We start from the raw sequence: 44,273 nt of genomic DNA, 5'->3' as shown, positions 1-44,273 counted from the left end.
ACCCACAGGCCCACGTGGTTCAGCGGCGTCGCGTGGACGGCGGGCTTGCCGTCCGGATCGATGGGCTGCATCAGGTCGACCTCGATCTCGAACGGGCCCTTGCCGAGCGCGCAGATGTCCTCGTCGACGTTCTCGCGCTCGCTCCTGAAGGTGCCGGTGACTTCGAGGCCCAGCAGCTCCACCCAGAGCTTCTGCAGGCGCTGCTTGTCGGGACCGCCGATGGCGATCTGCTGCAGGCCGAGGACACGGAAAGGACGCTTCATCGCTGTGTTTCCTTTGTCATTGCGGGCTCGACCCGCAATCCATGGGTCCCGGGTCGAGCCCGGGACGACAAGACTTACTCGAACTCCACGATGGGTTGATCCACGGAAAGCGACTCGCCCTTCGCCGCCAGCACCTTGCCCACCACGCCGTCCGCCGCGGCGAACAGCACGTTCTCCATCTTCATCGCCTCGATCACGGCAATGCGCTCGCCCGCCTGCACCTTCTGCCCCGGCTGCACGGCCACGTCCACCAGCAGTCCCGGCATCGGCGACAGCAGGAAGCGGCTCATGTCCGGCGGCGCCTTGAAGGGCATCAGCGCGTGCAGTTCGGCGGTGCGCGGCGTCAGCACCATGGCGTCGAGCCGCGTGCCGTTGTGCGCGATGCGGATCGCGAGCGGGTTCCTGGCGACGCCGCGTTCCACCTGCGCCACGAAGGCCTTGCCGTCGACAGTGCCGCGGATGCGCGCGCCGCCGAGATGCCAGTTGCTGCAGATCGTGTACTTCCTGCCGCCGGTCTCGACCACGCTGGAGCCGGACTGCGCTTCAAAATCGCGCACTGTCGCCGGCTGCTGCTGGTGGCGTCCCTGCGGATCGAGCTTCACCACCACGAAGTCCTCGGCCACCCTGAACTCGTGCCCGCGCAGTTGCCCGTTGATGCCGGCGGAGCGTTCCAGCGCGCGGCGGTTCGCGTACGCGGCCAGCGCCACCAGGAAATCCGGATCGTCGTGCGGCACGTCCTCCGCCTTGAAGCCGCCGGCGTAGTGCTCGGCGATGAAACCAGTGTTGAAATCGCCGGCGACGAACTTCGGATGCGCCAGCAGCGCGGCCTGGAACGGGATGTTGCTCGAGATGCCGCGGATCACGAAGCCGTTGAGCGCTTCGCGCATCTTCGCGATCGCGTCGCGGCGATCGGTGCCGTGCACGATCAGCTTGGCGATCATCGAGTCGTAATACATCGGGATCTCGCCGCCCTCTCCCACGCCCGTGTCGACGCGCACGCCGTACAGGTGCTCCGCGTCCGAAGCCCACATGCTGGGCTTGGGAGGCTGGAAGCGCACCAGCCGGCCGGTGGACGGCAGGAAGTTGCGGAAGGGATCCTCGGCGTTGATGCGGCACTCGATTGCCCAGCCGTTGCGCTTCACGCCGGCTTGCGCGAGCGGTAGCTTCTCGCCGGCCGCCACGCGGATCATCAGCTCCACCAGGTCCAGGCCGGTGATGCACTCGGTGACCGGATGCTCCACCTGCAGGCGGGTGTTCATTTCGAGGAAGTAGAAGGACTGGTCCTTGCCGACCACGAACTCCACGGTGCCGGCGCTCTGGTATTTCACCGCCTTGGCGAGTGCCACGGCCTGCTCGCCCATCGCCTTGCGGGTGGCGTCGCTGATGAAAGGCGACGGCGCCTCCTCGATCACCTTCTGGTGGCGGCGCTGGATCGAGCACTCGCGCTCGTTGAGGTAGATCACGTTGCCGTGCGCGTCGCCGAGCACCTGGATCTCGATGTGGCGCGGCTCCTCGACGAACTTCTCGATGAACACGCGGTCGTCGCCGAAGCTGTTGCGCGCCTCGTTGCGGCAGGAGCCGAAGCCCTCGAAGGCCTCCTTGTCGTTGAAGGCCACGCGCAGGCCCTTGCCGCCGCCGCCGGCGCTGGCCTTGATCATCACCGGGTAACCGATGTCCCTGGCGATCTGCACGGCCCGTTCCGCCGTCTCGATCGCTTCGTTGTAGCCCGGGATGGTGTTGACCTGGGCTTCCTTCGCCAGCTTCTTGGAGGCGATCTTGTCGCCCATCGCGGCGATGGAGTAGTGCTTGGGCCCGATGAAGACGAGGCCCTCGTCCTCCACGCGCTTGGCGAAATCCTCGTTTTCCGAGAGGAAGCCATAGCCGGGATGGATGGCTTGCGCGCCGGTCTGCTTCGCGGCGGCGATGATCTTGTCGGCAACGAGGTAGCTCTCGCGCGAGGGCGGCGGGCCGATGGGCACCGATTCGTCGGCCAGGGCGAGGTGGCGGGCGTCGCGGTCGGCGTCGGAATAGACGGCGACGGTCTGGATGCCCATCTTCTTGGCCGTTGCGATGACGCGGCACGCGATTTCCCCGCGGTTGGCGATCAGGATCTTGGTGAACATGGAAAGTCCTTAAAACCCAGCAACCGGACGCAGAGGACGCAGAAATCGCGCAGAGGACGCAAAGGAAAACAACGAGAAATTTGTCATTTGAATCTTTTGCGTCCTCTGCGAAACCTTTGCGTCCTCTGCGTCCGGATGTTGGGTGTCCGAATCAGAGCGGAATGTTCCCGTGCTTGCGCCACGGGTTCTCGATCTTCTTGTCGCGCAGCATCACCAGCGAGCGGCAGATGCGCCTGCGGGTTTCGTGCGGCAGGATCACGTCGTCGATGAAGCCGCGGGCGCCGGCCACGAAGGGGTTGGCGAAGCGCGCCTTGTATTCGGCTTCGCGCGCGGCCAGCTTCGCCGGGTCGTTCTTGTCCTCGCGGAAGATGATCTCCACCGCGCCCTTGGCGCCCATCACCGCGATCTCCGCGTTGGGCCAGGCGAAGTTGACGTCGCCGCGCAGGTGCTTGGAGCTCATCACGTCGTAGGCGCCGCCATAGGCCTTGCGCGTGATCACCGTGACCTTGGGCACCGTGCACTCGGCGTACGCGTACAGCAGCTTGGCGCCGTGCTTGATGATGCCGCCGTACTCCTGCGAGGTGCCGGGCATGAAGCCGGGCACGTCCACGAAGGTCACCACGGGGATGTTGAACGCATCGCAGAAGCGCACGAAGCGCGCCGCCTTGATGGAGCTCTTGATGTCCAGGCAGCCCGCCAGCACCAGCGGGTTGTTCGCCACGATGCCCACCGTCTGGCCTTCCATGCGGGCGAAGCCGATCACGATGTTCTTCGCGTAGTCGGGCTGCAGCTCGAAGAAGTCGCCGTCGTCCACCGTCTTGGCGATCAGCTCCTTCATGTCGTAGGGCTTGTTCGCGTTGTCCGGCACCAGCGTGTCGAGCGAGAAGTCCATGCGGTCGGCCGGATCGTTGCTGGGTCGCGTCGGCGGCTTCTCGCGGTTGTTCAGGGGCAGGTAGTTGTACAGGCGGCGCAGCATGATCAGCGCCTCGACGTCGTTCTCGAAGGCCAGGTCGGCCACGCCGCTGCGCGCCGTGTGCGTGGACGCGCCGCCGAGTTCCTCGGCCGTCACCTCCTCGTGCGTCACCGTCTTCACGACCTCGGGCCCGGTCACGAACATGTAGGAGCTGTCCTTGACCATGAAGATGAAGTCGGTCATGGCCGGCGAGTACACCGCGCCGCCCGCGCACGGGCCCATGATCATCGAGATCTGCGGCACCACGCCGGAGGCCATCACGTTGCGCTGGAACACGTCGGCATAGCCGCCCAGCGACGCCACGCCTTCCTGGATGCGCGCGCCGCCCGAATCGTTGAGACCGATGACGGGCGCGCCGACCTTCATGGCCTGGTCCATCACCTTGCAGATCTTCTCGGCGTGGGCTTCGGACAGCGCCCCGCCGAAGACGGTGAAGTCCTGGCTGAAGACGAACACGAGCCGGCCGTTGATCATCCCGTAGCCGGTGACCACGCCGTCGCCGGGAATCTTGTTGTCGGCCATGCCGAAGTCGGTGGAGCGGTGCTCCACGAACATGTCCCATTCCTCGAAGGTGCCCTCGTCCAGCAGCAGCTCGAGGCGCTCGCGCGCCGTCAGCTTGCCCTTCCCGTGCTGCGCCTCGATGCGGCGCTCGCCGCCGCCCAGGCGGGCCGCCGCCCGCTTCTTCTCCAGTTGCTCCAGGATGTCGTGCATCTTGTTCTCCGGGTGATCTTCAATGGGCCTGCTGCCGCCGGGCCCAGGCATGCAGCAGCGCCGCCGCAGCCTGCGCGCTCACGATGTCGCGGCCCCAGGGCCTGCGCTGGTTCGGCAGGTGCCGCATCCACGCCATGCGGCCCACCGACCGCAGCATGGCCGCGGCATCGGCGCCGGCCGGCGCGAAGCGCTCCCACACCGGCAACAGGTCCTCGTGCGAAGGCGGCAGCAGCCAGACGGTGGACTGCAGGTACAGCAGCCAGTCGCGCACCTGCGCTTCGCGCAGGGACAGCACTTGCAAGGGATCGTCCTCGAAATCGATCGCCGCGATCCCGTCGGCCGCGACGATCAGGTTGCGCGCGACCGCCTGGCTCAGGCACTGGCCCCTGGCATGCACCCCGTGCACGAAGCGCAGGCCCTGTTCCCACAGCGCGCGCGCGTCGGAGGGGTTCGCATCCATCCGCTCGGCGAGGCTTTGCCCGGCCAGCCGCTCCATCACGAAGAATTCGCTGTCGACGTGGACGACGGCCGGCACGCGCACGCCCGCCATGCGCAGGATGGTGAGCCGCTGCACCTCGATGGCCTGCCCCGCCGCGCCACCGGGCGCGGGCACCGGTTTGAGCTCGGGGGAGCGCGCGAGGCCGGAGAGCAGCTTCAGCGACCACGCGGCGATCGGGGGGCGCGGCGGACGCTGCGCCTTCACGATCACGGGCCCCTCTTCCGTCTCGAACGATTCCATGCGATCGCGCCGCCAGCCCGCGGACGCACGGATGCGCGCGAGCTCCTGCGCGTTCATGCCTTGCCGCCCAGCATGGCCCCAAGCAACTGGCGCGCCGCGGTGGAGGCGGCGACGCGGCCCTGCTCGACGTCCCGGGTCGTTTGCGCCAGCAGCGCCTTCACTTCCGGGTTCTGCCGGAAGGCCTGCTTCAGGCCGTTCTCGATGCGTTCCCACATCCAGGCCAGCGACTGCTGGCGCCGCCGGGTCGCGAGCCGGCCGCTGGATTCCTGCAAGTGGCGAAACCGCGTCACAGCCTGCCAGAACGCTTCGACGCCTTCGCCCTTCAGGGCGCTGAGCTGCAGCACCTGCGGATGCCACAGCGTCTCGTCGTGATGCGCATGGTCGGCACGGCCATGCTGGCCGAGGATGCGCAGCGCGCTGGTGATCTGCGCCTGCGCGCGGGTGGCGGCATCGCGGTCGATGTCGGCCTTGTTGATCACGACCAGGTCGGCCAGTTCCATCACGCCCTTCTTGATCGCCTGCAGGTCGTCTCCGGCGTTGGGCAACTGCAGCAGCACGAACATGTCGGTCATGCCGGCCACCGCGGTCTCGCTCTGGCCCACGCCCACCGTCTCGACGATCACGATGTCGTAGCCGGCCGCTTCGCAGACCAGCATGGCGTCGCGCGTCTTGGCGGCAACGCCGCCCAGCGTGCCGCTGGACGGGCTCGGGCGGATGTAGGCCTGCGGTTGCACGGAGAGCTTCTCCATGCGCGTCTTGTCGCCGAGGATGGAACCGCCGGACACCGAGGACGACGGATCGATCGCGAGCACCGCGACGCGGTGTCCCTGCGCGATCAGCGCAAGGCCCAGGGTCTCGATGAAGGTGCTCTTGCCGACACCGGGCACGCCGGAGATGCCGAGGCGGAAGGATTGGCCCGTATGCGGCAGCAGATCGGTGAGCAGCGCGTCGGCCTGCGTGCGGTGGTCGGCGCGGGTGGATTCGAGCAGCGTGATGGCCTTGGCGATGGCGCGGCGTTGCTGCGGGCTCGCAGGCCCGACGATGGAGTGGGCGAGACTCACCGCCGAGCGCCCCCACCCCAACCCTCCCCCGGAGGGGGAGGGAGAAAGACCGGATTCATGGAGCGATGGCCTTGCGAATCTGCTCCAGCACGTCCTTCGCGCTGGCCGGGATCGGCGTGCCGGGGCCGTAGATGCCCTTCACGCCCGCGTTGTAGAGGAATTCGTAGTCCTGCTGCGGGATCACGCCGCCCACGAACACGATGATGTCGTCGGCACCCTGCTTTTCCAGTTCCGCGATGATCGCCGGCACCAGCGTCTTGTGGCCGGCCGCCAGCGTGCTGATGCCCACCGCGTGCACGTCGTTCTCGATCGCCTGGCGCGCGCATTCCTCGGGTGTCTGGAACAACGGGCCCATGTCGACGTCGAAGCCGAGGTCGGCATAAGCCGTGGCGACCACCTTGGCACCGCGGTCGTGGCCGTCCTGGCCGAGCTTGGCGATCAGCACGCGCGGGCGGCGGCCCTGCTCCTCCGCGAAGGCGGCGATCTCCTGCTTCAGTTTTTCCCAGCCCTCGGCCGAGTCGTAGGCGGCTGCATACACACCGGTCACCTTTTGCGTATCGGCGCGGTGGCGCCCGAAGACTTTCTCCAGCGCATCGCTCACCTCGCCCACCGTGGCGCGCAGGCGGATCGCCCGGATGCCCAGGTCCAGCAGGTTGCCCTGTCCGGTGCGCGCGGCCGCGGTCAGCGCTTCCAGGGCCGCGTGCACCTTGCCGCCGTCGCGCCTGGCCTTCACCTGCTGCAGGCGCGTGATCTGCTGCTCGCGCACCCTGACGTTGTCCACCTCGAGGATCTCGAGCGCGTCTTCCTTCGCGAGCTTGTACTTGTTGACGCCGACGATCACGTCCTTGCCCGAATCGATGCGCGCCTGCTTCTCGGCGGCGGCGGCCTCGATCTTCAGCTTGGCCCAGCCGGAATCCACGGCGCGGGTCATGCCGCCCATGGCCTCGACTTCCTCGATGATCTTCCAGGCGGCATCGGCCATGTCCTGGGTCAGCTTCTCCATCATGTAGCTGCCGGCCCAGGGATCGATCACGTTGGCGATGTGGGTCTCTTCCTGGATGATCAGCTGCGTGTTGCGCGCGATGCGGGCGCTGAACTCGGTGGGCAGCGCGATCGCCTCGTCGAAGCTGTTGGTGTGCAGCGACTGCGTGCCGCCGAACACCGCAGCCATCGCCTCGATGGTGGTGCGCACGACGTTGTTGTACGGATCCTGCTCGGTGAGCGACCAGCCGGAAGTCTGGCAGTGCGTGCGCAGCATCAGGCTCTTGGGATTCTTCGCGCCGAAGCCCTGCATGATCCGCCACCACAGCAGGCGCGCGGCGCGCATCTTGGCGATCTCGAGATAGAAATTCATCCCGATCGCCCAGAAGAAGGACAGGCGGCCGGCGAACTCGTCGACGTCGAGGCCCTTGGCCAGCGCGGTCTTCACGTACTCCTTGCCGTCCGCGAGCGTGAAGGCGAGCTCCAGCGCCTGGTTCGCCCCGGCTTCCTGCATGTGGTAGCCGGAGATCGAGATCGAGTTGAACTTCGGCATCTTGCGCGCCGTGTACTCGATGATGTCGCCGACGATGCGCATCGAGGGTTCGGGCGGGTAGATGTACGTGTTGCGGACCATGAACTCCTTGAGGATGTCGTTCTGGATGGTCCCGGACAGCTGCTCCTGCGAAACGCCCTGCTCCTCGGCCGCGACGACGTACCCCGCGAGCACCGGCAGCACCGCGCCGTTCATGGTCATGGAGACGGACACCTTGTCGAGCGGGATGCCGTCGAACAGGATCTTCATGTCCTCCACGGAATCGATCGCCACGCCGGCCTTGCCGACGTCGCCCACCACGCGCGCGTGGTCGCTGTCGTAGCCGCGGTGCGTCGCGAGGTCGAAGGCGACGCTCACGCCCTGGCCGCCGGCCGCGAGTGCCTTGCGATAGAACGCATTCGACTCCTCCGCGGTGGAGAAGCCCGCGTACTGGCGGATCGTCCACGGACGCACCGCGTACATGGTCGCCTGGGGGCCGCGCAGGAAAGGCGCGAAGCCGGGCAGCGTGTCGGCGTGCATGAGGCCCTGCAGGTCCGCCGCGGTGTAGAGCGGCTTCACGGCGATGCCGTCCGGCGTCACCCAGTTCAGGGCGTCGACGTTGCCGCCCGGGGCGGACTTGGCCGCCGCCTTCTTCCACAGGTCCAGGTCCGCATTACTCATGGCTCGGGGCGGTTCGCTCATAACATCGCAATCTTCGCAAAACCCACCGTCCAAGACAACGGCTAAACTCAAGAACAGGACCCGTTCGGGCCTGTTAATTTGCGAAGCTTGCGAAGATGACCAAGGCCTTCATGGGCGTGCGGCTCAAGACGTTCCGGGAGCAGCAGCGATTGACCCAGGCCGCCCTGGCGGCGTCACTGAAGATCTCGCCCAGCTACCTCAACCAGATCGAGAACGACCAGCGCCCGCTGACGGTGCCCGTGCTGCTGCGGCTGCAGGCGGCCCACGGCGTCGACCTGCAGCTGTTCTCCGAGGACGAGAGCGCGCGCCGGCTGAGCGAGATCCAGGCGGTGTTCTCGGACCCGCGCGAGCCCGACGCCGTGCCCCAGGCGGAAGCGAAGGTGGTCGCGTCGCAGCTGCCCGCGGTGGCGAAGGTGCTTCTGCACCTGCACAAGCGGGCGCGCACGGCGGAGGACCGCCTCTCGTCGATCGCCGACACGGACGGCGACCGCAGGGTCGGCGAGTTCGCGCCCGCGCTCCAGCCCTACGAGGAGGTGCGCGAGTTCTTCTATGCGCGCCACCACCACATGGCCATGCTCGACGAGCGCGCCGAGCAGCTGTACGAGACCGCGTTGGCAGGCCTGGCCGGTGCGGCCGGCGCCTCGCACCTGGTCGCACGGCTGCGGGAACGGCTGCAGCAGCAGCACGGCATCGAGGTGCGCGAGACCGCGGCCAGCCGCACCTCCGACCAGGCGCTGCGCAGCTACGACGCGGGCACCCGCACCATCTTCCTGGCCACCGGCATGGACCCCGGCCAGCAGGCCTTCCAGCTGGGCGTGCAGCTCGCCTTCCTGGAGACCGGCGCGCTGATCGACTCCTTCACCACGGCCGATGCGTTCACGACCTCGCAGGCGCGCAGCCTGGCGCGGCTGGGGTTCGCCAACCACTTCGCCGGAGCCCTGGTGCTGCCGAACCGCCGCTTCCAGGATGCGGCCGAGGCACTGCGCTACGACCTCGAGCTGCTGGGCGAGCGCTTCGGCGTCGGCGCCGAGACCATCGGGCACCGCCTCTCCACGATGCACCACGCCCCGGGCCGCGGCATCCCGTTCTTCTTCGTGCGGGTGGACCGCGCCGGCAACGTGTCGAAGCGGCAGTCGACCGGCGACTTCCACTTCTCGCGCCACGGCGGCACCTGCCCGCTGTGGAACGTCTACGAGGCCTTCTCCCAGCCCGGCAAGATCCTCACGCAGCTCTCGCGCATGCCGGACGGCCGCACCTACCTGTGGATCGCGCGCACCGTGGAGCACCGCCGCGGCGGCTACGGCGCCCCCAACCGCATCTTCGCCGTGGCCCTGGGCTGCGACGCGCGCTACGCAGATCGCCTCGTGTACGCCAAGGGCGTCAACCTGGTCGACCCCGACGCCGCCACGCTGATCGGCGCCGGCTGCAAGGTGTGCGACCGCGCGGACTGCGCGCAGCGGGCCTTCCCGCCGCTGGGGCGCACCCTGCAGATCGACGAGAACCAGCGCGGCTTCGCGCCCTACGCCTCGGGCATGTGAAGGGGACCGCCGTGCGCGACATCGACCCGGTCTCCCTGCGCCTGTTCCTGGCCACGCTGGAGGAAGGGAGCATCGCCCGCGCGGCGGCGCGCGAAAGCATCGTGCCGTCCGCCGTCAGCAAGCGCATCTCCGAGATGGAGGCGCAACTGCGCGTGCCCCTGCTCGATCGCGGCGCGAAGGGCGCGCAGGCGACCCCCGCCGGCCAGGCGCTGGCCCATCACGCGCGCCAGCTGCTGCAGTCCATGGACCGCATGCAGCGCGAAATGGCGGGCTACGTCGAGGGCGTGCGCGGCGTGATCAAGGTGCTGGCCAGCGTCACCTCCCTGTCGGGCGAGCTGCCGGCGGACATCCTGCGCTTCCGCGCCGACCGGCCGCAGATCGAGGTCGACGTGGAGGAGCGCGTCACGCCCGCGATCTACCGCGGCGTGCGGGAGGGCCTCGCGGACGTCGGCGTGGCGTCCGAGTTCGCCAGCCATGAGGGCCTGCAGGTCTTTCCCTACCGGCGCTACGTGCTGGCGGCGGTGCTGCCGGCCGGCCACGCCCGCGCGCGGACCCGCGGCGTCGCCTACGCCGACCTGCTGGACGACGACCTGGTGGAGCTGGGCCGCGACAGCGGCATCGCGCAGGTATTCGACGAAGCCGCGCGCGAGGCGCACGCTTCCCGCACGGTGCGGGCTCGCGTCAGCTCCTTCGAGACCATCTGCACGCTGGTCGCGCGCGGCATGGGCGTGGGCGTGGCGCCGCTGTACCTGAAGGCGAGCAAGGAACGCTCCCTGGGCGTGCGCTTCGTGCCGCTGTCGGATCCCTGGGCCCAGCCGCGCAGCTTCGTGGCGGTGCGCGACTTCGACGCCCTGCCGCTGGCGGCGCAGGCCTTCGTCGCCCACCTGCGGGCCAGCGCCGCCGCGGTGGACTGAGGCGGCGTCCGGGTTTGCCCGGGCAATCTCGAAACGAGAAAGCCCCGGTTCCGAAGCATCGCTTGGCGCGCCGGCGGGCGTCGCGGAACATGCGCGTTCCGCGCCGCACGAGATCGCATGACCCAGAATTCCGCCTATCTTTCCGACGACGCCCTGCCCCTGCGCGGCATCAAGGTGCTCGAGCTGTCGCACATGATCATGGGTCCCGCCGGCGGCCTGGTGCTGGCGGACCTGGGCGCCGAAGTGATCAAGGTCGAGCCGCTGGACGGCGACCGCACCCGCCGCCTCAAGGGCTCCGGGATCGGCTACTTCCCGGTGTTCAGCCGCAACAAGCAGAGCCTGGCGGTCGACCTCAAGTCGGCCGAGGGGCAGGCCCTGGTGCGCGAGCTGGCGCACGGCTGCGACATGCTGGTCGAGAACTTCCGCGACGACAGCCTCGCCCAGTACGGCCTCGACTACGCCACCCTGAGCGCCGCCAATCCGCGCCTGATCTACGTGTCGCTCAAGGGCTTCCTGTCCGGCCCCTACAAGCAGCGCACGGCGCTCGACGAGGTCGTGCAGATGATGGGCGGCATGGCCTACATCAACGGCGGCACCGGCGCGCCGCAGCGGGTGGCTCCTTCCGTCAACGACATCCTGGGCGGCACCTTCGGCGTGGTGGGCGCGCTGGCCGCGCTGCACGACCGGCAGCGCACCGGCCGCGGGCGTCACGTCCGCGCGGGCCTGTTCGAGAACAACCTGCTGCTGGTGGCCCAGTTCATCGCGCAGTACCAGCTGACCGGGACCGCGCCCATCCCCATGGGCGACAAGCGCACGCCGCCCTGGGGCGTGTACGACATCTTCAACACCCAGGACGGCCGCGTCTTCGTGGCCGTGGTGAGCGATGCGAATTGGCAGACCTTCTGCCGCGACTTCCTGCCGCCGTCCTTCGGCGAGGACGAACGCCTGCGCACCGCCATCCAGCGTGAAGCGGCCCGCCCCTGGCTGGTGCCGGCCGTTGCCGAAGTCCTCAAGTCCTGGAAGGCGGCCGACCTGTGCGCCGCGCTGGAAGCGTCCGGCCTGTCCTACGGCCCGATCCGCCAGCCGCACGACCTGCTGGACGACCCGCACCTGAACCAGGGCGGCGCCCTGCTGCCCACCACCATGCCCGACGGCCAGCGCGTAGCCGCGGCCGCGTTGCCCATCGAATTCGACGGCCGCAAGGTCGGCAAGCGGCTGGACCCCCAGCCCGTGGGCGCGCAGACCCGCCAGGTCCTGCGCGGCCTGGGCATGGACGAAGCGCGCATCGATGCCCTGGTGCGCCAGGGTGTCGTCGCCGGCTGAGCCCGCCGCAGAACGACACGACCAGAGATCCAGGAGACAAACCATGAACCGCCGCGACTTCAACTTCCTCGCCCTGGCCACGGGCAGCCTGGCCGTCCTGCCCGCCTTCGCGCAGGACTACCCCGCCAAGCCGATCCGCATGATCATCCCGTCCACGCCGGGCGGCGGCACCGACTTCACGGGCCGCCAGATCGCCACCAAGCTGTCGGAGATGAACGGCTGGTCGGTGGTGCCGGACAACCGGCCCGGCGCAGGCACGGCCCTGGGCCTGGCGGAGGCCGCGCGGGCCAGGCCCGACGGCTACGAGCTGGTGATCGCGCAGTCCGACAACGTCTCGCTGATCCCGCTGCTGATGAAGGTCGCCTACGACCCGGTCAAGGACCTCACGCCGGTCGCGCTGTGCGCCGTCACGCCGCTGGTGATCCTGATCAACGAGAACTCGCCGTACAAGACGCTCGCCGACCTGATCAAGGCGGCCAAGGCGCAGCCCGGCAAGCTGACCTACGGCACCTCCGGCACCGGCGGCGGCGTGCACATCGCGATGGAACTGCTGCAGCTGACCGCGGGCGCCAGGATGCAGCACGTCCCCTACAAGGGCTCGACGCCTGCCTTGGCCGACCTCGTGGGCGGTCACCTGAACTTCGCCGGCTCCTCGATCTCGTCGGCCGCCGGCCTGATCCACTCCGGCAAGGTGCGCGCGCTCGCCGTGACCTCCGCGAAGCGCAACGCCAGCCTGCCCGACGTGCCGGCCGTCGCCGAGTCCGGCTACAAGGACTTCAATGCCGTCAGCTTCTACGGCGTGATGGGCCCCGCGGGCATCCCGGCGCCCATCGTCGCGCGCCTGAACGCGGACATCAACAGGATCCTCCAGCGCCCCGACGTGAAGACCGCGTTCCAGGCGCAGGGCTTCGACGCCGGCGGCGGTACGCCCGAGGAATTCGCCGCCCTCATCCGCAGCGAGATCCAGAAGTCGCGCGACATCATCAAGACCGCCGGCATCAAGGTCGAATGAGCACGCCCGACGACACCGTCACCGTCTGCGAAGTCGGGCCGCGCGACGGCCTGCAGATGGCGCAGGGCCGCATGGCCACGGAGGTGAAGCTGCGCTGGATCCGGCAGCTCGCCGAGTCCGGGCTGCGGGAGATCGAGGTGGGCAGCTTCGTTTCGCCGCGGCTGGTCCCGCAGATGGCCGACACGGCCGACGTCGTGCGCGGGGCGCTGGCCATCGAGGGCCTGACGGTGTGCGCCCTGGCCTGCAACCTCAAGGGCGCGATCGCGGCCCACGAGGCCGGCGCGCACGTCGTCGCGATCCCGATCTCGGTGAGCGACACGCATAGCCGCGCCAACGTGAACAAGGGCACCGACGCGCAGGTCGAGATGGTGCGCAGCATCGTCGACTGGGTCCGGGCGCAGCAGCGGCCGATGCGCATCGACGTCGCGGCCGCCACCGCGTTCGGCTGTTCGATGGAGGGCGACGTGCCGCGCCGGCGGGTGGCGCAGGTTGCCGCGGCGCTGGCGGCCACCGGCGCCGACCGCGTGGCGCTGGCCGACACCGTGGGCTATGCCCACCCGGCCCTAGTGCGCGACACGGTGCGCGAGGTGCAGGACGCCATCGGCGCGCGCCTGGCGAAGCTGCACCTGCACGACACCATGGGACTCGGGCTGGCCAACGCGCTGGCCGGCCTGGAACAGGGCATCCGCGAGTTCGACGCCTGCCTGGCGGGCCTGGGCGGCTGCCCCTTCGCGCCCGGCGCCTCCGGCAACATCGTCACCGAGGACCTGGTGTTCATGCTGGAGAGCATGGGCCACGCGACGGGCATCGCCCTGCCGCGCCTGCTGGAAGCCCGCGCGCTGCTGCGCGAGTCGCTGCCGGAGGAGCCCATGCGCAGCGGCGTCGCCGCGGCGGGGATCCCGCGCACTTTCCGGACGCTGCAGGCGGCCGCCTGAGGCGGGCGGCCGGCGCGCTCAGCCCGCGACGGGGCGCGCCACCGGCTCGGCCTGCGCCAGCATCGCCGACAGCGCCTGGCAGCGGCCGCGCAGCGCCGCCATCTCCTCCAGGGGCGCGGCTTCCTCCAGCTCGCGGCTCGCGCGGCTGGCATCCCGGAAGCCGTACATCGCGAGGCTGCCCGCGAGCTTGTGCGCGGTGACACGGATCGCTTCGCGCTGCCCCTGGGCCGCGGCACTCTCCAGTTCGTCGGTGAGCTGGCGCCGCGAGGACAGGAACTCGGGCATCAGCGTCATCAGGCCGGTGTCGACCAACACGCGGTGGTCCGCCTTGTGTGCCCCATTCCCTGCATCGGCCGGATCGCGCCCGAGCAGCGCGGCGAACACCTCCTCGCGCGACGAAGGCTTGGCCAGGTACATGTCGAAGCCCGCCTGCAGGCAACGCTGGCGCGTCGCGTCGTCGTCGTGCGCGGAGAAGGCCGCGATGATGCTGGGGGCCTCTCCGCGCTGCTGCTGCAGCGCGCGGATCGCCCGGGCGGCCTCGAAGCCGTCCATGACGGGCATCTCCACGTCGAGGAAGATCACGTCGGGACGCTCGGCGCGGATCATTTCCAGCGCCGCGCGCCCGTTCACGGCCGTGCGCACGCTCAGCGGCGGAGTGGGCAGCTGGCTCTTGAGCACGACGATGTTGTACTCGTCGTCGTCCACCAGCAGCACCGACAGCGCGGGCAGTTGCTGCGCGCCGCGGGCGGGATCCGGCGGGATGGTGTTGCCTTCGGGGCTGCGGGCCGGCGCGGCCGCATGCCAGAGGGGCAGGCGCAACGACAGCGTCGTGCCCTCGGCGCAGGACGTCATGCGCAGCGACCCGCGCTGCACCCGCGCCATCAGGCGCGCCGAATAGGCGCCCAGCCCGGAGCCATCGGCCTTGCCGTGCGTGGCGTACTTCTCGAAGAAGCGGCCGCGGACCTCCTCGGGCACCTGGCCCGCATTGTGGATGTCCAGCCCCGCGGCGTCGCCGTTGGCGTCGCTCACGCGCTTCAGGGTGACACGCACGACGCCATCCTCGGGCGACGCCTCGAGCGCGTTCTTCAGCAGGTTGGCGATCGTGGAGTAACACAGGAGTTCCTCGCCCTGCGCGTAGACGGCGCGCCGCGGCAGCTCCAGCGCGAGCCGCACGTTCTTGGAACGGGCATGCGCGTGCAGTTCGCGCACCACGGTCTGCACCAGCGCGGCGAGGTCCACTGCCTGCGCCCGCAGCCGATAGCTGCCCTCCTCCATGCGGAACAGGTCCAGCGAGAGGTTGACCAGCGACAGCACGCGCAGCGCGGCGCGTTCCACGACGCCGAGCAGTTCGTCCTCTTCCGCGTCCGGCCGGCGGCGCTCGCGCAGCAGCCGCGGCACCGAGGCGATGCTGGCCAGCGGCGTCTTCAGGTCGTGGCGCGCGATGCGCTCCATCTCCTCGCGCAGGCGGAAGGCCTCGCGCAGCGCGGTGTTCTGCTCCTCCAGCTGCCGCACCAGCGCATCGAGCTTGTCGCGCTGCTCGGTCTCCCTGTCATGCTGGGCGTCGGCGATGTGGGAAAAGATGTTGCTGAAGATCACCAGCAGGCCCAGCGTCACGGCGACGCGGGTGGTGATCTCGGCCCCGAGGTGGATCCAGGCCAGCGGGATCGTCACGACCACCAGCGTCAGGTTGAAGACGTTCGCCTTGCGCCGCGGCAGCATGAAATGGAACAGCAGGATGCCCGGGTAGACCCACAGCACGCCGATCAGGCCGTGGTTGTACATGGCCGTGGCGAGGCCCAGGAGCGAGGCCACGAAGATCGCCGTGGGCGGCACGACGGGCGGGCGATGGCGCGCGATCGACAGCGCATTCGCCAGCAGGCACAGCATGAAGGCGGTGGTGGCGATGCCCAGGAGGATGCGGTCCTGGTAGAAGTTGTTGACCGTGAACGGCCCGAGCAGCAGCGTGCCCGCCACGGACAAGCCGAGGAAGATCTTCTGCCGGTGCGCCTCGACGAACCCGGCACCGAACTCGCGCGCTGGCTCCGCGCCCGCCAAGGGGGGCGCCGCGCGTGACGCGTGGTCGATCTGGCCCATTAGGCTCCCCTTCCCTCTCTCTGCGGAACATTATGGAGGGCTCCGTGCGCGCATGCAAAGTCCGGGAACACCCCAGCTCCTGGTTGGACTGGCGGCGACCGCCGAAGGACCCGCAGGACCGCATCCAGCCCCTTCGCCGCGCCGCCTGTCGGGGCGCTGCGCTGGCGGCCGCCGCAGCCGGCGCGGCCCTGGCGGTGGGCGAGCGGAGCTTGCCCACCCTACGAGAATCGGCCGTGGATCCCCGCCTTCGCGGAGATGAGGGGGTTCAGAAAGCCGCGATGCCCGTCTGCGCCCGCCCCAGGATCAGCGCATGGATGTCGTGCGTGCCCTCGTAGGTGTTCACCACTTCCAGGTTCACCAGGTGGCGGGCCACGCCGAACTCGTCGCTGATGCCGTTGCCGCCCATCATGTCGCGCGCGACGCGGGCGATGTCCAGCGCCTTGCCGCAGGAGTTGCGCTTCATGATGGAAGTGATCTCCACCGACGCCGTGCCCTCGTCCTTCATGCGGCCCAGGCGCAGGCAGCCTTGCAGGCCCAGCGTGATCTCGGTCTGCATGTCGGCCAGCTTCTTCTGCACCAGCTGGTTGGCGGCCAGCGGGCGACCGAACTGCTTGCGGTCCATGACGTACTGGCGGGCGCGGAACCAGCAGTCCTCCGCCGCGCCGAGCGCGCCCCAGGCGATGCCGTAGCGCGCCGAGTTCAGGCAGGTGAACGGGCCCTTCAGGCCGCGCACTTCGGGGAAGGCGTTCTCCTCGGGGCAGAACACGTCCTCCATCACGACCTCGCCGGTGATCGACGCGCGCAGGCCCACCTTGCCGTGGATCGCGGGCGCGGACAGGCCCTTCCAGCCCTTTTCCAGCACGAAGCCGCGGATCGCGCCCTCGTCGTCCTTGGCCCAGACCACGAACACGTCGGCGATCGGCGAGTTGGTGATCCACATCTTGCTGCCCGTGAGCTTGTAGCCGCCGTCGACCTTGCGCGCGCGCGTGATCATGCTGGCGGGGTCGGAGCCGTGATTCGGCTCGGTCAGGCCGAAGCAGCCGATCCACTCGCCGGTGGCCAGCTTGGGCAGGTACTTCTGCCTGGTCTGCTCGTTGCCGAACTCGTTGATCGGCACCATCACCAGCGAGGACTGCACCGACATCATCGAGCGGTAACCGGAATCGACGCGCTCCACTTCGCGCGCGACCAGGCCGTAGCAGACGTAGTTGAGGCCCGCGCCGCCGTACTGCTCGGGGATGGTGGCCCCCAGCAGGCCCAGCTCGCCCATCTCGCGGAAGATGGTCGCGTCGGTCTTCTCGTGGCGGAAGGCCTCCAGCACGCGGGGGGCCAGCTTCTCCTGGCAGTAGGCGTGGGCGGCGTCGCGCACCGCGCGTTCGTCGTCGCTGATCTGCCGGTCCAGCAGCAGCGGGTCGGCCCATTGGAAGGCGGCTTTGGTCTTGGCCATGGAGAACTCCGGTGGGGGGTCAGGACGGCAACACCGCCGTCGCTTCGATTTCGACCTTGGCACGGTCCTCGATCAGCGCCTTCACCTCCACCGCGGTCATGGCGATGGTGTAGCTGCCGATGATGTCGCGGAATGCCTGCCCCACCTCGCGCGAGGCGGCCAGGTATTCGCGCTTGTCGGTCACGTACCAGGTCATCCTGACGACATTCTCGCCGCTGGCGCCCGCGGCCTCCAACACGTCGGCGACATTCCGCAGCGCCTGCCGCGCCTGCCCGCCGAAGTCATCGGTGTGGAAGACGCCGTCGGCGTCCCAGCCGATCATGCCGGCGATGAAGAGCATGCGGCCTTCCGCCACCACGCCGTTGGCGTAACCCTTGGGACGCGGCCAGCCCGCGGGCAGGACGGCTTGCGGCTTCGTGTCGCGGCTCATCCCCGCACCTCCCTGAGCAGTTCGCGCGCGATGATCAGCTGCTGCACCTCGGTGGCGCCCTCGTAGATGCGCAGGCTGCGGATCTCGCGATACAGCTGTTCCACCACCTCGCCGCGCTTCACGCCGAGGCCGCCGAACATCTGCACCGCGGCGTCGATCACCTGCTGCGCCCCTTCGGTGGCGGTCATCTTGGCCATCGCGGCCTCCTTGGTGACGCCCTGCCCCTGGTCGCGCAGCCAGGCGGCGCGATAGACCAGCAGCGCGGAGCTGTCGATGGTGGTCGCCATCTGCGCCAGCCTGGCCTGGGTCAGCTGGAAATCGGCGAGCGTCTGGTTGAACATCTTGCGCGTGGTCGCGCGCTGCAAGGCCTCGTCCATCGCGCGCCGGGCGAAGCCCAAGGCCGCGGCGGCCACCGAGGTGCGGAACACGTCCAGCGTGCGCATCGCCACCTTGAAGCCCTCGCCCGCCGCGCCGATGCGCTGAGACAGCGGCACGCGGCAGCTGCGAAAGCGCAGCCGCGCCAGCGGATGCGGCGCGATCACCTCGATGCGCTCGGCGATCTCGAGGCCGGGCGTGTCCTGGTCGACGATGAAGGCGGAGATGCCGCGCGGCCCCGGCGCCTCGCCGGTGCGGCAGAACACGACGTAGAAGTCCGCGATGCCGCCATTGGAGATCCAGGTCTTCTCGCCTTCCAGCACCGCGTGGTCGCCCTCGATGTGCGCCGCGCACTGCAGGTTGGCGACGTCGGAGCCGGCATCGGGCTCGGACAGCGCGAAGGCGGCGATCGCCTCGCCCCTGGCCACGCGCGGCAGGTACTTCTCCTTCTGCTGCGGCGTGCCCTGCAGGCTGATGGCGCCGGAGCCCAGCCCCTGCATCGCGAAGGCGAAGTCGGCCAGGCCGTTGTGATAAGCGAGGGTTTCGCGCGCGAGGCAGATGGCGCGCGTGTCGATCACCTCCTGCTCGCCCCAGGCGCCGCCGACGGCGTGGCGCAGCCAGCCGCCCTCGCCCAGCCTGCGCACCAGCGTGCGGCACGCCGCGTCGACGTCGGGGCCGTGCACTTCCGCGACGTGCTCGCGCGCCCAGCCATCGAGTTCGGCGGCGAAGATGCCGTGCCTCTCCTCCAGGAAGGGCCAGTCGAGATGGGCCAGTTCACGCATCTCAGTTCCCTTCGAACTTCGGCTTCTGCTTCGCCACGAAAGCCTCGTAGGCCCGCGTGAAATCCTGCGTCAGCATGCACAGGGCCTGCGCCTGCGCCTCGGCCTCGATCGCCTGTTCGAGGGTCATGGCCCATTCCTGGTGCAGCATGGTCTTGGTGATGCCGTTGGCGAAGGTGGGCCCCTGCGCCAGCTCTCGCGCCAGCGCCTGCGCCTGTTCCAGCAGGTGCTCGGGCTGGCAGGTCCGGTTGAAGAAGCCCCAGCGCTCGCCTTCCTCCCCGCTCATCGAACGTCCCGTGAACAGCAGCTCGCTGGCGCGGCCCTGGCCGATGATCCGCGGCAGCATCGCGCAGGCGCCCATGTCGCAGCCGGCGAGTCCCACGCGGTTGAAGAGGAACGCCGTCTTGCTGCGCGCCGTGCAGAGGCGCAGGTCGGAGGCCATCGCGACGATCGCGCCGGCACCGGCGCAGACGCCATCGACCGCCGCGACGATAGTCTGCGGGCACGCCCGCATCGTCTTGACGAGATCGCCGGTCATGCGGGTGAACATCAGCAGCTCCGGCGCCTCCAGCCGCACCAGCGGGCCGATGATCTCGTGCACGTCGCCGCCCGAGCAGAAGTTGTCGCCGGCACCCACGACGACCACGGCGTGCACGTCGGTCGCGTATTTCAGCTGGCCGAAGAGGTCCCGCAGTTCCGCGTACGAGTCGAAGGTGAGCGGGTTCTTGCGCTCGGGCCGGTTCAGCGTGACGGTGGCCACGCCCTCCTGCACCTGCCACAGGAAGTGCTGCGCGCGGTAGCCCGCGAGCTGCCTGCGGTTGCCGGCGGCCAGCGCGGGATCGACGCGCTCAGTTGAATCGTTCATTCGTCGTCTCCTGGGCCTGGGCGCGCTCGCGTTCCAGGTTGCGTTCGAGCTGGATCTTGCCGGAGAGGTATTGCTTCGGCCAAGGCACGTCACGGTAGCCGATCTTCGCCGCCTCCAGCAACGCCCAGGCCGGATTCGCCAGATGCGGCCTGGCGACCGCGCAGAGGTCGGCGCGGCCCGCCGCGATGATGCTGTTCACGTGGTCGGCTTCCGAGATCGCACCGACGGCCATGGTGGCGATGCCCGCCTCGTTGCGGACGCGGTCGGCGAACGGCGTCTGGTACATGCGACCGTACACCGGATGCTGCTGCTTCGACACCTGCCCGGAGGAGCAGTCGATCAGGTCGGCGCCGGCCGCCTTGAAGGCACGCGCGATCTCCACCGCATCGTCCGGCGTGATGCCGCCGGGCACCCAGTCGTGCGCGGAGATGCGCACCGACATCGGCAGGTGCGCCGGCCACACTTCGCGCATGGCGCGGAACACTTCGAGCGGAAAGCGCAGGCGGTTGGCGAGTCCGCCCCCGTAGTCGTCGGTGCGCTGGTTGGTCAGCGGCGAAATGAAGCCGGACAGCAGGTAGCCGTGGGCGCAGTGCAGCTCCAGCCAGTCGAAGCCGGCTTCGGCGGCGTAGCGCGCGCTGCGCACGAAGTCCTCGCGCACGCGGTCCATGTCGGCGCGCGTCATCGCCCGCGACCAGTCGCTCACGCCGTCGAGATACTGCTGCGGCGAGGCCGAAACCAGCGGCCAGTTGCCGGAAGCGAGCGGCAGGTCCTCGCCCTCCCAGGGCACGCGGGTGGAGCCCTTGGGTCCGGCGTGACCGAGCTGCATCGCGATCTTCGCGCCGGTGTTCGCATGCACGAAATCGACGATGCGCTTCCAGCCGTCTCGCTGCTGCGCGTTCCACAGGCCCGGGCAGCCGGGCGTGATGCGAGCGTCGGAGCTGGTGCAGGTCATCTCCGCCACCACCATGCCGGCGCCGCCCATGGCGCGGGCGCCCAGGTGCACCAGGTGGTAGTCGGCGGGCAGGCCGTCGACGCAGGAGTACTGCGCCATCGGCGAGACGACCACGCGGTTCTTCAGCGTCACGCCGCGCAGCGTGAAGGGCGTGAACATCGGAGGGGTCGACTGCGCCCCTGCCTCGCGACGAGCGCCGGAGCGCTCGGCGATCCAGTCCTCGTACCGTTCCACGTAAGCCTTGTCGCGCAGGCGCAGGTTCTCGTGGCTGATGCGCTGGCTGCGCGTGAGCAGCGAATAGGCGAACTGCTCCGGCGGCAGGTTGACGTAGCGCGCCACGTTCTCGAACCACTCGGTGGAATTGCGCGCGGCGTTCTGGATCTTCAGCACTTCGACGCTGCGTACCGCTTCGTAGTCGCGCAGGGCCTGCGCGAGGTCGCGCGGCGAACGCGAAATGCTGCGCGCCAGCTCGATCGCATCCTCCAGCGCCAGCTTGGTGCCCGATCCCACCGAGAAATGCGCGGTGTGCGCCGCATCGCCCATCAGCACCACCGGCGCGCGGCCGTTGTGGTGCACCCAGGCGCCGCAGACCACGCGCGGGAACTGGATCCACTGCGCCGACCCGCGCAGGTGACTGGCATTGGACATCAGGCGGTGGCCACCGAGGTATTTCGCGAACACCTTCTCGCAGAATGCGATCGCCTCTTCCTTCTCCATCCTGTCGAGGCCGGCCTTGCGCCAGGTCTCCTCCGGCGTCTCCACGATGAAGGTCGAGGTCTCGCCGTCGAACTGGTAGGCGTGCGCCTGGAACCAGCCGTGCGGCGTTTCCTCGAAGGCGAAGGTGAAGGCGTCGAACTTCCGGTGCGTGCCCAGCCAGACGAAGCGGCACTTGCGCAGGTCGATGTCCGGCCGGTAGCTGTCGGAATACCTGGTGCGGATGCGGCTGTTGAGGCCGTCGCTCGCGATGATCAGGTCGGCATCGGGATATTCCTCGTCGCCCTGCACGTCGCGCTCGAACAGCAGTTCGACACCGAGGTCCTCGCAGCGGCGCTGCAGGATGTTGAGCAGGCGCTTGCGTCCGATGCCGCAGAAACCGTGGCCGCCGGACACCACCTGGTGCCCGCGGATGTTCACCTCGATGTCGTCCCAGTGGTTGAAGGCACCCAGGATCTCGCCGGCGGTCTCGGCGTCGGCCGCCTGCAGGTTGCCCAGGGTCTGGTCGGAGAACACGACGCCCCAGCCGAAGGTGTCGTAGGGCCGGTTGCGCTCGACCACCCGGATGCGGTGCGACGGGTCCTGCTTCTTCATGAGCAACGCGAAGTACAGGCCCGCCGGGCCGCCGCCGATGCAGACGATGTTCATGGTTGCTCCAAGCCTGGATATTTTAAGTTTAAAGCTTCTGGACGCAAGCCCGCAAGTCGCGCCGCTGCGGCCCGCGCAGGTCAGGCCGGGCCGCCGAACTCCGCGTCCAGCCGGGCCAGCTCCGCGTCCAGCGCCAGCACTGCGGCATCCAGCGCTGGCCAGTGGCCGTCCCACGCGGCGGCGGTCACCAGCTGGCAGACCTCGTCCATGCCGTGCGCGTGGACCATCCGGCTGGCGCCGATCATGCGATGCATGACCGCGCGGACCGCCTCCAGGTCGCTCCGTCCCAGGGCTTCGTGCAAGGCGGCGCGGTCCTCGCGCGCACTGAGAACGTAGGCGCCCACGATGGCCCGGATCCGCTGCGGATCGGCGCCCCACACGGACCCCAGGCGGGCCGTGTCGATGCAGGGACGGCCGCCAGGCGCCGGCGCCGGTTCAGGCGCCGCCGGCGGCGCGATCGCGGCGCGCGGCGCGACCTCGGCCACCGGCGGCACGGGCGCCGGCAGCCAGGCTTGCAGCCGGTGCAGCATCTCGCGCAGCGGCACCGGCTTGAACACGACGTCGTCCATGCCGGCCTCCCGGCACTTCTCCACCTCGCCTTCCAGCGCCATCGCGGTGCAGCCGATGACGGGCGTGCGCCGCCGGCCGCTCGCCGCTTCCTGCTCGCGGATGCGATGCGCCAGCTCGTAGCCGCTCAGGCCCGGCATCTGGCAGTCCGTGAGCACGAGACCGAAGCGGCCGCTTTCCCACAGGGCCAGTCCCTGCAGGCCGTCGACGGCGGCTTCGGCGGCGTAGCCGAGCGACTCGACCTGTTGCTGCATCAGCAGGCGGTTCACCGGGTGGTCGTCGACGAGAAGGATCAGCGTGCCTTCGGCCTGCGCCTGCGCAACCGCCGGCGCACGACGCAGCCCGCCCACGATCTGCCGCAGGTCCGCCATCTCCTGCGCGGCCGACGGCGGCAGCAGTTCCGCCGCCGCCGTGCGGACCTGCAACTCCAGCGTGAGCGTGGTGCCCCGCCCCAGCTCGCTCGCGAGGCGGACCGTTCCGCCCATGAGCTCCGCGAGCCGGCGCGAAATGGTCAGGCCCAGGCCGGTGCCGCCCGCCGCCGCCTGCGCGCCGGCAGTCGCCTGCACGAAGGGTTCGAACAGGCGCTCCTGCTCCTCGGGGGCGATGCCGACGCCGGTGTCGGTGACCGAGACGCGCAGCTGCTGCACGCCCTCGCCGCCGGCCAGCACTTCGGCGCGCAGGTGCACGTGCCCTTGCGGCGTGAACTTCACGGCATTGCTGACGAAGTTGTTGAGGATCTGCCGCAGCCGCAAGGCATCGACCCACACGGCGGGGGCCACCGCCGGATCGAGCGTGACCGATAGGGTCACGCCCTTCCTGCTCGCGACCGCGGCGTGGATGTTGCGGATCTCCTCCAGGATGCAGGCGACCGACGCCGGCTCCTCCCGCAACTCCAGCTTCCCGGCCTCGATCTTCGAAAGGTCCAGGATGTCGTCGATGATGCGCAGCAGGGCCCGGCCCGACTCGCCGATCACGCCCAGCGCGCCCCGCTGCTTGGGGTCGAGCGGGCCGAGCCCGAGCAGCTCCAGCATGCCCAGCATGCCGTTCATGGGCGTGCGGATCTCGTGGCTCATGGTGGCCAGGAAGGCGCTGCGGGCGCGGCTGGCGCGCTCGACCTCCTCGGCGCGCGCGCGCAGCGCTTCGTGCAGCGCGGCGATCTCGCGCTCGCGGGCACGCGCCTCGGTCACGTCCTCGGCGATGCCCAGCAGGTGGGTGCGCCGCCCGGTCTCGTCCACCAGCGGGATCTTCTTCGTGTGCAGCAGCCGCAGGCCGTCGCGAGCGGACTGGAGTTGCTCTTCGGGGATGTCGAGGATCTTGCCCGCCGCGAGCACCTCGCGGTCTTTGGCCACGAAGAAATCGGCGTCCTCGCGCGGGAAGAAGTCGTAGTCGGTCTTGCCCAGGATGGCCTCTTCCGACAACCCGGTGAGCTGCTGGCCCGCGAGGTTCAGGCGCACGAAGCGCAGGTGCGTCGCCTCCTTGACGAAGATCATGTGCGGGATGTTCTGCACCACCGATTCCAGGAAGCGGTGGGCGGCCGCGGATTCCGCGGAGCGCCGGCGCAGCACGCGTTCCGCCTGCACGCGCGCAGTCATCTCGCGCCGGATCGCGACAAACACCGCGCCCAGCACGACGGCCGCGGCGACCAGCGCGAGCACCGTCATGGCGAGGGTGCGCTGGCGGCCGCGCGTCAGTACGCCCGCGCGCTGCTCCTCCTCGATCCGCTCGAGTTCATCCAGGCGTTCCATCGCTTGCCGGACGGTTGCCATCGCGGCCTCCGTGCGCGGGTCCATGGAGTCGCGCAGCCGCCCGGTGCCCTCGCTGACGGCGTCCAGTTCCTCCTGCAGCAAGCGGGCGAGGCGAGCAACGGACGTATCGAGGGCGGCCACCGCTGCGCGGCCTTCCACCGCCACCGGCACGATGGTCAGCAGCCGGCGTGCGCGCGTGAGGGTCTCCACCTTCTCGGCCCAGGCATCCGCCACTTCGTGGCCAGCGCCGGCGAGGATGCGTCGCTGCGTGAAGATGGCATCGGCGAGCGCCGCATAGAGGTCCGTGAGGTGCCCGCGGAACACCTTGACCTGCTCCAGCCGCTCCGCATGGCGGGCATACTCCTCCGCCGAGCGGTACGCAAGGCCGCCGACCGCGATCAGCAGGACGAGGGCCATCACGAAGCTTGCCATGACCTTCACCTGGATCGCGTCCTGCAGGAAACGCAGGCTGCGGGAGCCGCCCCAGAACCGGTAGTGCGCGATCCAGGTGCCCAGACCGAGGAGGAGGAAAGCGAGCGCGGTGTGGATCGCGACCGGCGGGGCCCACGCATCGGTCCGGATTTCGGCGGCGCCCCAGAGATAGCCCGTCATCGACACCAGCCCGATCACCCCGGCCGCTCCCGCGCCGATGTTGACCACGGCGCCGAGGCGGGCGAAGGGCAGCGCGGCCAGCGCCGTGCCGAGGAATGCGAAAGCCGCCGCGCTGTAGGGCGACATGCGGCCCTTGATCCTGTTGTAGGCATTCGCGTTGTCGCGCACCAGCGACTCGTCGATGCCGAGATCGACGCCGAACACGTATTGCGCCGCCGTGGCGACGCCCAGGACGGCGACCATCACGCCCAAGGCTTGTGCAAACCCTCGCCGGCCCTCCCGCATCCGGCCGCCCTCGCGCGCGGCGTGCAGCAGGAGCGCCATGCCCGAGAGCACGAGCGCGACCGCCGTGTTGGCCTTCATCTCCACCGCGCCCGGAAGCACGCTGCGCAGCCCGGGAACGTCGAAAATCCACCCGAACAGCACCAGCAGCCCGACCAGCAGGGAAAAAGCGCCACAGGCGCGCACCAGCATCGCCGATGCCGCCCGGATCAACCTGTACTGGTGCCGCGTGGTGCGCGCATCGTGCGCCACCGTGGCCCCTGCCGGCAGTTCTGACTCCACTGATCCTTTCCAGCACCCTGCCACGGGCGCTCCCAGCCGTTGCAGAATACAAGGAGCCGTGTCGCAATGGGGGCGCTCTGGAACAATGAATGACATGACTGCCACACTGCAGACAGTCCGCTTCCTCATCGTCGAGGACCACGCGTTCCAGCGCCAGATGCTGGAACAGCTGCTGCGCTCCCTCGGCGCGACGGAGATCCGGTCCGCCGCCAACGGGGCCAAGGCCGTGGGCATGCTGCGCGACTCGCCCGATGTCGACATCGTGATCAGCGACGTGTCCATGCCCGAGGTCGACGGCATCGAACTCATCCCGATGCTGGCCAGGCTCGCACCGGGTGCGTCGCTACTGCTGGCGAGCGTGGAGGACTGGGCCCTGAACGTGGGCAAGGCCATCGCCGAGAAGCACCGTATTCCCCTGCTCGGCGTGCTGCGCAAGCCGCTCGCGCCGGACAATCTGCGCCCCCTGCTGGAGGCCTACCTGGCCGGGGCCAAGGCCGCCGACCCTCCCCTCTAGGCTTCCAGGGAAGCGAGCGCCAGGCCTTCGTGGGCCCTGCGCATCACCTCGCGCGGCGGTTCGCCCTTCAGCCGGTGGTCGCTCCACACCTGGCGCCAACGCCGCGCGCCCGGCAGGCCGTTGTACAGGCCCATGAAGTGACGCGCGACCGAATGCCAGGGCGTGCCGCGCGCGGCATGTTCGCGCTCCATGTATGCGACCATCGACGCTTCGACCTCCTCGCGCCGCAGCGCCGAGGGGGCCTCGCCGTAATAGAGCGCATCCCAGCGGGCGAGCCACCAGGGATGGTGGTAGGCCTCGCGGCCGACCATCACGCCGTCCAGGTGGTCCAGTTCGGCGTGCATCACGGCGTCCGAGGTCACGCCGCCGTTGATCGCGATCACCAGTTGCGGAAACTCCTGCTTCAGGCGGCGCACGAGCTCGTAGCGCAGCGGAGGGACCTCGCGGTTCTCCTTGGGCGACAGGCCTTTCAGCCAGGCATTGCGGGCGTGGACGAGGAAGACACCGCAACCGGCTTCGGCCACCGTGCCGACGAAGTCACGCACGAATTCGTAGCTCTCCACCTTGTCGATGCCGATGCGGTGCTTCACCGTCACGGGCACGTCCACCGCGTCGACCATCGCCTTGACGCAATCGGCCACCAGCTTCGGTTCGGACATCAGGCAGGCCCCGAAAGCGCCGCGCTGCACGCGTTCGCTGGGGCAGCCGCAGTTCAGGTTGATCTCGTCGTAGCCCCACTGCGCGCCGAGTTTCGCGGCGTGCGCGAGGTCGGCCGGCTCGCTGCCCCCGAGCTGCAGGGCCACGGGATGTTCGGTCTCGTCGAAGTCGAGGTGCCGCGGCACGTCGCCATGCAGCAGCGCGCCCGTGGTCACCATCTCGGTGTACAGGCGGGTGCGGCGGCTGAGGAGGCGATGGAAGTAACGGCAGTGGCGGTCGGTCCAGTCCATCATCGGCGCCACGCTCGTTCGCCAGCCATCGGATCGTTGATTCATAAGGACATTTCGGGAGGGATCGGCACAGCAGACATCATGCGTGCGCGGCTCCATGCCCTGCATTTTCACAGCTGTCCAACGGCTGGTGCCAGGCAAACGTCGTCGTGCCCCGGCCCCTTACCCCTTCGCATCCGCTCCGCGCAGCTTCTCCGGCAGGACAAATCGGCTGATGAGGCCGGCAAGCGACTCGGCCTGCTCCGTCAGGCGAAGGGAGGCGACGGAGGACTGCTCCACCAGCGCGGCGTTCTGCTGGGTGGCATCGCTCACGCGCGCCATGGCGCCGTTGACTTCGGAGATGCCTTCGCGCTGCGACCGGGTCGCCTCGGCGAGTTCATGGATCGTGCCCGCCACCGCCTTCATGGATTCGACCACTCCCGCGATGGTTTCGCCGACCTTCGCGGCGAGCGAAGCGCCCGCCTGCACGGATTCGTCCGAGCGCGACACGCGATTGTTCACGTCGCGCGCCGCGCCGGCCGCGCGCAGGGCGAGTTGCCGCACCTCGGCCGCGACCACCGCGAACCCTCTCCCGTGCTCGCCCGCGCGGGCGGCCTCGACGGCGGCATTGAGCGCCAGCAGGTTGGTCTGGAATGCGATCCCGTCGATGAGGGCGACGATCTCCGCGATCTGCTGCGATTCCTGCTGGATCCCCTGCATGCGCCCGACCAGGCCCGCGACCAGCTCGCCTCCGGCCACTGCATCCTCGGCGGCGCGGCCGGCCAGGACCTGGACTTCCCCGAGCGCGGCACCCGAGGCCTGCAGCGTGGACGTGATCTGCACGATCGCGACGGCCGTGCGGTCGAGGCTGCCCGCGGTTTCCTCGGTTCGCTGGGAGAGATCCTGGTTGCCGCATGCCATCTCCTGCGCTGCAGAGTGCAGGCTGCGCGCGGATGTGCCCACGTTCGCCACCAGCGCCCGCAGGTTGTCCTGCATCTGCGCCAGGGCCCCGAGAAGCCGTCCGGCCTCGTCGCGCGAGTGACCCTCGATCTCCCGGGCGAGATCGAAGTCCGCCACTCGCGCCGCGGCCTGGCTCGCGAACGAGATCGGGTGCGAGATCCGCGCCGACAGCCACCGCGCGAGCACGGCGCTCACCAGCAACGCGGCAAGCGCAAAGCCTGCGAGACCCCAGCGGGCCTCCACGCTGCGGTCGTGAATGCCGGCGGCCGAGGCGTCGATGGCCTCGCGCTGGGTCGCTGCCATGGCGTCGACCGCCCGCAGGAGATCCGACGACGCCGGCACGAAGCGTCCTTCGTATTCCTTGCGGATGGTCTCGGTCATGTTGGTGTCGACAGCCGCGACCAGGCCGCGCACGGCCTTGTCGAACCCCGCATCGCTCGCGACTGCTGCAGCCACGCGCTCCCGCGCCGCTTCCTCCTGCGCCTGCAGCCCCATGCGTTCGAGCAGCGCGCGGTACTCGCGCCGGGTGGCCTGCGCATCGCGGGCCAGCGCCTCCTGCACTCCGGGCTCCGAGCTGAGCGACATGGCCTTGTAGCGCTCCGCGGTCAAGGCGACGAGCCGGTAGGCCTCGGCCGCGTTGCGCTCCGCGGCGAGCCTCCGCTGCACGACGTCCTTCGTGGCGGCGTCGACGCGCAGGAGTGCGAGGGAACCCAGCGCGGCACCGAGGACGCAAAGCACCACGATCACGAAGAACGAGAGGCCCAGCATCCGGCCGAGGATGCTGGCTGGACGGTGAGGCAGTTGGGCGGGCACGGATGGAGCGGCTTGCATGGAGCGCCTAGCCTAGGATCCATTTGTGACAAGGTGTAGGCAGACGGCTGAGGCATCGCTGACGGCGGCCTCGCGGCGCCAGCACGCAGGCCGCGCCTGCTGCATGACAATGGGGGCGCGGTACCTCCCAGGCCAGCATGAGAACCATCATCGTGCAGTTGACGGACCTCCACCTCCGGCCGCCCGGAGAGCTGGCCGAGGGCAGGATCGACACCGCGCGCTTCCTGCAGCAGGCGGTCGCGGCCGTGCTGGCACTGCCGCAAACGCCGCACGCATGGGTGATCACCGGCGACCTGGCCGACCATGGCCTGCCCGCCGAATACCGGCAGCTGCGCGAGCTTCTTGCACCGCTGCGCTGCCCCGTCTTCCTGCTGCCCGGCAACCATGACGATGCGGGACCGCTCCGATCCGAATGCCCGGAACATGCGTACCTCGGAACGGAAGGCGACGTGCGCTATTCCGTGCCGGTCGGGGACGTGCAGCTGATCGCCGTCGACACGACGGTGCGCGGCCAGCCGCACGGCGCGCTCGACACGGACCGGCTGCGGTGGCTCGCGGCCGCCCTCGATGCCTGCAACGGCCGCCCGATCATCGTCGCGATGCACCATCCGCCGTTCCGGACGCTGATCGGCCACATGGATGCCATGGGGCTGCTGGAGGGCGCGGACGGGCTGGAGGCGCTGGTCCGCGCGCATCCCCGGGTGGAACGGGTGATCTGCGGCCACGTGCACCGGCCGGTGCAAGTGCGCTTCGGCGGCAGCATCGCCTCGATCTGCCCCTCGCCGGCCCACCAGGTCGCGCTGGACCTGCGCCCGGACGCGCCCGCCGCCTGGACGTTCGAGCCCGGCGCGTTCCTTGTGCACGCGTGGGACCCGGCGACCGGGCTCGTGACGCACCAGGCGTATGGAGGCCGGTTTCCGGGACCGTATCCGTTCGACGACTGAACACCGCGCCATGCATCCTGGAGGCATCGTGAACGAGTTCGAGCTGAAGTTCCAGGTCCCGACGGACCGGCTCGCGGAAGTGGCGGCCGCGCTGCAGCGCGGGCCCGCCGAATCGAAGCGATTGCGGGCACGCTACTTCGACACGCCGGACGAGGCCCTGGCGCAGGCGGGATTGGTGCTGCGCATCCGGCAGGAGGGCGGCGACTGGGTGCAGACGGCCAAGGGTCCCGGCCGCGGCAGCTTCGAGCGGCTGGAACACGACTTCCGGCTGGAATCCAGCGGCGCCGACACGTCGCCGCTGATCGCCAGGCACCGGGGACATCCCGTGCATGAACTGCTCGTGCAGGCCTTGCGGCATTCCCCCTCCGACCTGCAGCCCACGTTCGAGACCGAGATCGAGCGCCTCGCGCGGACCGTCAGCGCGGGCGGCGCCTCGATCGAGATCGCGCTGGATCGCGGCGAGGTCCGATCGGACGGCCGGGCGCAGGCGGTCCAGGAGATCGAATTCGAACTGAAGGAAGGCCCCCCCGATGCGGTGATCGAACTCGCTCGCAGCTGGTGCGGGTCGCACGGGCTTTGGCTCGACCCCCAATCCAAGTCCGCACTCGGCAGGCGGCTGGCGATCGGCGAGCCCTGCACCGCGCCCGTGACCGCGCAGCCGCTGCAGCGCGCAGGGCGTTACCTGCTCGCGGCCATCCTCGACACAACGCTGCGGCAGATCCTGGGCAACGCCCGCGAACTCGCCGCCGGCACCGGCGGCGATGAACACGTACACCAGCTGCGCGTGGGCATCCGGCGCCTGCGCACGGCCTTGCGCGAACTGCGGGAATCCGGCGCCTGGGGGCCGCTGGAGTCGCGGGTGGAAGAAGCGCTGCGCGGACTGTTCGGGCAGCTCGGCACGCATCGCGACCGGACGACCTTGTTGCCGCAACTGCTGCGGGACGTGCAGGCTGCCGGCGCTCCGGTCGCATCCTGGCAGCCCGCACTGCCGGACCTGCGCGCAGCGGTGCGCGACGGCCAGGTGCAGGATGCCCTGGTCTGCCTCGCCGGGCTCGCGCGCACGCTGCACGAGGGCGACGGCGCCGCTCCGAAAGTCTTGCGCGCGCTCGCCACCGGCCGGCTGCAGGCGCTGCATTCGAAGATGCTGAAGGGCGGACGGCGCTTCGAGGAGTTGCCGCTTGCCTCCCGGCACAAGGTCCGCAAGCGCCTCAAGCGCCTGCGCTATCTCGCGGAGCTCGTGCGGCCGCTGTACGACGCTGCGGAAGTCGATGCCTACGTCCTGTCCCTGAAGAAGCTGCAGGATGCGCTCGGCCTCTACCAGGATTCGGTGGCCGGCCGGTCGCTGTTCGAAGAGCGCTCGCGGGAGGAGCCGGCGGCGTGGTTCGGCGCCGGTTGGCTGGCCGCGCAGGAGGACCGGCTCGCGCGCGACTGCGCCGAGGCGTGCCGCAAGGCGGCGCGCAAGGCCAGGCCGTTCTGGAAATAGCCGCTGCGGGGCCTGTCTTCGAGCGCGCTTCGCCGCGACTCCCGATGCTATGCTGAATTTCTTTGCCGATTGAACTCCGCATGCAGGACGGATCCCTCCTCGCCGCCGTCGACCTCGGCTCCAACAGCTTCCGCCTGGAGATCGGCCGCCTCGATTTCGGCCAGGTCCGCCGCGTCGAATACCTCAAGGAAACCGTGCGCCAGGGCAACGGCCTGGACGAGGCCCGCAACCTCACTGCCGAGGCGATGGAGCGTGGCTGGGCCTGCCTTGCGCGATTTGCCGAGCGCCTGGCCCCCTTCAGCACGGCACAGGTGCGCGCGGTCGCGACGCAGACCCTGCGCGAAGCGCGCAATCGCGAAGTCTTCCTGGACCGCGCGCGCGACATCCTCGGCTTTCCCATCGACGTGATTTCCGGCCGCGAGGAGGCACGGCTGATCTACCAGGGCGTGGCCCACTTGCTGCCGCAGTCGCCGGAGCGGCGCCTGGTGGTGGACATCGGCGGGCGCTCGACCGAGCTGACCCTGGGACGGCAGTACCGCGCCGAGGTGATGGAGAGTTACCGCGTCGGCAGCGTGACCTGGTCGATGAAGTATTTTCCGGACGGGCAGTTCACCGAAGCGGCCTTCGCGCGCGCGGAAGTGGCGGCGCAGGCGGTGCTGGACGAAGCGCTCGGCGCGTACGTGCCGGGCAGCTGGGACGTCGCCTACGGCTCCGCCGGGACGATAGGCGCGGTGGCGGACATCCTGGCCGCGGCAGGCATGGGCCAGGGCGAAGTGAGCCGCGCCGGCCTGCTCTGGCTCGAGGCGCAGCTGCTGCAGGCGCGCAGCGCCGAACGCGTGCGGCTGCCGGGCCTCAAGGACGACCGGCGGCCCGTGATCGGCGGCGGCCTGAGCGTGCTGCGCGCCGTGTTCGACCTGCTCGGGATCGACACCATGCAGGCCGCGCAGGGCGCGCTGCGGCACGGGGTGCTGTACGACATGCTCGATCGCGAGCACGCCGACACCGACGTGCGCGCGAGCACCGTGACCCGCCTGGCCGGCAAGTTCGAGGCCGATGCCGCGCAGGGCACGCGCGTGGGGCGGGTCGCCTGCATGCTGTTCCGCCAGGTATGGGCCGGGCGTCCCGCGCACGAGGGAGAGGACCACGAGCGCGAGCTCGCCTGGGCCGCGCGGCTGCACGAGATCGGGACGCGGATCTCGCACAGCGACGCCCACAAGCACGGCGCCTACATCCTCGCCAACGCGGACGCATCGGGGTTCGCCCAGAGCGAGCTGCTTCGCCTGAGCATGCTGGTGCTGGGACACCGTGGCAAGCTGCGCAAGCTGGAAGCCGACTTCGGCGACGCCGTGTTCATGCAGCAGCTCGCATGCCTGCGGCTGGCGGTGATCCTCTGCCACGCACGGCGCGACCCGGAGCTGCGCGGGATTGCCGTGTCGGCGAGCGGCAACGCGATCGCGCTGATGCTTCCCGCGCAGTGGGGGAACGCGTACCCCCAGTCGGCCCACCTGCTGCGCATGGAGGTGCTGGCCTGGCAGAAGACCCCCTGGAACTTCCTGCTGCACGAGGCGGGCGCCAGCGGTTGAGCAAAACGGTATTTACTGTATATACTGTTTATACGCATTCCCGAGGAACACCACCATGCCCGCCACGAAAAGCGCCGTCGCCAAGCTTCCCCCGCCCCCCAAGGCGAAGGCGGCCCCATCCGCCAGGAAACCGGCTGCGAAGGCGAAAGCCGCCGTCAAGGCCGACGGCAAGTCCAAGCCGGAGGCCGCCGCGGCCGACAAGCCGGAAAAGCCGAAGAAGCCGAAGCTGGTGCGCGACAGCTTCACCATCCCGAAATCGGAATACGCCGTGCTGGAGGAACTGAAGCTGCGCGCCGCCAAGCTGGGGCGGCCCAGCAAGAAGAGCGAAGTGCTGCGCGCCGGCGTGCAGGCGCTGGCCGCCATGGGCGATGCGGCTTTCCTTGCCGCCGTCGGCACCGTGCCGGCGATCAAGACGGGCCGGCCGGCGAAAGCCTGAGAGCTTCGCTAGGCGGTCTCGGGCGACTGCACGGCCCAGACCAGGATCTCCTGCGCGCCGTCGCTTTCGCGGGCGCGCAGCCACCAGGCGGCGCCCTTGCGTACGCCGCAGTTGCCGTCCTGCAGGCGCAGCACCTGCGCGAGCGTCTGCCCCAGCGTCGGCTGGTGGCCGACGACCATCACCGGCCGGTCGTTGCCGGGCCATTGCGCGGCTTGCAGGATGGCCGCAGGCGGGGCATCCGGCGCGAGGCTGTCCACGATGCTGAAGCCACGCCCGAGGCCCAGCGCGGTCTGCTGGCAGCGCAGCGCCGGGCTGCACAGCACCTGCGTGTCTTCCGGCAGGTGCTTGCGCAGCCACTCGCCCACGCGCGCGGCCTGCTTCTGGCCCCGAGGTGTCAGCGCGCGGTCCAGGTCCTCCTGGCCTTCGCGCTGGTCTTCCGCTTCGGCATGACGCCAGAGGATCAGGTCCATGATCTCCCTTCGTGCTCGCCCCTCGGGGCGGCGTAGCTTTGCATCAGCAGCGCCTGCGCGCCTCGCGCGGCGGGGTCTTCGGCGGCCTTCCCGCGCTTGTAGGTGCCGTCGGCCTGCAGTTCCCACGCATCGCGCTCGTCTTCCAGGTACGCCTTGAGGCATTCCTCCAGCACGCGCTGGCGCAGTTGCGCGTCCAGCACGGGCCAGGCGATCTCCACCCGCCGCAGCATGTTGCGGTTCATCCAGTCGGCGCTCGAGAGGAACAGCCGCTCGTCGTCGCCGGCGCGGAAGTAGAACACCCGGGAATGTTCCAGAAACCGTCCCACCACGGAGCGCACGCGCACGTTGTCGGTCAGCCCCGGCACCTGCGCCGGCAGCATGCAGGCCCCGCGCACGACGAGGTCCACGCGCGCGCCGTGGCGGCCGGCGCGCACCAGCGCCTCGATCAGCGCCTCGTCGGTGAGCGCGTTCACCTTGAGCATGATGCGCGCGTCGCGACCGGCCGCGGCCGCCGCACCCACCTTGTCGCATTCCTCGATGAGCTTGCGGTGCAGGTGGAAGGGCGCGGTCCAGACATGGTGCAGCCGCGGCAGCTTGCTCTGGCTCGCCAGATGCACGAAGACCTGGTCGATGTCGGCGGTGAGTTGCGGGTCCGCCGTGAGATGGCTGATGTCGGTGTAGACCCGGGCCGTGCGAGGGTTGTAATTGCCCGTCGACAGGTGTGCGTACCGGACCAGCTCCGAACCTTCGCGCCGCGTGACCAGCAGCATCTTGGCGTGCGTCTTGAGTCCCACCACGCCGTACACGACCTGGGCGCCGACGGCCTCGAGCGCCTCCGCCGAGTTGATGTTGGCTTCCTCGTCGAAGCGCGCCTTCAACTCGACAACGACGGTGACCTCCTTGCCGCGCCCCACGGCCTCGCGCAGCAGCTCCACCATCTCCTCTTCGTTGCCGGTCCGGTAGATGGTCTGCTTGATCGCCAGCACCTGCGGATCCAGCACCGCCTCGCGCAGGAAATCGAGCACGCCCTGGAAGCTCTCGAAGGGCTGGTGGATGATGACGTCGCCCTTCTTCAGCTGGTCGAAGACGGGACGCCCCGGAACCAGCCCGCGCGGATAGGACGGTGCGTAGGGCGGAAAGAGCAGCTTGGGCGCGTTCACCAGGCCGATCATCTGCTGCAGCCGTACCAGGTTCACCGGACCGTGCACGCGGTACAGCGCCTCCTGGGGCAGGCCGAACTGCGCGAGGAGGAACCCGGAGAGGAATTCCGAGCAGCCGGCCGAAACCTCGAGTCTCACCGCCTGGCCGTAGTGCCGCTGCTGCAGGCCCAGGCGCAACGCCGTGCGCAGGTTGCGCACGTCCTCTTCGCCCACCGCCAGCTCCGACAGCCTCGTGAGGCGGAACTGCGAGAACTGCCCCACCTCCCGGCCGGGAAACAGGAGCTCCAGGTGCGCCCGGATCACGCTCGACAGGGAAACGAACAGCTGCCGTTTGCCGGCCAGCTTCGCCGGCATGGGAATGATGCGCGGAAGCACGCGCGGCACCTTGACGATCGCGATCTCGTTCTCGCGGCCGAAGGCGTCCTTGCCCGACAGGCGCACGATGAAGTTCAGCGACTTGTTCGCCACCTGCGGGAACGGATGCGCCGGATCGAGGCCGATGGGGATCAGCAGCGGCCGCACTTCCCTCTCGAAATGCTCGTGCACCCAGGCTTTCTGCGCCGGCGTGCGCTCGCCATGCGAAACGATCGCGATGCCGTGCTTTTCCAGGGCGGGCATCAGCTCGTCGTTGTAGAGCGCGTACTGGCGGTCGACCAGCCGGTGCGCGGCAGCCGACAGCTTCTCGAAACTGCGGACCGTGAACGTGCCCTTGGCGTGGCCGGCCATCGCGGCGCTCAGGTGCTCGGCCGCGCGCACCTCGAAGAATTCGTCGAGGTTCGACGAAACGATGGTCAGGAACCGCAGCCGCTCCAGCAGCGGCACGGAAGCACGGCGCGCCCAGTCGAGCACCCGCTCGTTGAAAGCCAGGATGCTGTGGTCACGGTCGAGGAAAGGAACCACCGTCGGGGCGGTGTCGCACATGCAGGGATCCGGTTGTGACGGTTGCATGACAGTGTCACGGATGGATGTGACAAGCGCGTGACAAAGCCGCGTCCTGCGCAGAGGGCGCGTCTTGCGATGGCGGGGCGCCTCAGCGGATCGCGCGCTCCACGTCTTCCGTGCCGCAGTGACGCACATCCGCCCCCTGCACCACATAGATGATGCACTCGGCGATGTTCTTCGCGTGGTCGCCGATGCGCTCGATGGCCCTGGCCGCCAGCACGAGCTCGACGCCGCTGGCGATCGCGCGCGGCTCCTGCGTCATGCGCGCCGTGATGCGACGGAGGAATTCACCGAACTCGCGGTCGAGCGCCTGATCGTCCTTCAGGATCGCCGCCGCGCTGGCGGTGTCCAGCCGGGCGAATGCGTCCAGCGCCTTGCGCAACTGGCCGGACGCCAGTTCCGCGGCGAGCTGCAGTTCACGGGCGGGCTCCGTGTGGTCGCCGCCCCTGGCAAGCACCGCGTCGACCGTCCGGGCGACCCGCTCCGCCTCGTCACCAATGCGTTCCAGATGGGCCGTCGTCCTCGACATCGCGGTCAGCAGCCGCAGGTCTTCCCCCTTCGGCTGACGCCGGCCGATCGCCGAGTTGAGCTCGCGGTCGATGTCGATTTCGAGCCGGTTCACGCGCACCTCGTTGGCGATGACCCGGCGGGCCGCCACCTCGTCGAAGCAGGCCAGCGCCGATGCGGCCTGGCGCGTCTGTGCTTCGACCAGCCCGCCGAGCTCGAGCACGTGCGACGAGAGGACTCTCAGTTCGTTGTCGAAGCGTGCGGAAAGGTGCTTGTCTGGCATCGCGACTCGCAAGGGTGCCGGATCAGCCGAAGGCAGTGCCCTCTTTCCGTACCCGCGCCGGAGCTGTGTTGAACAGGATGGGCCGACTCTAGGCAGCGTGTGTGACCGGCCGGTGACAGGAGCATCGCGGTACGGTGCCTTCACTCCACCTTCAGGTCACGCAGCAGCGGATCCTCGTCGGGGTAATGCAGGTCCAGGGAACGCATCGTGTCGCGCAGCCCGAGCGCGATCATCACGTTGCGATGCGTCTTGGAATCCGCCGGCACGATGGTCCAGGGCGCCCAGGGCGTAGCGGTGGCCGCCAGCGCCTGTTCGTACGCGAGCTGGTAGGCGTCCCACTGCTTGCGCACATCGAGGTCGCCTCGCTGGAATTTCCAGCGCTTCTCGGGGTCGTCGATGCGCTCCTGGAGCCGTTCGCGCTGCTCTCGCCGCGAAATGTGCAGCATGAACTTGAGCACCACAGTGCCGGTTTCCACGAGCAGGCGTTCGAAGTCGTTGATCTGGGCGTAGCGACGCTCCTTGTCTGCTCCCGAAATCTGGCCGGTCACCACGGGCACCAGCACATCCTCGTAGTGGCTGCGGTTGAAGCAGACGATCTCGCCGGCGGCAGGCACCTGCTGGTGGATGCGCCACAGGAAATCGTGCGCGCGTTCCACGGGCGTGGGCGCCTGCCAGGCGACCGTGCGCACGCCGATGGGACTCATCCGGCCGAGCACCGCCCGCAGGGTGCCGTCCTTGCCGCTGGTGTCCAATCCCTGCAGGACGAGCAGCAGCTTGAAGCGGCGGTCCGCGTAGAACAGGTTCTGCAGCGCGTCCAGTTCCTGCGCCAGTTCGTCGACCCGGTTGCGATCGTCAGCCTTGTTGCCGGACGAAAGAGGCTTCTCGGCCGGGTCGAACGAGGCAAGCGAAACGGGCGCGCCGGGCGTGGCGATACGCCAGCGCGCCCAAGGGTCGTGCCCGTTCTTTTGCTTGCGTGCCATCGGCAGGCGAGGAAGGGGCGCGCCGCGCCCCCTCCAGGCAGGGTCAGCGGCCGTCCTTGTCCGCGTCACCCGGGAGCGCGCGCTCGACGCGGTGCCACGCATCGCGCGTCGCGTGCTTGGCGTGCTCCCACTCGAGCGAGGACTTGCCGCGCGCCGTGCCCCAGTCGCGAGCCAGTTCGGGCTCGACCTCGTCGTACGAGCGGCCCGCATGGCGGGACTGCGCGTCCCAGCCATAGCGATAGGCCGGCTCGTAGTCGTCATACGTGGCGCCGCTCTTGATGTAGGGGCGGCTGGCGTAGTTGTCGCGCCAGTAGGCGTCCTCGATCGCAGGATCGGCCTTGTGCTTGCCGGCCAGTGCGCCGGCTGCCGCGCCGACCGCGGCACCGATGGCCGCGCCGACCGGACCCGTCATGCCGCCCACCACCGCACCTGCGGCCGCGCCACCAGCCACCCCGCCGGCGACGCCGCCGACCACGGCGCCCTTCGCTGCGCCCTTGGCCTCGGGACGGTCGATCTTGTCGGAAGAGAGGTCGCGCTTTTCGTTCATGGAAGCTCCTTTGGATGTGCCGGCCGCCTTCGATGGCGCCGGCGGTTAAGGGAGCCCCGAAGGTAGACCCACGCGTACCGCCCAGGCGTTGGCATTTGCCTCACGTACCGCTCGGTCCGCGCCTACCGACCTGTCGGCGCGCGCGCACAACCCGCAGCGCATTCGTATCAAGCAGTGTGCTCGACGTGTCCGCGCCGCCCTACCTGCCCCCGCCGCGGGCGACTACAGGCGAGCCCGGCCGTATGCGCTGCAATGGCGGCACACCACAGAAGAAGGAACGCACATGAAGCCATTCCACCTCGATTCGAAGATGCACACGATGGGCGGCAAGTTCTATCCCACCGGCTGGATGGTGTTGATGTTCCCCGGCGAGCAGGAGGCGCAGGACGCCGCGCGCAAACTGGCCGACGGCGGCATCGCCGACACCGAGGTGATGATGGTCACTCCCGACCAGTTCCGCGCCGAAATCCTGGGCCGCGCGGGCGACGACGCGATCCTGCCCTCCGCGGGCACCGAGGGCGACACCGTGCGCCAGTTCGCGACCTATGCCATGCGCGGTCACCACGCACTGATGGTGCACGCGCCGGACAGCGAGCAATCGGAACGCGTGATGGAGTTGCTGCACGACTGCCCGATCGCCTACGGCCAGCGCTACCGCAAACTGGTGATCGAGGACATCGTCGAGCCGACACTGCCCGGCTGAGGCAGCCCAGACAAATTTGCGTGCTCCCACGGCGGCGAAAGGGTCTTCCCTTTCCCGCACCGCCGACAGGCCTATCCTGAACCTTCGGTTTACCGAGGAGCCGCAGATGAAGCCTTTCAGCATGAGCGCCGGCATGACCAACATGCGTGGCGTGTTCTATCCCACGGGCCACATGGTGCTGATGTTCCCCACCGAGGCGGACGCGCGCCTGGCCTGCGAGAGGCTGCGAAAGGACGGGATCTCGGAAGACGACCTCTGCATGGCGTCCCCGGACGAGTTCGAGGGTCAGATCACCGGCGCGACGGACGAGGACGACGACGTGCTGCTGCCCTCCGTCGGCACCGAGTCGGAAACGGCCCGCCACTTCCGCCAGCTGGCGCACCAGGGGCACTACGCGCTGATCGTCCACGCGAAGGCCGGCCTGTCGTCGGACCACGTGATCGAGGTCCTGGACGGCACGCATGTGTCGTACGGCCAGCGCTACCGCTACCTCGTGATCGAGGACCTGGTCGAGGACAAGGGCCAGGAATGAAAAAGGCCCGCGCATGCGGGCCTTCTCCGTTGGGGCCTTCCGGCCTCAACCCATGTGCAAGCCGCCGTTGACCGAGAAGTCCGCGCCGGTGGTGTAGCCGCTTTCCTCGCCGGCCAGCCAGGCGATGATCGAGGCGATCTCGCTCGGCTCGCCCAGGCGCTTCACCGGGATGGTGCCGACGATCTTGTCGAGCACGTCCTGGCGGATCGCCTTGACCATGTCGGTGCCGATGTAGCCCGGGCTCACCGTGTTGACCGTCACGCCCTTGGTGGCCAGCTCCTGCGCCAGCGCCATCGAGAAGCCGTGCATGCCGGCCTTGGCCGCCGAATAGTTGGTCTGGCCGGCCTGGCCCTTCTCGCCGTTCACCGACGAGATGTTGACGATGCGGCCCCAGCCCTTTTCCACCATGTCGCCCACGACCTGCTTGGTCACGTTGAACATGGAGTTCAGGTTGGTCTCGATCACCGCGTCCCAGTCCTCGCGGCTCATCTTCAGGAACATGCGGTCGCGCGTGATGCCGGCGTTGTTCACCAGCACGTCGATGGCACCGTGCTCGGCCTTGGCCTTGCCGAAGGCTTCCACGGTCGAGCTCCAGTCGGCGACGTTGCCCACGGATGCGTGGAAGGAGAAGCCCTGCGCCTTCTGCTCGTCGAGCCACTTGGCGAAGTCGCGCGTCGGGCCGCAGCCCGCGATCACCTTGAAGCCTTCCTTGTGCAGGCGCTGGCAGATGGCCGTGCCGATGCCGCCCATGCCGCCGGTCACGTACGCCACTTTCTGGGCCATGTTCCTCTCCTTGCAGTTACTGGAAATTCATTCTGCGCGCTCAGGCGCGCTCCACGGCAAGGGAAACTCCCATGCCGCCGCCGATGCACAGGGCCGCGACGCCCTTCTTCGCATCGCGCCGCTGCATCTCGTGCAGCAGCGTCACCAGGATGCGCGCGCCGGATGCGCCGATCGGATGGCCGATGGCGATGGCGCCGCCATTCACGTTGACCTTCGCCGGATCGACGTCCAGCGCTTTGTTCACGGCGCAGGCCTGCGCGGCGAAGGCTTCGTTCAGTTCGAACAGGTCGACATCGGAGGCCTTCCAGCCGGCGCGCTGCAGCGCCTTCCTGGTCGCGGGCACGGGGCCCATGCCCATGGTCTTGGGATCGAGGCCGCTGGTGCCGAAGGCCTTGATGGTGGCCAGCGGCTTCAGGCCCAGTTCCCTGGCCTTCTTCGCGCTCATCACCACCACGGCGGCGGCGCCGTCATTCAGGCCGGAGGCGTTGCCCGCGGTCACCGAACCCGCCTTGTCGAAGGCGGGACGCAGGCCGGCGAGCGCTTCGGCGTTGGTCTTGCGGTTGACGAATTCGTCGGTGTCGAAGGAGAGCGGGTCGCCCTTCTTCTGCGGGATGGAGATCGCGACGATCTCGTCCTTGAACTTGCCGGCATCCTGCGCGGCGGCAGCCTTCTGCTGGCTGCCCAGCGCCAGCGCGTCCTGCGCGGCGCGGTCGATGCCGTGTTCCTTGGCCACGTTCTCCGCGGTCACGCCCATGTGGTACTGGTTGTACACGTCCCACAGGCCGTCGACGATCATCGTGTCCTGCATCTTCCAGTCGCCCATGCGCTGGCCGTCGCGCGAGCCCATGAGCACGTGCGGCGCGGCGCTCATGTTCTCCTGGCCACCCGCCACCACGATCTCGCTGTCGCCCCAGGCGACCGCCTGCGCGGCGAGCATCACCGCCTTCAGGCCGGAGCCGCACACCGCGTTGATCGTCAGCGCCGGCACTTCCTTGGGCAGGCCCGCCTTCAGCGAAGCCTGGCGCGCCGGGTTCTGGCCCGCGCCCGCGGCCAGAACCTGGCCCATGATCACTTCGCCCACCTGCGCCGGATCGACCTTGGCGCGCGCGAGCGCTTCCTTGATCACGGCGGCGCCGAGCTCCGTCGCGGGGATCTTGGCGAGCGAGCCGCCGAACTTGCCGACGCCGGTGCGGACGGCGGAAACGATGACGATGTCTTCCATGTGTGTCTCTCCTGGTGAACCCTGCATGTCATTGCGGGCTTGACCCGCAATCCATGGGTCCCGGGTCGAGCCCGGGACGACAAACCGTTCAGGCTCTCGCCTTCACATACCGTCCCGGCGCGGGCTCGATCGCCTTGTACTTGCTGCCCTTGCCGTAGGTTTTCGGTGCGGCAACCTGCTTGCCTGCATGCCCCTTCAGCCAGTTCGCCCAGTCGGGCCACCAGCTGCCGGGATGTTCCTTCGCGCCCTCGAACCACGCGTCGTACGTGCCGGGCAGCTTGTCGTTGGTCCAGTGGGACCGCTTGTTCTTCGAAGGCGGATTGATCACGCCGGCGATGTGGCCCGAGGCGCCCATCACGAAGCGCTTCTTGCCGGGCAGGTGCTTCACCGTCGCGTAGGCGCCGGCGATCGGCACGATGTGGTCTTCGCGCGAACCGTAGATGTAGACGGGGATGTCGACCTTGCCGAAGTCGATCTTCTCGCCGCACACCTTCAACTTGCCCGGCTTCACCAGGTTGTTCTCGAGGTAGGTGTTGCGCAGGTACCAGGCGTACATCGGGCCCGGGAGGTTGGTGGAATCGCTGTTCCAGTAAAGCAGGTCGAAGGGCGGCGGCGTCTCGCCCTTGAGGTAGTTGCCCACCACGTAGTTCCACACCAGGTCGTTCGGGCGCAGGAAGCTGAAGGTGGACGCGAGGTCCTGGCCCTTGAGCAGGCCCTTCTGCCCGATCTGCATCTCGCGGTACTTCACCGCGCTCTCGTCGATGAAGACGTCGAGCACGCCGGTTTCGCTGAAGTCCAGGAAGGTCGTGAGGAAGGTGGCCGACGCCACCGGCTTTTCGCCGCGCGCGGCGAGCACCGCCAGCGCGGTCCCGAGAATCGTGCCGCCGACGCAGAAGCCCAGCGCGTTGATCTTCTTCTGGCCGCTGAGGTCCTGCACCACTTCGATCGCCTTCAGCGCGGCATCCTCGATGTAGTCGTCCCAGGACTTGCCTTCCAGCGAGTCATCGGGATTGCGCCAGCTCACGACGAAGGTGCGATGCCCCTGCTCGACGAGGTAGCGGATCAGCGAGTTCTCCGGCTGCAGGTCGAGGATGTAGAACTTGTTGATGCAGGGCGGCACCACCAGGAAGGGACGCTCGTACACCTGCCTGGTGAGCGGCTTGTATTCGATCAGCTGGAACAGCTCGTTCTCGAACACCACCGCGCCCTCGGTGGTCGCGACGTTCGTGCCGACCTCGAAGGCGCTCTCGTCCGTCATGGAGACGTGGCCCTGCTGCAGGTCGGCCAGCAGGTTCTGCATGCCGCGCGCGATGCTCTCGCCCTTGGTTTCCACCGCCTTCTGCTGCGCTTCGGCATTGAGCGCCATGAAGTTGCTCGGCGCGGACGCGGCCATCCACTGCTCGACCGCGAAGCGCAGCCGCGCCTTGGTCTTCACATCGGTATCCACCGCTTCGGCAAGGCCGAGCAGCGTGCGCGCATTCAGCAGGTAGACGGCGGCGGAAAAGGCAGCGACGGGATTGCGCGACCAGGCGTCGTTGGCAAAGCGCTTGTCGGAAGGGGTGGGTCCGCCGCCCAGGCCCTGGTTCCACAGCTCGGTGGCTTCCCGCAGGTAAGCTTCCTGCAGGGCTTGCAACTTGCCGGTCGAGAATCCCAGGCTGGGCAGCTTGCTTCCCGTGGTGCCCGCCTGCTGCAGCGATTGCAGTGCCTGCGACCACTGTTTGCCGAGGTTTTCCTGGAACTGCCTGGCCTGCGCGGACCAGTCCACGTCAGAATTCATGCGATGTCTCCTAATGTCTTATTCGGGGTTTCCCGGAGTATCCCATCAAGATTGTTGCAGTGCAACATGGAGTTAAGGGAACGCTCGTGTACCTGGTAGTCACCGCGTGGATCTACGTCGCGCTGATGATGGCCGTAGCCGAGGCCAATCATCCGCAAGGCACTCTCGCCGGCGCGGTTTTCACCTTTCTACTCTATGGCGCGGCTCCCGTGGCGCTGATCGTCTACCTGATGGGCAGGCCGGCTCGGCGCGCTGCGCGGCAGCGCCGGGAAGCGGAAGCCGCGGAGGCTTCAGGCGAGCCAGACGGCGGCGGCGAGGCGGCCGCTGACGCGGTCCCGACGGTGCGAAAAGAACCTTGAGGAGTTCGTGACGGTGCACCACGCGGTGCTGCCGTCGTTGCCGTGCACCTCGGCGATGCCCAGTCGGGCCAGGCGGCGGCGCGCGAGGCCAGGCAGGTCGGCGAGGAACTTGCCCTCGCCCTGCGAGCGAAAAAAGGAAGCCGCGTCAGCGTCACCCGCCATGAAAGCGGCGCGCACTTCGGCACCGACCTCGAATGCATCCGGGCCGATGCACGGACCGAGCCACGCAAGCATGTCTGCAGCCTGGCCGGCGTGCGGCTTCATCGCGGCCCACAGCGTTTCCAGGACGCCCTCGCCGCGCTCGCCCGCGAGACCGCGCCAACCGCAGTGCGCCGCGCCGACGATGCGGCCGTCGCGGCTCGCGAGGAGCACCGGCAGGCAGTCGGCCACCATCATCGTGCAGGCCACGCCCGTGTCGGTGGTCCAGCAGGCATCGGCTTCGGTGCCGTCCGGCGTCCGCGCGTCGACGCGAACGACGCCGCGGCCATGCACCTGCTTCAGGAATACGGGCCGCGCCTGCAAGGTGCCGGCGAAGCGACGGCGGTTTTCTTCGACGGCCACCGCGTCGTCACCGACGTGGTCGCCGAGATTGAGCGTGTCGTAAGGCGGCTTCGACACGCCGCCGTCACGCGTGCTGCAGAAGGCGTGCACGCCCGGCGCGGCAGGCCAGCGTGGAGTCATGCCTCGTTGTCGGGACAGGCCGAAGGCTGCGCCTTCTGGAAGGCGGGATGC

Annotated in this window: 37 protein-coding genes (1 of these 37 only partly in view); 12 read left to right on the top strand and 25 right to left on the bottom strand. The window is 69.1% G+C overall.

Going from position 1 to position 44,273, the window contains the following annotated elements:
* The 6 genes from VF522_RS14750 to scpA form a co-directional block, all read right to left on the bottom strand.
* Nucleotides 1-263: VOC family protein (locus VF522_RS14750; RefSeq protein ID WP_330909040.1), on the bottom strand; the 263-nt coding region annotated here is incomplete at its 3' end.
* A 74-nt stretch (nucleotides 264-337) separates the two neighbouring features.
* Nucleotides 338-2,386: an acetyl/propionyl/methylcrotonyl-CoA carboxylase subunit alpha gene (locus tag VF522_RS14745; RefSeq protein WP_330909039.1), complete on the bottom strand. Its 2,049-nt coding sequence runs from the start codon at nucleotides 2,384-2,386 to the stop codon at nucleotides 338-340.
* A gap of 151 nt (nucleotides 2,387-2,537) precedes the next feature.
* The gene (locus VF522_RS14740; protein ID WP_330909038.1) at nucleotides 2,538-4,070 is read right to left on the bottom strand and encodes an acyl-CoA carboxylase subunit beta; all 1,533 of its coding nucleotides are present in this window, start codon (nucleotides 4,068-4,070) and stop codon (nucleotides 2,538-2,540) included.
* A gap of 19 nt (nucleotides 4,071-4,089) precedes the next feature.
* On the bottom strand, nucleotides 4,090-4,866 hold the full coding sequence (locus VF522_RS14735; RefSeq protein WP_330909037.1) for a hypothetical protein: 777 nt from the start codon (nucleotides 4,864-4,866) through the stop codon (nucleotides 4,090-4,092).
* Complete coding sequence (gene meaB, locus VF522_RS14730; RefSeq protein ID WP_330909036.1) at nucleotides 4,863-5,870, bottom strand: methylmalonyl Co-A mutase-associated GTPase MeaB; 1,008 nt, start codon at nucleotides 5,868-5,870, stop codon at nucleotides 4,863-4,865. The genes VF522_RS14735 and meaB overlap by 4 nt, the downstream gene beginning before the upstream one ends.
* Nucleotides 5,871-5,925: 55 nt before the next feature.
* The gene (gene scpA, locus VF522_RS14725) at nucleotides 5,926-8,064 is read right to left on the bottom strand and encodes a methylmalonyl-CoA mutase (protein ID WP_330909035.1); all 2,139 of its coding nucleotides are present in this window, start codon (nucleotides 8,062-8,064) and stop codon (nucleotides 5,926-5,928) included.
* A 116-nt stretch (nucleotides 8,065-8,180) separates the two neighbouring features.
* Between scpA and VF522_RS14720 the strand changes: the two genes are divergently transcribed.
* From VF522_RS14720 to VF522_RS14700, 5 genes are all read left to right on the top strand, one after another.
* Entirely contained in the window at nucleotides 8,181-9,623 is a 1,443-nt protein-coding gene (locus tag VF522_RS14720; RefSeq protein ID WP_330909034.1) for a short-chain fatty acyl-CoA regulator family protein, read from the top strand.
* Nucleotides 9,624-9,634: 11 nt separating this feature from the next.
* The gene (locus tag VF522_RS14715) at nucleotides 9,635-10,537 is read left to right on the top strand and encodes a LysR family transcriptional regulator (RefSeq protein ID WP_330909033.1); all 903 of its coding nucleotides are present in this window, start codon (nucleotides 9,635-9,637) and stop codon (nucleotides 10,535-10,537) included.
* Nucleotides 10,538-10,654: 117 nt separating this feature from the next.
* Entirely contained in the window at nucleotides 10,655-11,860 is a 1,206-nt protein-coding gene (locus tag VF522_RS14710) for a CaiB/BaiF CoA-transferase family protein (RefSeq protein WP_330909032.1), read from the top strand.
* A gap of 43 nt (nucleotides 11,861-11,903) precedes the next feature.
* On the top strand, nucleotides 11,904-12,872 hold the full coding sequence (locus VF522_RS14705; RefSeq protein WP_330909031.1) for a tripartite tricarboxylate transporter substrate binding protein: 969 nt from the start codon (nucleotides 11,904-11,906) through the stop codon (nucleotides 12,870-12,872).
* The gene (locus VF522_RS14700; RefSeq protein ID WP_330909030.1) at nucleotides 12,869-13,807 is read left to right on the top strand and encodes a hydroxymethylglutaryl-CoA lyase; all 939 of its coding nucleotides are present in this window, start codon (nucleotides 12,869-12,871) and stop codon (nucleotides 13,805-13,807) included. The genes VF522_RS14705 and VF522_RS14700 overlap by 4 nt, the downstream gene beginning before the upstream one ends.
* An 18-nt stretch (nucleotides 13,808-13,825) precedes the next feature.
* On the opposite strand, the gene VF522_RS14695 is transcribed toward VF522_RS14700, so the two are convergent.
* The 7 genes from VF522_RS14695 to VF522_RS14665 form a co-directional block, all read right to left on the bottom strand.
* Entirely contained in the window at nucleotides 13,826-15,901 is a 2,076-nt protein-coding gene (locus VF522_RS14695) for a response regulator (protein WP_330909029.1), read from the bottom strand.
* 265 nt (nucleotides 15,902-16,166) lie between these two features.
* Nucleotides 16,167-17,348 carry an acyl-CoA dehydrogenase gene (locus tag VF522_RS14690; RefSeq protein WP_330909028.1) on the bottom strand — a complete coding sequence of 394 codons (1,182 nt, stop codon included), beginning with the start codon at nucleotides 17,346-17,348 and terminating at the stop codon, nucleotides 16,167-16,169.
* A gap of 19 nt (nucleotides 17,349-17,367) precedes the next feature.
* Nucleotides 17,368-17,778 carry a RidA family protein gene (locus VF522_RS14685; protein ID WP_330909027.1) on the bottom strand — a complete coding sequence of 137 codons (411 nt, stop codon included), beginning with the start codon at nucleotides 17,776-17,778 and terminating at the stop codon, nucleotides 17,368-17,370.
* Nucleotides 17,775-18,935 carry an acyl-CoA dehydrogenase family protein gene (locus tag VF522_RS14680; protein WP_330909026.1) on the bottom strand — a complete coding sequence of 387 codons (1,161 nt, stop codon included), beginning with the start codon at nucleotides 18,933-18,935 and terminating at the stop codon, nucleotides 17,775-17,777. Before VF522_RS14680 ends, VF522_RS14685 begins: the two co-directional genes overlap by 4 nt.
* A gap of 1 nt (nucleotide 18,936) precedes the next feature.
* A complete protein-coding gene (locus tag VF522_RS14675) occupies nucleotides 18,937-19,797 on the bottom strand; it encodes an enoyl-CoA hydratase family protein (protein ID WP_330909025.1) in 861 nt (286 codons plus the stop codon).
* Nucleotides 19,781-22,111, bottom strand: a complete 2,331-nt coding sequence (locus VF522_RS14670) for a bifunctional salicylyl-CoA 5-hydroxylase/oxidoreductase (RefSeq protein WP_330909024.1) — start codon at nucleotides 22,109-22,111, stop codon at nucleotides 19,781-19,783. Before VF522_RS14670 ends, VF522_RS14675 begins: the two co-directional genes overlap by 17 nt.
* Before the next feature lie 80 nt (nucleotides 22,112-22,191).
* Nucleotides 22,192-25,599, bottom strand: coding sequence for a hybrid sensor histidine kinase/response regulator (locus tag VF522_RS14665; protein ID WP_330909023.1), 3,408 nt, complete (start codon nucleotides 25,597-25,599; stop codon nucleotides 22,192-22,194).
* Between the two features lie 94 nt (nucleotides 25,600-25,693).
* Here VF522_RS14665 and VF522_RS14660 point away from each other — a divergent pair, with 94 nt between their 5' ends.
* Nucleotides 25,694-26,113: a response regulator gene (locus tag VF522_RS14660; protein ID WP_330909022.1), complete on the top strand. Its 420-nt coding sequence runs from the start codon at nucleotides 25,694-25,696 to the stop codon at nucleotides 26,111-26,113.
* On the opposite strand, the gene dusA is transcribed toward VF522_RS14660, so the two are convergent.
* Nucleotides 26,110-27,105 (bottom strand): tRNA dihydrouridine(20/20a) synthase DusA, encoded by a 996-nt coding sequence (gene dusA / locus VF522_RS14655; protein ID WP_330909021.1) that lies wholly within the window; start codon nucleotides 27,103-27,105, stop codon nucleotides 26,110-26,112. The genes VF522_RS14660 and dusA overlap by 4 nt on opposite strands.
* A gap of 117 nt (nucleotides 27,106-27,222) precedes the next feature.
* Nucleotides 27,223-28,767 (bottom strand): methyl-accepting chemotaxis protein, encoded by a 1,545-nt coding sequence (locus VF522_RS14650; RefSeq protein ID WP_330909020.1) that lies wholly within the window; start codon nucleotides 28,765-28,767, stop codon nucleotides 27,223-27,225.
* Between the two features lie 200 nt (nucleotides 28,768-28,967).
* Here VF522_RS14650 and VF522_RS14645 point away from each other — a divergent pair, with 200 nt between their 5' ends.
* From VF522_RS14645 to VF522_RS14630, 4 genes are all read left to right on the top strand, one after another.
* Nucleotides 28,968-29,774, top strand: a complete 807-nt coding sequence (locus tag VF522_RS14645) for a phosphodiesterase (RefSeq protein WP_330909019.1) — start codon at nucleotides 28,968-28,970, stop codon at nucleotides 29,772-29,774.
* A 28-nt stretch (nucleotides 29,775-29,802) separates the two neighbouring features.
* Nucleotides 29,803-31,257: a CHAD domain-containing protein gene (locus tag VF522_RS14640; RefSeq protein ID WP_330909018.1), complete on the top strand. Its 1,455-nt coding sequence runs from the start codon at nucleotides 29,803-29,805 to the stop codon at nucleotides 31,255-31,257.
* A gap of 80 nt (nucleotides 31,258-31,337) precedes the next feature.
* Nucleotides 31,338-32,840 carry a Ppx/GppA phosphatase family protein gene (locus tag VF522_RS14635; RefSeq protein ID WP_330909017.1) on the top strand — a complete coding sequence of 501 codons (1,503 nt, stop codon included), beginning with the start codon at nucleotides 31,338-31,340 and terminating at the stop codon, nucleotides 32,838-32,840.
* Nucleotides 32,841-32,895: 55 nt separating this feature from the next.
* On the top strand, nucleotides 32,896-33,276 hold the full coding sequence (locus VF522_RS14630; RefSeq protein ID WP_330909016.1) for a hypothetical protein: 381 nt from the start codon (nucleotides 32,896-32,898) through the stop codon (nucleotides 33,274-33,276).
* Nucleotides 33,277-33,284: 8 nt separating this feature from the next.
* Here VF522_RS14630 and VF522_RS14625 read toward each other — a convergent pair whose 3' ends face one another.
* From VF522_RS14625 to VF522_RS14605, 5 genes are all read right to left on the bottom strand, one after another.
* The gene (locus VF522_RS14625) at nucleotides 33,285-33,746 is read right to left on the bottom strand and encodes a SixA phosphatase family protein (RefSeq protein ID WP_330909015.1); all 462 of its coding nucleotides are present in this window, start codon (nucleotides 33,744-33,746) and stop codon (nucleotides 33,285-33,287) included.
* Nucleotides 33,737-35,854 (bottom strand): polyphosphate kinase 1, encoded by a 2,118-nt coding sequence (ppk1, locus tag VF522_RS14620; protein WP_414709532.1) that lies wholly within the window; start codon nucleotides 35,852-35,854, stop codon nucleotides 33,737-33,739. The genes VF522_RS14625 and ppk1 overlap by 10 nt, the downstream gene beginning before the upstream one ends.
* 82 nt (nucleotides 35,855-35,936) lie before the next feature.
* Nucleotides 35,937-36,638: a phosphate signaling complex protein PhoU gene (phoU, locus tag VF522_RS14615; RefSeq protein WP_330909013.1), complete on the bottom strand. Its 702-nt coding sequence runs from the start codon at nucleotides 36,636-36,638 to the stop codon at nucleotides 35,937-35,939.
* A 140-nt stretch (nucleotides 36,639-36,778) separates the two neighbouring features.
* On the bottom strand, nucleotides 36,779-37,618 hold the full coding sequence (locus VF522_RS14610) for a PPK2 family polyphosphate kinase (RefSeq protein WP_414709531.1): 840 nt from the start codon (nucleotides 37,616-37,618) through the stop codon (nucleotides 36,779-36,781).
* Nucleotides 37,619-37,661: 43 nt separating this feature from the next.
* A complete protein-coding gene (locus VF522_RS14605) occupies nucleotides 37,662-38,165 on the bottom strand; it encodes a glycine zipper domain-containing protein (RefSeq protein ID WP_330909011.1) in 504 nt (167 codons plus the stop codon).
* Between the two features lie 283 nt (nucleotides 38,166-38,448).
* Here VF522_RS14605 and VF522_RS14600 point away from each other — a divergent pair, with 283 nt between their 5' ends.
* Nucleotides 38,449-38,868 carry an RNA-binding protein gene (locus VF522_RS14600; protein WP_330909010.1) on the top strand — a complete coding sequence of 140 codons (420 nt, stop codon included), beginning with the start codon at nucleotides 38,449-38,451 and terminating at the stop codon, nucleotides 38,866-38,868.
* Between the two features lie 106 nt (nucleotides 38,869-38,974).
* Nucleotides 38,975-39,400: an RNA-binding protein gene (locus VF522_RS14595; RefSeq protein WP_330909009.1), complete on the top strand. Its 426-nt coding sequence runs from the start codon at nucleotides 38,975-38,977 to the stop codon at nucleotides 39,398-39,400.
* A 45-nt stretch (nucleotides 39,401-39,445) separates the two neighbouring features.
* Here VF522_RS14595 and phbB read toward each other — a convergent pair whose 3' ends face one another.
* The 5 genes from phbB to maiA all read right to left on the bottom strand — a co-directional run.
* Entirely contained in the window at nucleotides 39,446-40,183 is a 738-nt protein-coding gene (gene phbB / locus VF522_RS14590) for an acetoacetyl-CoA reductase (protein ID WP_330909008.1), read from the bottom strand.
* Nucleotides 40,184-40,223: 40 nt separating this feature from the next.
* Complete coding sequence (locus VF522_RS14585) at nucleotides 40,224-41,405, bottom strand: acetyl-CoA C-acetyltransferase (RefSeq protein WP_330909007.1); 1,182 nt, start codon at nucleotides 41,403-41,405, stop codon at nucleotides 40,224-40,226.
* An 88-nt stretch (nucleotides 41,406-41,493) separates the two neighbouring features.
* Nucleotides 41,494-43,182, bottom strand: coding sequence for a class I poly(R)-hydroxyalkanoic acid synthase (locus tag VF522_RS14580; protein WP_330909006.1), 1,689 nt, complete (start codon nucleotides 43,180-43,182; stop codon nucleotides 41,494-41,496).
* Nucleotides 43,183-43,472: 290 nt separating this feature from the next.
* Nucleotides 43,473-44,222, bottom strand: coding sequence for a peptidoglycan editing factor PgeF (gene pgeF, locus VF522_RS14570; protein ID WP_330909005.1), 750 nt, complete (start codon nucleotides 44,220-44,222; stop codon nucleotides 43,473-43,475).
* On the bottom strand, nucleotides 44,219-44,273 hold the end of the coding sequence (gene maiA / locus VF522_RS14565) for a maleylacetoacetate isomerase (RefSeq protein ID WP_330909004.1). The gene runs 587 nt beyond the window's last position; only the last 55 of its 642 coding nucleotides appear in the window; its start codon lies off the right edge, out of view — the gene reads right to left on this strand; it ends in the stop codon at nucleotides 44,219-44,221. Before maiA ends, pgeF begins: the two co-directional genes overlap by 4 nt.

The sequence above is a fragment of the Ramlibacter sp. genome, assembly GCF_036383835.1.
In the GTDB taxonomy this organism is placed as follows: Bacteria; Pseudomonadota; Gammaproteobacteria; order Burkholderiales; family Burkholderiaceae_C; genus Ramlibacter.
The sequence above is the reverse complement of the archived record's forward strand: the minus strand, read 5'-3'. Positions and strand labels throughout refer to the sequence as shown.

What these genes read in the sequence shown, in the direction of transcription:
- VF522_RS14745 (WP_330909039.1), bottom strand. Translation starts at nt 2,386, where the DNA reads ATGTTCACCAAGATCCTGATCGCCAACCGCGGGGAAATCGCGTGCCGC.
- VF522_RS14740 (WP_330909038.1), bottom strand. Translation starts at nt 4,070, where the DNA reads ATGCACGACATCCTGGAGCAACTGGAGAAGAAGCGGGCGGCGGCCCGC.
- VF522_RS14735 (WP_330909037.1), bottom strand. Translation starts at nt 4,866, where the DNA reads ATGAACGCGCAGGAGCTCGCGCGCATCCGTGCGTCCGCGGGCTGGCGG.
- scpA (WP_330909035.1), bottom strand. Translation starts at nt 8,064, where the DNA reads ATGAGTAATGCGGACCTGGACCTGTGGAAGAAGGCGGCGGCCAAGTCC.
- VF522_RS14720 (WP_330909034.1), top strand. Translation starts at nt 8,181, where the DNA reads ATGACCAAGGCCTTCATGGGCGTGCGGCTCAAGACGTTCCGGGAGCAG.
- VF522_RS14710 (WP_330909032.1), top strand. Translation starts at nt 10,655, where the DNA reads ATGACCCAGAATTCCGCCTATCTTTCCGACGACGCCCTGCCCCTGCGC.
- VF522_RS14705 (WP_330909031.1), top strand. Translation starts at nt 11,904, where the DNA reads ATGAACCGCCGCGACTTCAACTTCCTCGCCCTGGCCACGGGCAGCCTG.
- VF522_RS14700 (WP_330909030.1), top strand. Translation starts at nt 12,869, where the DNA reads ATGAGCACGCCCGACGACACCGTCACCGTCTGCGAAGTCGGGCCGCGC.
- VF522_RS14695 (WP_330909029.1), bottom strand. Translation starts at nt 15,901, where the DNA reads ATGGGCCAGATCGACCACGCGTCACGCGCGGCGCCCCCCTTGGCGGGC.
- VF522_RS14690 (WP_330909028.1), bottom strand. Translation starts at nt 17,348, where the DNA reads ATGGCCAAGACCAAAGCCGCCTTCCAATGGGCCGACCCGCTGCTGCTG.
- VF522_RS14685 (WP_330909027.1), bottom strand. Translation starts at nt 17,778, where the DNA reads ATGAGCCGCGACACGAAGCCGCAAGCCGTCCTGCCCGCGGGCTGGCCG.
- VF522_RS14680 (WP_330909026.1), bottom strand. Translation starts at nt 18,935, where the DNA reads ATGCGTGAACTGGCCCATCTCGACTGGCCCTTCCTGGAGGAGAGGCAC.
- VF522_RS14675 (WP_330909025.1), bottom strand. Translation starts at nt 19,797, where the DNA reads ATGAACGATTCAACTGAGCGCGTCGATCCCGCGCTGGCCGCCGGCAAC.
- VF522_RS14670 (WP_330909024.1), bottom strand. Translation starts at nt 22,111, where the DNA reads ATGAACATCGTCTGCATCGGCGGCGGCCCGGCGGGCCTGTACTTCGCG.
- VF522_RS14660 (WP_330909022.1), top strand. Translation starts at nt 25,694, where the DNA reads ATGACTGCCACACTGCAGACAGTCCGCTTCCTCATCGTCGAGGACCAC.
- dusA (WP_330909021.1), bottom strand. Translation starts at nt 27,105, where the DNA reads ATGAATCAACGATCCGATGGCTGGCGAACGAGCGTGGCGCCGATGATG.
- VF522_RS14650 (WP_330909020.1), bottom strand. Translation starts at nt 28,767, where the DNA reads ATGCTGGGCCTCTCGTTCTTCGTGATCGTGGTGCTTTGCGTCCTCGGT.
- VF522_RS14645 (WP_330909019.1), top strand. Translation starts at nt 28,968, where the DNA reads ATGAGAACCATCATCGTGCAGTTGACGGACCTCCACCTCCGGCCGCCC.
- VF522_RS14635 (WP_330909017.1), top strand. Translation starts at nt 31,338, where the DNA reads ATGCAGGACGGATCCCTCCTCGCCGCCGTCGACCTCGGCTCCAACAGC.
- VF522_RS14630 (WP_330909016.1), top strand. Translation starts at nt 32,896, where the DNA reads ATGCCCGCCACGAAAAGCGCCGTCGCCAAGCTTCCCCCGCCCCCCAAG.
- VF522_RS14625 (WP_330909015.1), bottom strand. Translation starts at nt 33,746, where the DNA reads ATGGACCTGATCCTCTGGCGTCATGCCGAAGCGGAAGACCAGCGCGAA.
- ppk1 (WP_414709532.1), bottom strand. Translation starts at nt 35,854, where the DNA reads ATGCAACCGTCACAACCGGATCCCTGCATGTGCGACACCGCCCCGACG.
- phoU (WP_330909013.1), bottom strand. Translation starts at nt 36,638, where the DNA reads ATGCCAGACAAGCACCTTTCCGCACGCTTCGACAACGAACTGAGAGTC.
- VF522_RS14610 (WP_414709531.1), bottom strand. Translation starts at nt 37,618, where the DNA reads ATGGCACGCAAGCAAAAGAACGGGCACGACCCTTGGGCGCGCTGGCGT.
- VF522_RS14605 (WP_330909011.1), bottom strand. Translation starts at nt 38,165, where the DNA reads ATGAACGAAAAGCGCGACCTCTCTTCCGACAAGATCGACCGTCCCGAG.
- VF522_RS14600 (WP_330909010.1), top strand. Translation starts at nt 38,449, where the DNA reads ATGAAGCCATTCCACCTCGATTCGAAGATGCACACGATGGGCGGCAAG.
- VF522_RS14595 (WP_330909009.1), top strand. Translation starts at nt 38,975, where the DNA reads ATGAAGCCTTTCAGCATGAGCGCCGGCATGACCAACATGCGTGGCGTG.
- phbB (WP_330909008.1), bottom strand. Translation starts at nt 40,183, where the DNA reads ATGGCCCAGAAAGTGGCGTACGTGACCGGCGGCATGGGCGGCATCGGC.
- VF522_RS14585 (WP_330909007.1), bottom strand. Translation starts at nt 41,405, where the DNA reads ATGGAAGACATCGTCATCGTTTCCGCCGTCCGCACCGGCGTCGGCAAG.
- VF522_RS14580 (WP_330909006.1), bottom strand. Translation starts at nt 43,182, where the DNA reads ATGAATTCTGACGTGGACTGGTCCGCGCAGGCCAGGCAGTTCCAGGAA.
- pgeF (WP_330909005.1), bottom strand. Translation starts at nt 44,222, where the DNA reads ATGACTCCACGCTGGCCTGCCGCGCCGGGCGTGCACGCCTTCTGCAGC.